The organism is Pseudomonas sp. UBA5568, from assembly GCF_002425525.1.
In the GTDB taxonomy this organism is placed as follows: domain Bacteria; phylum Pseudomonadota; class Gammaproteobacteria; order Pseudomonadales; family Pseudomonadaceae; genus Aquipseudomonas; species Aquipseudomonas fulva.
Genome location: NZ_DIMK01000020.1, coordinates 1 through 55506, shown reverse-complemented (window position 1 = coordinate 55506; position 55506 = coordinate 1). Strand labels below are relative to the sequence as shown.

51 protein-coding genes, 3 pseudogenes and 1 riboswitch (1 of these 55 only partly in view) are annotated in these 55506 nt (G+C 63.0%); of the genes and pseudogenes, 22 read left to right on the top strand and 32 right to left on the bottom strand.

The window, feature by feature from the left end; genetic code table 11:
* A protein-coding gene (ptsP, locus tag B2S33_RS06150; protein WP_288650062.1) for a phosphoenolpyruvate--protein phosphotransferase crosses the window boundary here: on the bottom strand, positions 1-1894 show its 5' portion. Its footprint begins 959 nt before the window's first position; only the first 1894 of its 2853 coding nucleotides appear in the window; it begins with the start codon at positions 1892-1894; its stop codon lies off the left edge, out of view.
* Positions 1895-2178: 284 nt separating this feature from the next.
* On the opposite strand from ptsP, the gene cra reads away from it, so the two are divergent.
* The gene (gene cra / locus B2S33_RS06145) at positions 2179-3174 is read left to right on the top strand and encodes a catabolite repressor/activator (protein WP_023534675.1); all 996 of its coding nucleotides are present in this window, start codon (positions 2179-2181) and stop codon (positions 3172-3174) included.
* Positions 3175-3176: 2 nt separating this feature from the next.
* Positions 3177-3965 (top strand): TatD family hydrolase, encoded by a 789-nt coding sequence (locus B2S33_RS06140; RefSeq protein ID WP_288650064.1) that lies wholly within the window; start codon positions 3177-3179, stop codon positions 3963-3965.
* A gap of 24 nt (positions 3966-3989) precedes the next feature.
* On the opposite strand, the gene ampE is transcribed toward B2S33_RS06140, so the two are convergent.
* The 3 genes from ampE to B2S33_RS06125 all read right to left on the bottom strand — a co-directional run bounded on the left by ampE (position 3990) and on the right by B2S33_RS06125 (position 7625).
* A complete protein-coding gene (gene ampE, locus B2S33_RS06135; RefSeq protein ID WP_027916584.1) occupies positions 3990-4829 on the bottom strand; it encodes a regulatory signaling modulator protein AmpE in 840 nt (279 codons plus the stop codon).
* Between the two features lie 3 nt (positions 4830-4832).
* Positions 4833-5399, bottom strand: coding sequence for a 1,6-anhydro-N-acetylmuramyl-L-alanine amidase AmpD (ampD, locus tag B2S33_RS06130; RefSeq protein WP_027916585.1), 567 nt, complete (start codon positions 5397-5399; stop codon positions 4833-4835).
* 72 nt (positions 5400-5471) lie between these two features.
* Positions 5472-7625 (bottom strand): DUF1631 domain-containing protein, encoded by a 2154-nt coding sequence (locus tag B2S33_RS06125; RefSeq protein WP_049695462.1) that lies wholly within the window; start codon positions 7623-7625, stop codon positions 5472-5474.
* A gap of 241 nt (positions 7626-7866) precedes the next feature.
* Between B2S33_RS06125 and nadC the strand changes: the two genes are divergently transcribed.
* Positions 7867-8715: a carboxylating nicotinate-nucleotide diphosphorylase gene (gene nadC, locus B2S33_RS06120; RefSeq protein ID WP_288650061.1), complete on the top strand. Its 849-nt coding sequence runs from the start codon at positions 7867-7869 to the stop codon at positions 8713-8715.
* A gap of 32 nt (positions 8716-8747) precedes the next feature.
* Here the strand turns inward: nadC and trxB are convergent, their stop codons facing one another.
* Positions 8748-9710: a thioredoxin-disulfide reductase gene (trxB, locus tag B2S33_RS06115; RefSeq protein WP_027916588.1), complete on the bottom strand. Its 963-nt coding sequence runs from the start codon at positions 9708-9710 to the stop codon at positions 8748-8750.
* A gap of 288 nt (positions 9711-9998) precedes the next feature.
* Here trxB and cysZ point away from each other — a divergent pair, with 288 nt between their 5' ends.
* Together cysZ and B2S33_RS06105 are read left to right on the top strand one after the other, a co-directional pair.
* Positions 9999-10763 carry a sulfate transporter CysZ gene (gene cysZ / locus B2S33_RS06110; protein WP_236167494.1) on the top strand — a complete coding sequence of 255 codons (765 nt, stop codon included), beginning with the start codon at positions 9999-10001 and terminating at the stop codon, positions 10761-10763.
* Positions 10764-10806: 43 nt separating this feature from the next.
* Positions 10807-11022: a TIGR02450 family Trp-rich protein gene (locus tag B2S33_RS06105; RefSeq protein ID WP_023534670.1), complete on the top strand. Its 216-nt coding sequence runs from the start codon at positions 10807-10809 to the stop codon at positions 11020-11022.
* 114 nt (positions 11023-11136) lie between these two features.
* Here B2S33_RS06105 and B2S33_RS21550 read toward each other — a convergent pair.
* Positions 11137-11571 (bottom strand): annotated as a pseudogene (locus B2S33_RS21550) (methyl-accepting chemotaxis protein); the annotation flags it as partial.
* 105 nt (positions 11572-11676) lie between these two features.
* Positions 11677-12363, bottom strand: a pseudogene (locus B2S33_RS21545) (PAS domain-containing protein); the annotation flags it as partial.
* Between the two features lie 263 nt (positions 12364-12626).
* Between B2S33_RS21545 and B2S33_RS06095 the strand changes: the two are divergent.
* The gene (locus tag B2S33_RS06095; protein ID WP_027916591.1) at positions 12627-13817 is read left to right on the top strand and encodes a glycosyltransferase family 4 protein; all 1191 of its coding nucleotides are present in this window, start codon (positions 12627-12629) and stop codon (positions 13815-13817) included.
* 38 nt (positions 13818-13855) lie between these two features.
* Here the strand turns inward: B2S33_RS06095 and B2S33_RS06090 are convergent, their stop codons facing one another.
* On the bottom strand, positions 13856-14338 hold the full coding sequence (locus B2S33_RS06090; RefSeq protein WP_027916592.1) for a glutathione peroxidase: 483 nt from the start codon (positions 14336-14338) through the stop codon (positions 13856-13858).
* A 145-nt stretch (positions 14339-14483) separates the two neighbouring features.
* A complete protein-coding gene (locus tag B2S33_RS06085) occupies positions 14484-14969 on the bottom strand; it encodes an FKBP-type peptidyl-prolyl cis-trans isomerase (protein WP_027916593.1) in 486 nt (161 codons plus the stop codon).
* On the opposite strand from B2S33_RS06085, the gene B2S33_RS06080 reads away from it, so the two are divergent.
* Positions 14968-15270 (top strand): DUF3565 domain-containing protein, encoded by a 303-nt coding sequence (locus B2S33_RS06080; protein ID WP_027916594.1) that lies wholly within the window; start codon positions 14968-14970, stop codon positions 15268-15270. The two genes, B2S33_RS06085 and B2S33_RS06080, sit on opposite strands and share 2 nt — an antisense overlap.
* 31 nt (positions 15271-15301) lie before the next feature.
* Positions 15302-17389 carry a phosphate acetyltransferase gene (gene pta, locus B2S33_RS06075; RefSeq protein ID WP_125922004.1) on the top strand — a complete coding sequence of 696 codons (2088 nt, stop codon included), beginning with the start codon at positions 15302-15304 and terminating at the stop codon, positions 17387-17389.
* A 34-nt stretch (positions 17390-17423) separates the two neighbouring features.
* On the opposite strand, the gene B2S33_RS06070 is transcribed toward pta, so the two are convergent.
* The 7 genes from B2S33_RS06070 to B2S33_RS06040 form a co-directional block, all read right to left on the bottom strand.
* On the bottom strand, positions 17424-18140 hold the full coding sequence (locus tag B2S33_RS06070; RefSeq protein ID WP_028688113.1) for an OmpA family protein: 717 nt from the start codon (positions 18138-18140) through the stop codon (positions 17424-17426).
* A gap of 126 nt (positions 18141-18266) precedes the next feature.
* Positions 18267-18959 (bottom strand): sensor histidine kinase, encoded by a 693-nt coding sequence (locus B2S33_RS06065; protein ID WP_027916597.1) that lies wholly within the window; start codon positions 18957-18959, stop codon positions 18267-18269.
* Entirely contained in the window at positions 18956-20563 is a 1608-nt protein-coding gene (locus B2S33_RS06060; RefSeq protein ID WP_027916598.1) for a tetratricopeptide repeat-containing response regulator, read from the bottom strand. The genes B2S33_RS06065 and B2S33_RS06060 overlap by 4 nt, the downstream gene beginning before the upstream one ends.
* Positions 20564-20721: 158 nt before the next feature.
* A complete protein-coding gene (locus B2S33_RS06055) occupies positions 20722-23436 on the bottom strand; it encodes a LuxR C-terminal-related transcriptional regulator (protein ID WP_110606931.1) in 2715 nt (904 codons plus the stop codon).
* Positions 23437-23706: 270 nt separating this feature from the next.
* Positions 23707-25071 (bottom strand): DUF1329 domain-containing protein, encoded by a 1365-nt coding sequence (locus B2S33_RS06050; RefSeq protein ID WP_027916600.1) that lies wholly within the window; start codon positions 25069-25071, stop codon positions 23707-23709.
* A gap of 25 nt (positions 25072-25096) precedes the next feature.
* Positions 25097-26983, bottom strand: coding sequence for a DUF1302 domain-containing protein (locus B2S33_RS06045; protein ID WP_028688110.1), 1887 nt, complete (start codon positions 26981-26983; stop codon positions 25097-25099).
* A 306-nt stretch (positions 26984-27289) separates the two neighbouring features.
* Positions 27290-28972, bottom strand: a complete 1683-nt coding sequence (locus B2S33_RS06040) for a fatty acid--CoA ligase (protein ID WP_027916602.1) — start codon at positions 28970-28972, stop codon at positions 27290-27292.
* A gap of 205 nt (positions 28973-29177) precedes the next feature.
* On the opposite strand from B2S33_RS06040, the gene B2S33_RS06035 reads away from it, so the two are divergent.
* The 3 genes from B2S33_RS06035 to B2S33_RS06025 all read left to right on the top strand — a co-directional run bounded on the left by B2S33_RS06035 (position 29178) and on the right by B2S33_RS06025 (position 32044).
* Positions 29178-30143 (top strand): 2-hydroxyacid dehydrogenase, encoded by a 966-nt coding sequence (locus B2S33_RS06035; RefSeq protein WP_288650060.1) that lies wholly within the window; start codon positions 29178-29180, stop codon positions 30141-30143.
* Between the two features lie 50 nt (positions 30144-30193).
* Positions 30194-31189: a class I SAM-dependent methyltransferase gene (locus tag B2S33_RS06030; protein ID WP_288650059.1), complete on the top strand. Its 996-nt coding sequence runs from the start codon at positions 30194-30196 to the stop codon at positions 31187-31189.
* A gap of 42 nt (positions 31190-31231) precedes the next feature.
* A riboswitch (yybP-ykoY riboswitch) is annotated at positions 31232-31372 on the top strand.
* Positions 31373-31459: 87 nt separating this feature from the next.
* On the top strand, positions 31460-32044 hold the full coding sequence (locus tag B2S33_RS06025) for a TMEM165/GDT1 family protein (RefSeq protein ID WP_023534668.1): 585 nt from the start codon (positions 31460-31462) through the stop codon (positions 32042-32044).
* Between the two features lie 58 nt (positions 32045-32102).
* Here B2S33_RS06025 and B2S33_RS06020 read toward each other — a convergent pair whose 3' ends face one another.
* From B2S33_RS06020 to B2S33_RS06005, 4 genes are all read right to left on the bottom strand, one after another.
* Entirely contained in the window at positions 32103-32921 is an 819-nt protein-coding gene (locus B2S33_RS06020; protein WP_023534677.1) for a M48 family metallopeptidase, read from the bottom strand.
* Positions 32922-33045: 124 nt separating this feature from the next.
* Positions 33046-33666, bottom strand: coding sequence for an SOS response-associated peptidase (locus B2S33_RS06015; protein WP_288650058.1), 621 nt, complete (start codon positions 33664-33666; stop codon positions 33046-33048).
* Between the two features lie 15 nt (positions 33667-33681).
* Entirely contained in the window at positions 33682-33942 is a 261-nt protein-coding gene (locus tag B2S33_RS06010; RefSeq protein ID WP_027916606.1) for a putative signal transducing protein, read from the bottom strand.
* Positions 33942-34127 (bottom strand): CPXCG motif-containing cysteine-rich protein, encoded by a 186-nt coding sequence (locus B2S33_RS06005; protein WP_110606927.1) that lies wholly within the window; start codon positions 34125-34127, stop codon positions 33942-33944. The genes B2S33_RS06010 and B2S33_RS06005 overlap by 1 nt, the downstream gene beginning before the upstream one ends.
* A 127-nt stretch (positions 34128-34254) precedes the next feature.
* On the opposite strand from B2S33_RS06005, the gene B2S33_RS06000 reads away from it, so the two are divergent.
* Positions 34255-35421, top strand: coding sequence for a 1-acyl-sn-glycerol-3-phosphate acyltransferase (locus tag B2S33_RS06000; RefSeq protein ID WP_288650057.1), 1167 nt, complete (start codon positions 34255-34257; stop codon positions 35419-35421).
* A gap of 59 nt (positions 35422-35480) precedes the next feature.
* Here B2S33_RS06000 and B2S33_RS05995 read toward each other — a convergent pair whose 3' ends face one another.
* Entirely contained in the window at positions 35481-35741 is a 261-nt protein-coding gene (locus B2S33_RS05995) for a hypothetical protein (RefSeq protein ID WP_027916608.1), read from the bottom strand.
* Positions 35742-35900: 159 nt separating this feature from the next.
* Here B2S33_RS05995 and B2S33_RS05990 point away from each other — a divergent pair, with 159 nt between their 5' ends.
* The gene (locus tag B2S33_RS05990) at positions 35901-36107 is read left to right on the top strand and encodes a hypothetical protein (RefSeq protein WP_027916609.1); all 207 of its coding nucleotides are present in this window, start codon (positions 35901-35903) and stop codon (positions 36105-36107) included.
* Positions 36108-36174: 67 nt separating this feature from the next.
* Here the strand turns inward: B2S33_RS05990 and B2S33_RS05985 are convergent, their stop codons facing one another.
* Positions 36175-36756, bottom strand: a complete 582-nt coding sequence (locus B2S33_RS05985) for a YajG family lipoprotein (protein ID WP_023534676.1) — start codon at positions 36754-36756, stop codon at positions 36175-36177.
* Between the two features lie 166 nt (positions 36757-36922).
* Between B2S33_RS05985 and B2S33_RS05980 the strand changes: the two genes are divergently transcribed.
* Both B2S33_RS05980 and mqo read left to right on the top strand, forming a co-directional pair.
* Positions 36923-37156 carry a hypothetical protein gene (locus B2S33_RS05980; RefSeq protein WP_027916610.1) on the top strand — a complete coding sequence of 78 codons (234 nt, stop codon included), beginning with the start codon at positions 36923-36925 and terminating at the stop codon, positions 37154-37156.
* Between the two features lie 604 nt (positions 37157-37760).
* A complete protein-coding gene (gene mqo / locus B2S33_RS05975; RefSeq protein WP_023534698.1) occupies positions 37761-39269 on the top strand; it encodes a malate dehydrogenase (quinone) in 1509 nt (502 codons plus the stop codon).
* 39 nt (positions 39270-39308) lie between these two features.
* On the opposite strand, the gene B2S33_RS05970 is transcribed toward mqo, so the two are convergent.
* The 3 genes from B2S33_RS05970 to B2S33_RS05960 all read right to left on the bottom strand — a co-directional run bounded on the left by B2S33_RS05970 (position 39309) and on the right by B2S33_RS05960 (position 40765).
* On the bottom strand, positions 39309-39605 hold the full coding sequence (locus B2S33_RS05970) for a PA4642 family protein (protein WP_027916611.1): 297 nt from the start codon (positions 39603-39605) through the stop codon (positions 39309-39311).
* Positions 39606-39672: 67 nt separating this feature from the next.
* On the bottom strand, positions 39673-40143 hold the full coding sequence (locus B2S33_RS05965) for a hypothetical protein (protein ID WP_028688106.1): 471 nt from the start codon (positions 40141-40143) through the stop codon (positions 39673-39675).
* A 64-nt stretch (positions 40144-40207) separates the two neighbouring features.
* Positions 40208-40765: a hypoxanthine-guanine phosphoribosyltransferase gene (locus B2S33_RS05960; RefSeq protein ID WP_140175033.1), complete on the bottom strand. Its 558-nt coding sequence runs from the start codon at positions 40763-40765 to the stop codon at positions 40208-40210.
* A gap of 163 nt (positions 40766-40928) precedes the next feature.
* On the opposite strand from B2S33_RS05960, the gene upp reads away from it, so the two are divergent.
* Together upp and B2S33_RS05950 are read left to right on the top strand one after the other, a co-directional pair.
* Positions 40929-41567, top strand: a complete 639-nt coding sequence (upp, locus tag B2S33_RS05955) for a uracil phosphoribosyltransferase (RefSeq protein ID WP_027916614.1) — start codon at positions 40929-40931, stop codon at positions 41565-41567.
* A gap of 2 nt (positions 41568-41569) precedes the next feature.
* Positions 41570-42844 (top strand): uracil-xanthine permease family protein, encoded by a 1275-nt coding sequence (locus tag B2S33_RS05950; RefSeq protein ID WP_023534705.1) that lies wholly within the window; start codon positions 41570-41572, stop codon positions 42842-42844.
* Between the two features lie 55 nt (positions 42845-42899).
* Here the strand turns inward: B2S33_RS05950 and hemH are convergent, their stop codons facing one another.
* On the bottom strand, positions 42900-43916 hold the full coding sequence (gene hemH, locus B2S33_RS05945) for a ferrochelatase (RefSeq protein WP_104926520.1): 1017 nt from the start codon (positions 43914-43916) through the stop codon (positions 42900-42902).
* Positions 43917-43929: 13 nt separating this feature from the next.
* Entirely contained in the window at positions 43930-44835 is a 906-nt protein-coding gene (locus B2S33_RS05940) for a TIGR01777 family oxidoreductase (protein WP_280077097.1), read from the bottom strand.
* Positions 44836-45022: 187 nt separating this feature from the next.
* Between B2S33_RS05940 and B2S33_RS05935 the strand changes: the two genes are divergently transcribed.
* The 5 genes and pseudogenes from B2S33_RS05935 (at position 45023) to B2S33_RS05915 (ending at position 50097) form a co-directional block, all read left to right on the top strand.
* Complete coding sequence (locus B2S33_RS05935) at positions 45023-46009, top strand: NAD(P)/FAD-dependent oxidoreductase (protein ID WP_027916617.1); 987 nt, start codon at positions 45023-45025, stop codon at positions 46007-46009.
* Positions 46010-46106: 97 nt separating this feature from the next.
* Positions 46107-47075, top strand: coding sequence for a YbgA family protein (locus B2S33_RS05930; RefSeq protein ID WP_027916618.1), 969 nt, complete (start codon positions 46107-46109; stop codon positions 47073-47075).
* Positions 47065-47965, top strand: a pseudogene (locus B2S33_RS05925) (MerR family transcriptional regulator). Before B2S33_RS05930 ends, B2S33_RS05925 begins: the two are co-directional and overlap by 11 nt.
* On the top strand, positions 47956-49374 hold the full coding sequence (phrB, locus tag B2S33_RS05920; RefSeq protein ID WP_049695440.1) for a deoxyribodipyrimidine photo-lyase: 1419 nt from the start codon (positions 47956-47958) through the stop codon (positions 49372-49374). Before B2S33_RS05925 ends, phrB begins: the two are co-directional and overlap by 10 nt.
* 21 nt (positions 49375-49395) lie before the next feature.
* Positions 49396-50097 carry an SDR family NAD(P)-dependent oxidoreductase gene (locus tag B2S33_RS05915; protein ID WP_033695226.1) on the top strand — a complete coding sequence of 234 codons (702 nt, stop codon included), beginning with the start codon at positions 49396-49398 and terminating at the stop codon, positions 50095-50097.
* Positions 50098-50140: 43 nt separating this feature from the next.
* Here B2S33_RS05915 and murI read toward each other — a convergent pair whose 3' ends face one another.
* The 5 genes from murI to hemA are packed head-to-tail and all read right to left on the bottom strand — an operon-like array spanning position 50141 to position 54866.
* Positions 50141-50938, bottom strand: coding sequence for a glutamate racemase (gene murI / locus B2S33_RS05910; protein ID WP_288650056.1), 798 nt, complete (start codon positions 50936-50938; stop codon positions 50141-50143).
* The gene (locus B2S33_RS05905; protein ID WP_059183640.1) at positions 50931-51686 is read right to left on the bottom strand and encodes a molybdopterin-synthase adenylyltransferase MoeB; all 756 of its coding nucleotides are present in this window, start codon (positions 51684-51686) and stop codon (positions 50931-50933) included. Before B2S33_RS05905 ends, murI begins: the two co-directional genes overlap by 8 nt.
* A complete protein-coding gene (prmC, locus tag B2S33_RS05900) occupies positions 51680-52510 on the bottom strand; it encodes a peptide chain release factor N(5)-glutamine methyltransferase (protein WP_280077094.1) in 831 nt (276 codons plus the stop codon). Before prmC ends, B2S33_RS05905 begins: the two co-directional genes overlap by 7 nt.
* Positions 52510-53592: a peptide chain release factor 1 gene (prfA, locus tag B2S33_RS05895; protein ID WP_027916624.1), complete on the bottom strand. Its 1083-nt coding sequence runs from the start codon at positions 53590-53592 to the stop codon at positions 52510-52512. The genes prmC and prfA overlap by 1 nt, the downstream gene beginning before the upstream one ends.
* Positions 53589-54866, bottom strand: coding sequence for a glutamyl-tRNA reductase (gene hemA, locus B2S33_RS05890; RefSeq protein WP_128610168.1), 1278 nt, complete (start codon positions 54864-54866; stop codon positions 53589-53591). The genes prfA and hemA overlap by 4 nt, the downstream gene beginning before the upstream one ends.
* Between the last annotated feature and the right edge of the window lie 640 nt (positions 54867-55506).

Genomic DNA, 55506 nt, shown 5'->3' with positions numbered 1-55506 from the left:
CACGCTCGGCCAGGGCACGCTGCAGCTCTTCGGCTGGCGGCGCGACGTTGACCACACCGCGTTGGCCGTCGAGCAGCAGCGGTGTGCCATTCTCCAGCAGCAGCACGCCGGGGCCTGCTCCGACTACGGCAGGAATACCCAGCGCCCGGGCGACGATGGCGCTGTGCGCGGTGGCGCCACCCTGGGCTGTAACAATACCGGCAACCCGCGCCGGGTCGAGCCTGGCGACATCGGAGGGTCCAACCTCGCTCATCACCAGCACGTAAGGTTGGTCAGGCTCGCTCTGCGTCTGGACGCCGCACAGCTGGGCCAATACGCGGCGACCCACATCGCGCAGGTCAGCGGCCCGTTCGGCCAGCAACGCGTCGTGCAGCGCTTCTTGCTGGCTGGCCGCTGATTCGATCACCGCCATCCACGCGGCGGCGGCACTTTCCCCTTGGGCCAGGCGCTGCTCGACGTCGTCGGTCAGGGCCGGGTCGGCCAGCATTTCCTGATGGGTGACGAAAATCTCGCCGATGGCCGCGTCGCTGCGCTGCACCAGCACCTGAAGGTCGGCACTGACGGTAGCCACGGCCTGGGTCAGTTTGTGTCGTTCCTGATCGTACGACTCGCCGCGCAGCGGGTAGTCGAACGTGCGTTCGGTCACGACGTGGGCAGGGCCGCATGCGATACCTGGGGCAGCGCCCACACCCTGCACGCGGCTGCCGGCCGCCGGCGCCTTCGCCGTTTCGACTGCTGGCTGCGCAGGGGCCTCTGCAACAAGCGGCAGCGCTTCCACCTCCTCACCCAAACCCTGCTCGATGGCTGCCAGCAACGCAGGCAGGGCATCGGCGGCGATAGCAGGCTCGGCCACCAGCTCCAGTTCCTGGCCGCGGCGCGCGCCAAGGCTCAACAGCTTGCTCAGGCTTTTCACCGACACGCCAGGCTGACCGCTGTCGACCACGCGGACGCGAATGTCGCCCTCGAAACGTTTGGCCAGCTGCGCCAGCACCTTGGCTGGGCGAGCATGCAGGCCGTGGGCGTTGGCCAGCAGGATGCGCGCGCTCGGCCAGTCGGCAGGCGCCTCGCCGCCGAGCACTTCGAGCACGGCGCGGCTGCTGGTGGCCTGGTAAAGCATCTGCCCACGGCCTTCGATCAACACTTCGCACAACCGCTCGAGCAAGGCCTGGTGGGCAGCCCCCAGGCTGGCCAGGCAGAACAGACCCGTCAGGGGTTGATCGCGGTAGCGCACAGGTTGTGCCGGGGTGACGAAGGCCAGGCCTGGCTGGCGAACCTGACGTTCGCTGTGCAGCCACCACAAACCCTCTCCCAGCGGCAGCGGCTCTGCCTGTTGCAGTACGGCAGCAAAGCCGCTGTCCACGCAGTTGGCGCGCTGCAACAAGCGCGCACCGCGCCAGGCCAGCTCATCGAAATCTTCGGCTGGAAGGTTCAAGGCGACCAACTGCGCATCGAGCGCCAACTCCTGCGGTGCACCCTGCAGCAGTTTGAGCAAGGCCTCGGCCGAGCCGGCACGGCGCAGGGCCTCGGCCAGATCGGTTTCGCCCAGGGCGCGGGTCAGTAATTGCAGCAGGCGCAAGTGCTCGTCAGAGCGCGCAGCGATACCAATGGCCAAGTACACAATCTGCCCATCGCCCCAGTCCACACCCTCGGGGAACTGCAACAGACGCACGCCTGTGGTGTGCACCAGGTCGCGGGTCTGCGGCGTACCGTGGGGGATGGCGATGCCCTGGCCAAGGAACGTGGAACCTTGCGCCTCGCGGTCCTGCAACCCTTGCAGGTAGCCCTCGGCGACCAGTCCGTCGGCGACCAGGCGATCCGCCAGCAGGCGCAATGCGTGCGCCTTGTCGGGGGCCGTCTGGCCCATGGCTATCTGCTCCTTGGCGAGCTCGAGCATGACCTTCTCCCTTTGCAGTTCCCGGATGGGTACTGGAGTATTGTTGTGAAATTCACGGAAATGGCCAGTTCAACCGCCTTGCACAGTGGGCAGCAGATGCAGAAAATCAGGAGGCTGAAACGTTTAATCTGACCAGGCGGCCACGTTACTCGATAATCTGCCGATGAAAAAGCCCCATCCTGTCGGACAATTGCGACAATGGTCGCCTGCGCTCGCTGGGGTATCAGGGTCAAACTGCCTGGTCATCGCCCACAGCCAGCTTTGGTCATAACAAGGAAAACTCGGTGAAACTCAGCGATATCGCCCGTCTGGCCGGTGTGTCCGTCACCACCGCCAGTTACGTCATCAATGGCAAGGCCGAACAGCAACGCATCAGCAACAGCACCGTGGAGCGCGTGCAGGCGGTGGTGCAGGCCCATGGCTTCACGCCCAACCCCCAGGCCGCTGGTTTGCGCAGCCGGCACACCCGTACGCTCGGCTTCATTCTCCCGGACCTTGAGAACCCCAGCTATGCGCGTATTGCCAAGCGCCTTGAGCAAGGCGCCCGGGCCCGGGGCTATCAGTTGCTGATCGCCAGCAGTGATGACCAGCCCGACAGCGAACGCCAGTTGCAGCAGCTGTTCCGGGCACGCCGCTGCGATGCCTTGTTCGTCGCCAGCTGCCTACCGCCGCAAGACCAGAGCTACCGCGAACTGCAAGACAAGGGCCTGCCGGTCATCGCCATCGACCGCGGCCTGGACCCCCGGTATTTTTGCTCGGTGATCAGCGATGACCATGATGCCAGTCGTCGTCTGGCGGCCAGCCTGTTGAGCACCGCGCCAAGCAGCATCGCCCTGATCGGCGCACGCCCTGAACTGTCGGTCAGCCAGGCCCGCGCCGGTGGTTTCGACGATGCGCTGCAGGGCTTTGCCGGTGAGGTGCGCCGCTACCAGGGCGAAGCGTTCAGCCGAGAGTGCGGGCAGCGGCTCATGCAGCAATTGATCGATGAGCTGGGCCACCTGCCCGATGCCTTGATCACCACCTCGTACGTGCTCCTGCAGGGGGTGTTCGACGCGCTGCACGCCCAGCCCATCGAATCGCGCCGGTTGCAGCTGGGCACTTTCGGCGACAACCAACTGCTCGATTTCTTGCCGCTGCCGGTCAATGCCATGGCCCAGCGTCATGGTGACATGGCCGCCAAGGCACTGGAGCTGGCACTTGCCGCAATCGAAGACAAACGCTATGAACCCGGCGTGCATGCGGTAGCGCGTACCTTCAAGCAGCGAATCGACGCGCCATGAACCTGCGCCTGATCGACACCCACACGCACCTGGACTTCCCCGACTTCGACGCCGACCGCCCGAGCCTGATGGCCCGCGCAAGCGCGCGAGGCGTCGAGCGAATGGTGGTGCTGGGGGTTCATCAGGCCAACTTTCAGCGGGTATGGGATTTGGCCTGCAGCGACTCGCGCCTGGCGGCGGCGCTTGGCCTGCACCCGGTCTATCTTGAAGAGCATCAACCCAGCCACATCGAGCAGTTGCGCGCCTGGTTGGAGCGCTTGCGTGGCGACAGCCGTCTGTGTGCGGTGGGCGAGTTCGGACTGGATTACTACCTGCCTGAACTGGACAAGGTCCGTCAGCAACGGTTGTTCGAGGCACAGTTGCAAATGGCGTGCGATTTCCAGTTACCGGCCCTGCTGCACGTACGCCGCAGCCACGCCCAGGTGATTGCCGCCCTCAAGCGCTACAGGCCCATGCGGGCGGGTATCATCCATGCGTTCGCCGGCAGTTACGAAGAGGCACGTGAGTACATCAAGCTAGGCTTTCGGCTTGGGCTGGGCGGCGCGGCGACCTGGCCCCAGGCCGTGCGGCTGCGCCGTACGGTTGCCCGCTTACCGCTCGACAGCGTGGTGCTGGAGACCGACGCACCGGACATGGCGCCGGTCATGCATCCGGGGGTGCGCAACAGCCCCGAGCACCTGCCAGACATCGCACACTCGCTGGCCGAGTCGATGGGCGTGCCCGTCGAGCAATTGGCCGAAGCGAGCACGCGCAACGCCTGCGAGCTGTTTGGGTGGCAAGCCCTGGGCTGACTCGCACAGGCCCGGCCTACGTGGTCAGGCCAACACGGTCCACAACGCGAAAGCGGCATACCACAGCACACCGCAACGCAGCACCAGGTCCCACAGGCTGTCCAGGCGCCGCGCCCCACCTTCATTGTCGCCGGCAGTGCCGGCATGACTGCCGTCATCTGCAATGCGCCCGATGCGGGCCACCAGGTGCGCGGCGCTGATATGCCAGTTCAACAGTTCGTGCAACATTTCGCGGGCAACGGCGACGAAGTTGCCGACCAAAGCAAAGCTCAATGCCACCACCCTGACCGGCACCCAGTCCATGAGGTGGCGAAGCTGCTCGGCACGTTGCTGGAGTGCGGGTCGCTGACTGTGCGCTTGGCACAACGCCAGAAGGCGGTAAGCTAGCGCGACGGCCGGGCCCAGTAGGAAGTACCAGAAGATGACGGCGAAAAAACCCTGATAGGCCTCCCACAGCAGCCTGCTTTGCAGGCGTTCGCGCAGGCTGCGTGGCCCATCGGCCACGACCCCCAGGTCACGTGCGGCCACGTGCAGCGCGGCCTGTTCATCGCCCCTGTGCCAGGCGTCACGCAAAGGCCCGAGGGAAGCCTTGGCATCGCCACGCCCCAGGCTATAGACCAGCACCAGAAGATGCACTGGCAAGGCCAGCAGGCCGTAGGCAACGGGCTCAAGCACATGCAACAGCAGTGACAGCACCACCACCGGCGCCAGCACCACAGCGGCCAGCACCCACCCTGCAGGCAGCCCACCTCTGCGCTCAAGGCGCGCCAGTTCGCCAAGGAAGAAACCGTCACGCTGGACCAGATGGCGCAAGCCCGAAAACTTCTCGAACCACAGCACCAGGATCAATACCAGAAAACTCATACTTCAGCCCTCATTGCGCTGTAACGCCTGGCGGTACCGCTCCCAGTCGAAGGCAGGGCCGGGGTCGGTCTTGCGCTGGGGGGCGATGTCGCTGTGCCCTTGAATACGCTCGGGGGTAATGGCCGGCCAGGCCTTACGGATGTGACGCGTCAAGCGGTCGAGGGTCAGGTACTGCGCCTCGGTATAGGGTATCTGGTCAGTGCCCTCGAGCTCGATGCCGATCGAGAAGTCGTTGCATCCCTCACGGCCGTCGAAACAGGAGACGCCCGCATGCCAGGCGCGGTCGTGCAACGAGACGAACTGGGTCACCGCGCCTCCACGCTCGATGAACAGGTGCGCAGATACCTTCAGGTGCTCGATGGTGGCGAAATAGGGGTGAGCGTTCGGATCGAGCCGGTTCTGGAAGAACGCCTGGACGTAACCGCCGCCGAAGTTGGCCGGCGGCAAGCTGATGTTGTGAAGCACCAGCAGAGAAATGTGCTCACCTTGCGGGCGAACATTGAAATTCGGTGAGGGGCAGTGGGTGATTCCGTCTCCGTGGAACCAGCCAGTGGCACGGTCCAATTGCATGGGGCCTGTCCTGAAAAGTGCTGCACAGAGCGTCAGTATGCCCTGCCGCCGCTGTCGTTGACACGGTAATCGTCACAAGGCGGCCTGCCCGCTCCTGCGTAAAGTCTCTATGACCGCTTCCAGGGCGCGCTCGAATAAAGGGCCGTCATCCAGTACGCGGACAGTGCCGGCTTCCAGGGCCTGGTCAAGGCCGGCGCCACTCCACTCCCGCACTTTCATGCCGCTGCGATTGGCAAAGACGAGCTTGTCGCAGCTGTCCAGGCGAGCCACTAACTTGCAGCGCTGGATGCCACCGTCATCGGACACTTCAATCCAGGTGCCCATGCGCAAGCGTTGCACCTTCTGCGAGACCTTGCCCTGCTCACCGGCCGGTTGCAGCCCAGGCCCGTCTGCCTCTTCGGCCAACGTCACCAGGATGTCCTGGGTAACCAGGATGTCGTTCTCGTCTATCTCGGCGTCACCTGCATAAGCACGTAGGTGCAGTTGTTGGAGTTTGCGGAAAAATTCACGGGTCACCAGCGAATCGGTGCCAACACTGGCCAGCCCATCGCGCAGTGACTTGAGCAACGGTGGTACCTGATGCATCAGGACCTGCGGCGCAAGCGATGGCATCACACTGGCCAGCAACGTATCGAGGGTCTGCAGAGCATTGCGCCAGCCCAGAGAGGTTTCTCCGTGCCTGAGCCAGGCCAGCATCATGACCTGGCTCCAGTTGTTGCTCAGCATCTGTACCACTGCCTGCGGCCACACACGTCCGCGCAGACGCTGGCTGAGCACCTGTTGCACCTGTCGCCTGGCGAGCGAGGCATTGGCCCGCCCTTCTTCGGCGTCCCGAGTGCGCTGCTCGAACAGCTCGGTACGCCGCCGTTCATGCTGGGTCTGCCCGAGAAAGTCCTCGAGCAGCTCACCGAACAGACGCGAGTCTTCGGCAAAATCGATGAGCAAGCGCTGAACCACATGTTCTGCGCGCAGTTGCAAGGCATCACCCTGCCCTTGTTCGCGCGGGTCGCAGCCGAGCCCCGCCGCCGCCAATTCGTTGAGCAGCCGTCGGGCGGGATGGCTGGCGCGGCTGAGCAGCCCCCTGTCCAGCAGCGCCACCTTGAGCAGCGGGATCTGCAGGCGCGCCAGCACTGCTCGCAGGCAAATGGGCAGATTGTCATCACTTGCAATGAACCTGAACACCTGCTCGATCAGGTTGATCATGTCTTCGTCGTCACCGCCAATGAAGCGGCGGGTACCGCTACGCACGCTGATGGTCAGCAGCAACTGCTCCAGTTGCTGGCCAAGGACGAAGTCATCAGCCGCGCCGGGCTCCGGCACATAGTGCTGCAGATGTGAAAGCAGCCGCAGCAGATCGGCCCTGCTGACCTGCTGGGCGCCGGCCGGTGCACCCAGGCGAGGCGCCAACACCCCACGTGTCGATCGCAGAAGCGGCTGCAGGGAGGCGAACAAGGCCTCGCCTGCGGTATCGTCGGCCGCTTCAGGCTCATGATAGGAACGCTCGTCCGGCTCCGCCAGCAAGCAACTGTCTCCAGCTCGTCGGCAAGGCGTCGGTGGCAGCTGCCCCAGCACACCTGCCGCAATCAGTACCCTGTTGGCTTCGCCATAGATGACTTGCGCGTCGCACAGCACGTACCGTTCGAACAGCTTGAGCAGCACCAGCTTTACGCGCGGCCCTACACCCAGGCTTTGCCCGGCTTCGAGAAAGCAGCGGCACAGGGCAATAGGGTTCAGGGGGTTGCACTGCTCAGGCACATGACGTTCGAGCAGCGTCTGCAAGCGCAGGCCCAGTTGCTGTAAGGCGACGCCATCACGGGCCTTCACTCTGGCAACCATCGCTTCCACCGCTGCTGCGCGCTCGGACTGACCGGGGGTAGAAGACAAGGCGTGAACGATGGTTGCCGGGGCACGTTCAGGCTCAGGCTCGACCAAGCGCGCGAAGGCTTCATGGACGGTATCGAGAAACAGCCGCTCGATGCTCTTGCGTTTGAGCCGCAAGTCGCGCATGGCTTCGAAATACAGGTGCTGAGCGAACCGGTCAGCGGCCTTGTCCGCCATTTCGAACAGCGTATCGTCGGCATTGTCGAACAGCGCCTGCAAACCCTGACGCAGCTGCAAGGCGGCCTGATCGCGCACCTGCAGCAGCGCAATGGGCAGACTCGAAGGGGGCGTGCGCCGTCCATGTTCAGCCGCCGCCAAGGGCACTACCTTGCCCTCTTTGTGCATCCTGTACTCCTTGCAGGGTGTCGGGCCCAGACACGGCCGATTTCGCCAATAGCATGACGCCAAATATCAGACAGCATTATCAGGAATAATTCCTTTTACTGCCAGATACGTTTCCCTTGGTAAGTCTTGACCCTGAATAGGCAGTGATTGCTCAACCCGCTGCGTCATGGCAACCGACCACCGGCTGTACACACCTGCGCCCTGCCCTATAATCGCGGGCATCTCGCTTGTGGAGCCAACCATGCCTAACCTACGCCTTGCCGACCTCACCGCCGAAATCGAAGCCAACGTGCGCCGCGCGTTGCTGGAGGACATCGGTAGCGGCGACATCACCGCCCAGCTCATCCCGGCCGAGCGGCTGGCCAAGGCAATGATCATTACTCGCGAAGGGTGTGTGGTAGCCGGTACGGCTTGGGTCGATGCGGTGTTTCGTCAACTCGACCCACGCGTAGCCGTGCACTGGCAGGTGGTCGACGGCGATCGCGCCCAGCCCAACCAGCCGCTGTTTCATCTGGAAGGCCCGGCGCGGGCGCTGCTCAGCGGCGAGCGCAGTGCGCTCAATTTCCTGCAGATGCTGTCCGGGGTTGCCACGCGTGCGCGCACATTGGCGGATCTGGTCGAAGGCACGCAGGTACGGTTGCTGGACACCCGCAAGACTTTGCCTGGCTTGCGCCTGGCGCAAAAATACGCAGTGACCTGTGGCGGCTGCTACAACCACCGCATAGGCCTGTATGACGCTTTCCTGATCAAGGAAAACCATATTGCAGCCTGTGGTGGCGTCGCTGAAGCGGTACACGCCGCCCACCGCATCGCCCCCGGCAAGCCGGTGGAAATCGAGGTGGAAAGCTTGGAGGAATTGCATCAGGCGCTGAGCGCTGGCGCCGACATCATCATGCTCGATGAGCTGACGCTCGATGAGATGAAGCAAGCCGTCGGCATCACAGCCGGCAAGGCGAAGCTGGAGGCCAGCGGCGGCGTCAGCGAAACGACCCTGCGGGCCATTGCCGAAACCGGTGTGGATTACATCTCGATAGGTTCGATGACCAAGGATGTGCGAGCGGTCGACCTGTCGATGCGCCTTAGCTTGTAACACGGGGCCGCCAGGCGGCCCCGATCGAAAGATCAGAACGAGGCGTTGGCCAGGCCGTCCAGGTAGCGCTCGACGTCCAGCGCAGCCATGCAGCCCGCACCGGCCGAGGTGATGGCCTGACGGTAGACATGGTCGGCCACGTCACCTGCGGCGAATACGCCCGCGACGTTGGTGGCAGTGGCGTTGCCTTCACGGCCGCCGCTGACCACCAGGTAGCCGTCCTTGAGGGTCAGCTGGCCTTCGAACAGCGAGGTATTCGGGGTGTGGCCGATGGCGATGAACACGCCGTCTACCTTGATCTCGTCGCTGCTGCCATCGTTGTTCTTCAAGCGCGCGCCGGTCACGCCCATGTTGTCGCCCAGGACTTCATCCAGGGTAGCGTTCAGCTTGAGCTCGATCTTGCCTTCGGCAACGCGGGCATGCAGCTTGTCGATCAGGATCTTCTCGGCGCGGAAGGTATCGCGGCGGTGCACCAGGGTTACCTTGCTGGCGATGTTGGCCAGGTACAGCGCCTCTTCAACGGCCGTGTTGCCGCCGCCAACCACCGCGACCGGCTTGTTGCGGTAGAAGAAGCCATCGCAGGTGGCGCAGGCCGATACACCCTTGCCCATGAACGCTTCTTCCGACGGCAGGCCCAGGTAACGAGCGCTGGCACCAGTGGCCACGATCAGGGCGTCACAGGTGTAGGTGCCGCTGTCGCCGGTCAACGTGAACGGCTTGTTGGCCAAGTCTACGGCGTTGATGTGGTCGAAGACGATTTCAGTTTCGAAACGCTCGGCGTGTTCCTGCATGCGTTGCATCAGTGCAGGGCCGGTCAGGCCGTGCGGGTCGCCCGGCCAGTTGTCGACTTCGGTGGTGGTGGTCAACTGGCCACCGGCCTGCATGCCAGTGATCAGCAGCGGCTTGAGGTTGGCACGGGCCGCGTAGACCGCTGCGCTGTAACCGGCAGGGCCGGAGCCCAGAATGATGACGCGCGAATGACGTGCTTCGGACATGTCGAACTCCTGTCGAGCGGGCTGTAAGGGCCAGCTGTGCAAATGAAGTAGGGCCTGCACCACGGGCAGGCCTGTGACGCTGAAATATGAGCGCACTGTAGCGAGGTGGCAAAGAGTAAGGAAATATCCTTAGACAATCCACCTCATAGCCATCGTCTATGCGCGTCTTTGCGTTGGCAGGGTCGAACCTTGGCTTTTGTTACCGCCGGTTTCACCCAGATGGCGCAGCTTCCGCATCACCCCGAAACTCGGTAATGTCTGCCGACTACCTTTTCTGCGGAGTGATACATGCAAGCCCCCGTTCTTTCCGGGCCGCAGTACCTGCGCGAAGGCCTGAAGCTGATCCTGAGCCCTGGCCTGCGCTTGTTCGTGCTGCTGCCGCTGACCATCAACCTGCTGCTGTTCGGTGGTCTCATCTATTTTGCCGGCCACCAGTTCAGCCAGTGGCTGGACGCGCTGGTGCCCACGCTGCCAAGCTGGCTGAGCTTCCTGACCTACATCCTCTGGCCCTTGTTCGTGGTGCTGCTGGTGTTGATGGTGTTCTTCACCTTCACCCTGGTGGCCAACATCATCGCGGCACCGTTCAATGGCTTCTTGGCTGAAAAGGTGGAAGTGGTGGTGCGCGGCGACGATCATTTCCCAGCCTTCAGCTGGGCAGAGCTGCTGGCGATGATCCCCCGCACACTGGGCCGCGAAATGCGCAAGCTCGGCTACTTCCTGCCACGCGCCACCGCCTTGTTCATCCTGTCGTTGATCCCGGTGGTCAACGTGGTCGCCGCGCCGCTTTGGCTGATTTTCGGCGTATGGATGATGGCCATCCAGTACATCGACTACCCGGCCGACAACAACAAGATGAGCTGGCAAGACATGCTCGCCTGGCTGCGGGAGAAGCGCTGGCAGTCCCTGGGCTTTGGCGGGGTGACCTACCTGGCGTTGCTGATCCCGGGGGTGAACGTGGTGATGATGCCGGCGGCGGTGGCGGGGGCGACGTTGTTCTGGGTGCGCGAGAACGGCAATGCACGTGTCGTGAACACCCCTGCGCATCGGGCCTGAGCCTGCCCCAGGCGTAACCCTACCCCATCTACAGGAGCAGACCATGAACCGCTTCAGCCCCGCCAAACTCAAGCTGTCGAAATGGACCGCAACGCAGCCGGTAAACCGTGAAAAGCACTTCCTGGTCACCGACCTGGAGCATGACGAAGCGGGCGTGCTGCTGCGCGTGGAACTGCAGGCGGTGCACAGTGGGCGCAGCGAGTGGCTGGATTGGCGGGTGCTGCGCGACGCCCAGGTGTGGGCGATGGGCTGGCGGTGAGCGCGTAAACCGGCCGCGTGCCTTTCAGGCAGCGGCTAACCTTGTACGTCTCCAAGCAGACGGCTGCGTGTCGCTTGGTTCAGGGTCACCACTGGCCTGCAAAACTGCCCAGCATCACTGCCCCAGGCGGCTGGAGAACTGCCCCACCACATCCACCACCCGCCTGGCCCCTTCCTGGATTTCCTCGATCACGCTTCCGGTCTGGTCCGCCAGCGCGCGGCCTTCTTCGGCCTGACGCTTGCTGGTGTCGATGATCGACACCGCAGCCTGGGCCAACTGCTCGTTTTGCTGCACCACACGGGCTATTTCCTCGGTAGCCGTACTGGTGCGCGAGGCCAGTTGACGCACCTCATCGGCCACCACCGCAAAGCCCCGCCCCTGCTCGCCAGCGCGGGCGGCTTCGATGGCGGCGTTGAGCGCCAGCAGGTTGGTCTGCCCGGCGATATCGCTGATGGTCTTGATGATCGAACCAATGACCCGCGACTGGGTGTCCAGCGCCTGGATACCTTCGGCAGCCTGAAGCATCGAGGCTTCCAGCCCGCGCATGACGCTGACGCTCTGGCCGACCACCTCGGTGGCCCGGCGGGCGCTGGTGTCCGTTTCCCGCGAGGTGTTGTAGGCAACGTCCGCCGCCTGGGCCACTGCTTGCTCCTGGTTCACCTGTTCGGTGATGACCGTGGCGAACTTGACCACTTTGTAGAGCTCATCGTGGGCGTTGAAGATCGGGTTGTAGGACGCTTCCAGCCAGATTACCCGGCCGTGAGCATCGATCCGCCGAAAGCGCTCGGCAATGTATTCACCGCGACGAAGCTTGTCCCAGAATGCCTGGTAGCCCGGTGCATTGACCTCGGCAGGTTCGCAGAACATACGGTGGTGCTTGCCACGGATTTGATCCAGCCGGTACCCCACTGCCGACAGGAAGCGTTCGTTGGCGGTCAGGATCATGCCATCGAGGTCGAACTCGATGACCGCCGTCGAGCGCATCAACGCCTTGATCAGGCTCTCGTGCTCGCGGGAGGTGACGATGGTGCGGGTCAGGTCGCTCGAATGCAGGGTGAAATACTTGATGCGCCCGTCGCTACCCTTCACAGGTTGCAGGATCGTACGCAGCCAGGCTTCCTGGCCGTCCCCGCGCAGCAGGCGAAACGCGCCATTGAAATGCTCGCCCCGGCTGATGGCATTTTTCATGCGCTGGTGAAAATCCAGCGACTTGACGTGGGCAGGCACGATGTCTTCGATGTTGCGCCCAAGCAACTGGTCGGCCCTATACAGCATCTCGGTTTCGAAATTGCCATTGACCAGTTCGATCCGACCGGCCGGATCGAGTTGCAGCACCAGCATTTCGCTGTCAAGGCTGCTCTTGATCTGGTCGATGGTCATCAGTTCTTCACGCAACTGCCGGATTTCTTGCTTGAGCTTGTTGTTGAACATCACCGCTCTCCTGGAGCGTGGGGGCGAATGCAACTGCATCGGCGGGGAACTGCGCCTCTTGAGTGCAGCCTCGATGAATATTCGTGCGCGTCATCGGCCGTCGTGAGCCATGCATCATGCAGGCGTCACCTCGCCGTCATACCCCGGCAATGCAGCAAGTGGATAGTCAGTTCATGAACACACCTGCTCTGCACATCTGCCTCGTCAGCGACACCTTCGCCCCGCACATCAACGGCGTGGCCTGCATTCTTTTGAACCTGAGCGAAGGGCTGCGCCTGCGTGGCCATCAGGTCAGCGTCGTCCGCCCTCGCCAGCCAGGGGAGCAGGCTTCGAGCCACAACCCTGGCGTGAGACTGTGGCGCGACTGGCCACTGCCCGGCTACCCGGGGTTGCAACGGAGTAGGGTGTCCCTGCATACGCTAACAAGGCACTGGCGCCGGCAACGGCCTGATGTCATCTACATCGCCACTGAAGGCCCCGTGGGGCTGAGCGCATTGCGCACCGCTCGGCGGTTAGGGATCGCCGTTGTCAGCGGATTGCATACCCACGTTGCGCACCCTTCAGGGCAATACGGCATGGGCGTGGTAGCACGCCTGCTAAGCCTTTACCTGCGCTGGTTTCATCACCGGGCCGTCTTGACCCTCGTGCCCAGCTTGAACCAACAGCGTTGGCTCGAGCGCCGCGGCTTCGAGCGGCTGGTGCACATGGAGCGCGGCGTAGATGCGGAGCTGTTCAACCCGGCTCGTCGCAGCCAGGCGCTGCGCGAACGCTGGGGGCTGGGCCACGATGATATCGCCGTCCTGCATGTGGGACGGTTGGCACCGGAGAAAAACCTGGGGCTTTTGCAAAGCTGTTTCGAAGCTCTGCAGCGGGCTCTGCCACAGCGAAGATTACGCCTGATCCTGGTGGGGGACGGGCCACTGCGGGGGAAGCTGCTGCAGCAGGTCCCCGAGGCTGTCTTATGCGGGGTCCAGCGAGGCGAACAACTGGCCGAGCACTATGCCAGCAGTGATCTGTTTCTGTTTCCGAGCCTGACCGAGACGTTTGGCAATGTGGTGCTCGAAGCCATGGCGTCAGGGTTGGCGGTGGTCGCTTATGACCAGGCAACGGCCGCGCAGCACATCGGCCATGGCCACAATGGTGCGCTGGCCATGCCAGGCGACGTGGCAGCATTCATCGATGCTGCTTGCTGGCTGCTGCAAGACAGCGAGACCCTGCGGCGGGTGAGGCTCAATGCGCGGCAGCATGCCAGCCATCAGGGGTGGTCGAAAATCGTCGATCAGTTCGAAGCGCACCTGCTCAGCGCCTCACTGAGCACTCATGGGCGCCAAGCTACCTCGATGCAGCCACTGCCGCCGCTGTGAAGCCACCGCCGCGGCCAAGGCGAGCACCCGGTGCGTGATTAGCCAAGGGCCTTCTCGATGGCCTGGACCACCGCAGGATCATCCGGCGCCGTGCGTGGGGAGAAGCGCGCCAATACCCGCCCGTCCTTGCCCACCAGGAATTTCTCGAAATTCCAGGTGATGTCCCCCGGAAACTCCGCGCCCTCGCCCGCCAGAAGGCGATACATCGAGTGACGCTGGGGCCCATTCACATCGAGCTTGGCGCTCAGCGGAAAGCTCACGCCATAGTTCACGCGGCAGAACGCCTGGATCTGCGCTTCGCTGCCCGGCTCCTGCCCTGCGAACTGATTGCAGGGCAGGCCAAGGACCGTGAAACCTTTGTCCTTGTACGTTTGGTAGAGCTGCTCAAGCGCCGCGTACTGAGGTGTCAGGCCGCACTTGGAGGCCACGTTGACCACCAGCACTACCTGCCCCTTGTACGGTTTCAAGGACAGATCGCCACCGTCAAGCGCGTTCAACTTCAGGTCGTGAAATGCACTCATGCTGTAATCCCCTTTTCAGGTCGCCGACGGCACCTGGGCAAATTGCGCCCACTAAAAAGGCGTTCGTTCAAGCCGTCGCCTTCCTTGGGAAGGCAGGGCGGCTTGCCCGAACGCCTGGCGACTTTCTGAGCTTAGCGCAGAAAGATCAGTGGTGATGGCCACCTTCACCGTGGATGTGACGGTGGGCAATTTCTTCTTCGCTGGCGTCACGCACGTTAACGACCTTGACCTGGAAGTTCAGGCGCTGGCCGGCCAGTGGGTGGTTGCCATCGACGGTCACGTCGTCGCCGTCCACGTCACGGATGGTCACGATCTGCATCTGGCCATCGGGGGCCGATGCGTGGAACTGCATGCCCACTTCCAGCTCGTCGACGCCTTCGAACAGGCTGCGGTTCAGGGTGCTGACCAGCTCGGCCAGGTATTCGCCGTAGGCGTCTTCAGGCTCGATGGAAACGGTCAGCTCGTCGCCGGCCTGCTTGCCTTCCAGGGCCTTTTCCAGGCCTGGGATGATGTTGCCGGCACCTTGCAGGTAAACCAGCGGCGCGCCACCGGCGGAGCTGTCGATGGTCTCCCCGGCGTCGTTAGTCAGGGTATAGTCGATGGAGACAGCCTTGTTGGCGGCGATCAGCATGGGGCAAGACCTTTTGCAAAAGAATGTAGAACGCACAAGTGTAACCAAGCCATCGCCCGATTGCGAACCTCGCCTGGATCCGCCCATGTCCATCAGTCGGATCATCGGTTTTTCCCAGGATGCCGAAGGCCACTGGTTCGTCCAGTTGAGCTGTGGCCACACCCAGCACCTGCGCCACGTGCCGCCCTGGCAACTGCGCCCTTGGGTGCTCGACCCCGAACAGCGTGCGCAGCGCATCGGCCAGGCGTTCCCGTGCGGTTGGTGCGCACAGGGTCCCGATAGCGCTACCCTTGATCGCTGATCCCTTGCACCGCTTATTTCGAGAAGCACGCATGCAGACTTTTTTCATCGCACCAACCGACTTTGGCGTCGGCCTTACGTCCATCAGCCTGGGCCTTGTGCGCACGCTGGAGCGCGCCGGCCTGAAAGTGGGCTTCTTCAAGCCTGTTGCCCAGCCCCACCCAGGCGACACCGGCCCGGAGCGCTCCACCGAGCTGATCGCACGTACCCATGGCATCATGCCGCCGACGCCCTTGAGCCTTGCCCAGGTCGAACGGATGCTGGGCGATGGCCAGCTGGACGAACTGCTCGAGTCGATCGTTCGCTTGTACCAGCAGGCGTGTGTGGGCAACGACGTGGTCGTGGTCGAGGGCATGGTCCCTACCCGTCACGCCAGCTACGCAGCACGCGTAAACCTGCACCTTGCCAAGAGCCTGGATGCCGAAGTGATCCTGGTATCTGCCGCCGAACAGGAAGTGCTCAGTGAACTGTCCGGCAGGGTCGAGCTACAGGCCCAGCTGTTCGGAGGTCCGCGCGACCCCAAGGTGCTGGGCGTGATTCTGAACAAGGTGCGCACCGACCAGAGCATGGAGCAATTCTCGACGCGCCTGCGTGAGCACTCGCCGCTGCTGCGCGGCGATGACTTCCGCTTGATCGGCTGCATTCCCTATCAACCAGAGCTCAACGCCCCGCGCACGCGCGATGTGGCAGAGCTGCTCGGGGCCCAGGTCCTCAATGCCGGTGACTACGAACAGCGGCGCATGACCAAGATCATCATCTGCGCCCGCACGGTGGCCAACACCGTGCCGCTGCTGACATCCGGGACCTTGGTGGTGACGCCCGGCGATCGCGACGACATCATCCTTGCCGTGAGCCTGGCAGCCATCAACGGCGTGCCGTTGGCAGGCCTGCTGCTGACCAGCGACAGCAAGCCCGATGCGCGTATTCTGGGGCTGTGCCGCGGAGCGCTGCAGGCCGGGTTGCCGATCCTGTCGGTCAGCACAGGGTCCTACGACACCGCAAACCAGCTCAATGCCCTGAACCGGGAAATCCCGGTCGATGACCGCGAGCGTGCCGAGTTCATCACCGACTTCGTGGCCAGCCACCTCGACGGTGCCTGGTTGAGCCAGCGCTGCGGTGCGCCGCGCGAGATGCGCCTGTCGCCAGCCGTGTTCCGCTATCAACTGATCCAGCGCGCGCAGCAGGCCAACAAACGTATCGTCCTGCCCGAAGGTGCTGAGCCGCTGCTGGTGCAGGCAGCGGCCATCTGCCAGGCTCGCGGCATTGCCCGCTGCGTGCTGCTCGCCAAGCCTGAAGCGGTCGATGCCGTGGCCCGCGCACAGGGCATCACCCTGCCCGAAGGGTTGGAAGTTTTGGACCCGGACCTGATCCGCCAGCGCTATGTCGAGCCCATGGTGGCGCTGCGCAAAAGCAAGAACCTCAACGCACCGATGGCCGAGCAACAGCTCGAAGACCCGGTGGTCATCGGCACCATGATGCTGGCCCTGGACGAAGTCGATGGCCTGGTCTCGGGCCTGGTGCACTCGACGGCCAACACCATCCGCCCTGCATTGCAGTTGATCAAGACCGCACCGGGCGCCAGCCTGGTCTCTTCGGTCTTCTTCATGTTGTTCCCGGACCAAGTGCTGGTCTACGGCGACTGCGTGATGAACCCCCACCCCAATGCCGCCGAACTCGCCGAGATCGCGCGCCAGAGCGCTGCATCGGCGCTCACCTTCGGTATCACGCCACGGGTAGCGATGATCAGCTATTCGAGCGATTCGGCAAGCGACGAGGAAGTGGAGAAGGTGCGCGAGGCCACACGCATGGCCAGCGATGGCGGCGAGCAACTGATGATCGACGGGCCGTTGCAATACGATGCGGCCGTGAACCCTGCCGTTGCACGCGACCTGGCGCCGGGCAGTCAGGTGGCCGGCCGCGCCACGGTGTTCGTGTTTCCGGACCTGAACACCGGCAATACCACGCACAAGGCGGTGCAGCGCAGCACCGACGGCGTGAGCCTGGGGCCCATGCTGCAGGGGCTGCGCAAGCCAGTGAACGATCTACCGCGCGGGGCACAGGTCGATGACATCGTGCACACCATTGCCCTGACCGCCATCCAGGCGAGCGAAGTGCGCTGAATGCGGGGGGCCATCAAGCGCCCCCCCAACTCGGTCAGGGATACTGCTGAACCTGGCCTTGCTGCTGGTCGTATTGCTGGCCAGGGATAGGCTTGAGGTTCACTTCCACGCGGCGGTTCTGCGCGCGGCCATTGGCATCGGCGTTGCTGGCGATGGGTTGATCCGGGCCCATGCCACGCACGGTGACCCGCGAGGCGTCCACACCCTGGGAGGTCAGGTAGCTGCTGACTGCCTGGGCACGGCGCTGGGACAGGTCCATGTTGTGCTGGCGGCTACCGGTGCTGTCGGTGAAGCCCACCACTTCGATGTTGTTCTGGTTGAACTGCTTGAACGAGCCGGCCAGGTTGTTCAACGGCGCGTAGAAACTTGGCGAGATGTTGGCCGAGTCAGTGGCGAAGGTGATGTTGCCGGGCATGATCAGTTTGATCTGATCGCCCTGGCGCTGAACCTCGACACCGGTGTTGGCCATTTTCGCGCGCAGTTCGGCTTCCTGCTTGTCGGCGTAGTAGCCGTAGCCGGCCGCCGCGGCGCCAATGGCCGCAGCACCGATCAGTGCGCCCTTGCCACGGTGGTTGTGATCGATCGCGGCGCCGGCCACGGCACCGGCCAGGGCACCCAGGCCACCGTACTTGGCGGTCTTGCTCATGCCGCCGCCATCTTGCCCCTGGTTCTCATAGGGGTTCTGCCCCGCACAGCCGGTCATCAGGGCAGCAGTGGTTGCGACGATAATCAGGCGACGCATGGTGAACATGGGCAAGCTCCTCGTATTGATCATGTAGGCCGTAGGTCTGGAACGGCTCTATGTCAGGCTTGGAGTGTCTTGCCGGGTGAAAATTCCGCACCCGCCTGCGCATTTCTGCACCGCCCTGCTCACTCCTCAGGGCAAGTACAACCGGAATAGGCCGCCTCCAAGCGCACCCCCGTTGGAGATGTCGATGCGACCCTGCACGCCGCCGCTTTCATGCAAGGCCGCAATACGCGCAGCGAAATACAAGCCAAGGCCCGTGCTACCACTGGTGGAGTCGATGCCCTGGATGTATTCCTGTTGCCGTTCGATCATGCGCGCCGGGTAGCCGGGCCCGTCATCGTTGATGCAGATGACCAGTTGGTTGTCTGCCTCTTCGATGGTAATCAGCAGGGCCTTTTCGGCGAACCGCGTGGCATTGGTGATGACGTTGGTCACCACCGAGGCCACCAGTTCGCGGTCGAAGAAGCCCAGGGGATTATCGGTATCGATGCGCCAGTTCGCCTCGATGGCATTGTGTTGCAGCACTTCTTCATGGGCCGCCAACTGCGCTTCGATGAAGTCGTCGAGTTCGTGGTAGTCCGGGCACACCGGCAGTTGATTAACGCCGAGCTTGTACAAGCCCAGCAACTGCACCAGCATGCCATTGAGGTGCCGGAACTCATGTTCCATCACCCCCTGTTCCGCGCCACCGCGCAGCTCTTCAGGCAAGCGCTGGACCCACTGGCTATGGGACTGGATCAGTGCCGAGAGCGAATTCTTCAGGTCGTGCACGGTGGAGGCGATCACCGTGGAAAAATCCAGCCCCTGATTATCAAGATTCATGCGCCGAACACCCGGGTATGCAGTTTGCGGTAGCGGTCATAGCGATTATCGCTGGCGGGGATACCGGCCACGCTCGTCAAGGCGTCGCGGCACTCCTGCATGATCGCAGGCTGAGGATTCTCTCCGCCAATGCGCAGCAGCGCCTGGGCGGTATTGAGGGCGATACTGATGTTCCTGGGCTGCAGGCCCAACGCTTTACGGAACAGCTGCAACGCCTCGCCGAGCTGACCTCCCTGGTAACTGCGCACGCCCTGACGATTGAGCGTGACGGCTTCGGTAATGGCGTTCAGCACGCTGGGGTCATCCGTCAGCTGGCCTACTCGTTCCATGACCTTGGGGTCGTCGCCATAACTCTCCACACAGCTTCTGAGCACGCCGATGGCCGCGGCATCCTGCCCCGATGCCTGTAATTGCCGAGCAACGGTCAGGGCCGCATCGACCGAGAAGAACTGGTTCATCTTTTCCAGGCGCTGGACGGCCTGGTCCGTCAGCTTGGCAGCGGTCTCCGGGTCACCGGCCTGCTGCAGGCTGGCAGCTTTCATCATGCGGGCACGCACCTGAAGGCCCTGGTCTTCCGGGTTTTCCTTGGCCACCTCGCTGAGCGTGGTGTTGATCTCGACCCGGGTGCGCGCGTCCAGGCCAAAGCCTGCATTGCGGCTCATCAACGCCTGCACCAGGCCCAGGTTATTCTCGGCATCCTTGTAGCGTGAGCTCTGCCCTTGATTCACGGCATGCCGGAACGCCTTGGACGCGCTGTCGAAGTCTTCGTTGGCCAACGCCAGCTTGCCCAGCTTCGATTGGCGCCGAACCGATAACGGCGAGAGGCGCACGGCCTCCTCCAACAGCCCTTGGGCGCGCTTGGTTTCGCCTTGCGCCTCCAGCACATCGGCCATGCCATCGTAGAGACTGGGCATGATCGGGAAGGCCTTGAGCGCCTGCTCGTAGACGGCCTGGGCCTGGGCAAGCTGCCCGCGCTTGTGCATCAAGCTGCCCAATGCCGCGTACACCCAGGGCTGCGGGCGGCTGGCGAGAATGGCCTTGAGAAACTTCTCGAGTTCTTCGAAGCGGTTGAGGTTGCGCAGCGCATCGGCCCGGTAGCGCAGGCACAGCGGCGCCAGGCGCGGGTCGCGCTTGCACAGCTCGGCGCAGGCTGCCAGCACTTCACCAGGGCGATTGCGGTCCAGCGCCTGGAGGATCGGCTTTAGCAGTGCCTTGCGTTGGTAGAGTTTTTCCACCCGCTGGGCAAGGCCTACCCGGTTGAAGGGCTTGGTCAGGTAGGCGTCGGGCTCGTGCTCGATGGCGCTGAGCACAATGGCCTGGCTGCTTTCGGCGGTGACCATGATGAACACGCATTCGTGGCTGATGTGCTTGTCGATGATCAGGTCTTCGAGCACCTGCTGGCCGTTTTTCTTGCCATCGCCCAAGTGAAAATCTTGCAGGATGCAGTCATAACGCTTCTGGGCGCACATGCGCAGCGCCTGCTCGCCACTGTCGGCGGTGTCCACGTCGCGAACGCCCAGCTCGCGCAGCATGGAGCGGGTCGACGTGCGAAAGTCGGTGAAGTCGTCAACGATCAGAAAACTCTTTTGCCCGAACTGCAGCATCAACACGACCTGCCCTGGAAGAAATGGAAAGATGGCACGAGGCGAACCACCGAACGCTGTATCGGCAGGCGGTCGGAAAAGATAAGCGAGGTGTACGCGCCACTTGCAAGGTGGCATCAGGCCAGCATTTTAGCTACCCGCCGCATGCCCTGCCACTCTCACTCCAGCAAGCCAAGCGCCTTGGCCCTGGCCACGGCTTGGGTGCGGCGCTCGACCCCCAGCTTGCTGTTGATGTGGCTGGCGTGTGTCTTGACCGTGTGCAGCGAAATGAACAGCCGCTCGCTGATCTGCTGGTTCGACCAGCCCTGGGCGATCAGCTCCAGCACCGCCCGTTCGCGGCTACTGAGCGCATCAGCACTGGCGCTGGTGCATGGCAAGCCGGGCAAGCGCTCGAGCAACTGGGCCCGAACTGGACAGTTTTCGCTGCTCTGGACCTGATCGCGCAGCCACTGCGGGTAGCGTTGCAGCAGCTCCTGGAACGGCTGCAACACACCGCCCCTGGCCGCCTGCAGCAGTGTCGGCAGCAAGCGTGCTGCCTGCGCCTGATGCCCCTGATCCAGGTGCAAGGCGATCAAGGGGCACAAGGCGCTGACCGTCAACATCATGCCCCCACAACCCTGGCCGCGCTCGGCAAGCTGTTCAAGGTTGCGCGCCGCCTCTGCTTCACGCCCCTGAATGCGGTCGAGCGCGGCTTGCTGCAAAGCGACATGGCAGGGCAACAACGGGTGAAATTCGGGCGCCAGTGCCGCCTGCGCGCCGCCGTAGGTCTGCCCCAGGCGCGACAGCCAGGATTCGGCGAGGTCCATGCGCCCTTGCGCGAGCCAGAGCTCGCATTTGACCAGGGTGATCATCGCCAGGTAGTACACCGGGGGCACATCCCAGATATGCATCAGACGTTCGGCTTCGGCGAGTTCCGTGAACGCCTCGGCAAAGCGCCCTTCCCGGCCGTCGAGCATGGCAATCACGCAATGACCGATGAGCACACTGATGTCGCGGCAGGCACGTGCCTCGCCCAGGCCACCACGCAGCCGAGCAAGCCCCTGCTCCGGGCACAGGTGTGCGACCAGCAGATACCCTTCGTACAAGGTCAGCCGCGCCCGGATCGCATACAACCGCTGTGCGGACAACCCGTGCAAACGCTGTAGCCCTTCGCGCACTTCGCCCAGTGCTCGCACAACCTCGCCTCGGGCGTGCAATACCCGGGCCCTGTCATAGTGGGCCAAGGCCTCGAACAATGGGTTGCCCACGCGCTGCGCCAGCTCCAGCGCTTCTCGGTTCCAACCGCGCGCACGCCAGAAGTCGCCCTCGGCGATTGCCAGGTTCGACAATGTCGACAGGCACACCAGGCGCTGGCCATACCGTTTGCAGGGCAGGCTCTGCAGTGCTTCGGTGCAGCAAGTCAGGGTGCGTTCACGATCGCCTCGGCCTCTGGCGATCACGCCGCTCAGTGCCAGCCACTGGGCGAGCATGGACTTCTGGGCAGTGGCAGAAGGCGCCGGCAGAAAGCGCCCCAGATGGCTTGCCAGTTCCTCGGCAGCGTCGAGCTGGCACGCCAGGCCAAGGGCCCAGCTGTACAACACGATCAGGCGCGGTGTGCTGACCAGCAGGCTGTCAGGCAGGTCCATTTTCCAACGCAGCAACATGGCGACGTTCTGCTCGGCCAGCAACTGCTCTTCGGACAGGCTTTGCACGAGGTCGGCCGCCGCGTTCAGGTCGCCCCCGCGCAACGCCTGCTCCACCGCCTCATCCAGCAAGCCTTGGGCCTGGAACCAGCAAGAGGCACGCAGGTGCCGCTCGGTCAAAGGCTCGCGTGCCTGGCGGCTGCGAAGCAGATCGGAGAACAGGTGGTGGTAGCGAAACCACCGGCCATGCTCATCCAGTGGCACCAGAAACACCTGGTGCGATTGCAGAAAATCCAGGATCGCGTTGCTGTCCTGTTGCAGCCGTACCGCGTCGCATAGAGGCGCGCAGAAGCGTTCCAGGCACGCCGTCTCGTCGAGAAAGCGCTGCACAGGCGCAGGCAGTATGTCGATCACTTCTTCGAGCAGATAATCGCGGATCAGGCCTTCGCCACCGTGCAACGCCTGGGGCAGAACGTTTTCATCGCTCGACTCGCTGGCGGCCAACTGCCAGAAACGCAGCCCGGCCACCCAGCCATCGCTGCGCTGGATGAGGTTGTCCAGCGCTTGGCCACGCAGGCCAGTGGGCCTGCGCCCCAGCACCGCCAGCGACTCCTCGGCGGTCAGTCGCAGGTCCTGCTCGTTCAGTTCGGCCAACTGCCGGCAGAGGCGAAGGCGTGCCAGGTGCCAGTCCGGGCGCTGACGACTGGTCACCAGCAACACAAGGCCTGCGGGCAAGTGGTTCAGGAAGAATTGCAGGCAGTGGTCCAGGACGGGCCCCTGGGCGAGGTGGTAGTCGTCCAGCACCACCAGCAAGGGCGACTCGCTGCGCAGGTTCAGCGCCAACGCGTCAAGCACCGTGCCAAGCCACGGCTCGAACGCGAACGGCTGGTGGCGCTGGCGCATCTTCAACAGCGCCATCGCCTGCCCATCCATGGCTGGGCAGTGCTGCTGCAACCCGTCGAGCAGACGCTCCAGAAAGCGCCCGGGATCGGCATCTCGCTGGCTCAAGCCCAACCACAGCGTGCGCCAGTGGGCAGGCAGCGTCTCGCAGAACTCGATGGCCAGTGAACTCTTGCCAAAGCCCGCGGGCGCACTGATCAGCAGCAACCGCCCGCCCAGCCCGGCTTGCAGGCGCTGGCACAGACGCTGACGCGGGACATGGCCGTCGGGCAAGGGCGGTCGAAAGAAATGCTCGTCCATCAGGCCCACGGCCTGGCTGGTGCATCCATGCGTACGGGACAGATCTGTCATGGCCGGCTCGTTCTGGGTGGAAAAATACGGCGTAAGGGTGGTTGCGAGACTAGCGGTTAACGCCCTGCATTTGAAGTTGGCGGGGAGACTGCGTCGGAAAAAGACTACGACAAAAAGCAACAGCGCCGGTCGACGCAGGCTGGGATGGGGGCTTTGGCGGGGTATTCAGACGGTTTATCGCACCGGCCTGGCGCATCTGCTGGGACTGGCACCCTTGCATGGGCGCGATGGGGCCACCGAGCGTGGCCCCATCATTTTATGGCTTCGCTGTCAGCGGATGCCCGACTGACGCAGGGCCGCAGGCTGGAAGTCGGCCTTGCTGGCAGTAAAGTTGAAGTTGTAGGCACGCTTTTCTTCGTTCTTCATGCCCAAGGCCAGGTAGCGCCCCGATTGCAGGTCATAGATGGCTTCCAGGGTGATCCATGGTACCTCGACGTTGTAGTACGGCTGCGAATGGGCTTCGGAGACGCGCCACAGCTGGTTGCGCCCGTCATACTGGTCGATCACGGCAGCTTGCCAGGTGTCTTCGTCGATGTAGAAGTCACGCTTGGCGTAGATATGTCGCTGGCCGGGCTTGAGTGTGGCCACCACATGCCAGACGCGGCGCAGCTCGTAGCGGGCAAGGTCCTGGTTGATGTGCCCTGCCTTGATGATGTCGGCGTACTTGAGCTTCGGGTCGTCGAGCTTGAAGGCGTTGGAGGCGATGTACAGCTCCTTTTTACCTTCGAGCTTCCAGTCATAGCGGTCCGGAGCGCCGTTGAACATGTCCAGGTTATCGGAGGTGCGCAGGCCGTCGGCAGCCGTCCCCGGGCCGTCGTACGACACCTGCGGCGCCTGACGTACGCGGCGTTGGCCGGCGTTGTAGATCCATGCCTTGCGCGGTTCCTTGACCTGGTCGAGGGTTTCGTGAACGAGCAGCACGGTGCCTGCAAGGCGTGCCGGCGCGGTCACTTCCTGCTTGAAGTAGAACAGGATGTTGCCTGGATTGTTGGGGTCGTAGTCTTTCATCCGATCACGGAACACGAACTGATCAGAGAAAGACACCGGGTTGAAGGAACCATTCTGCTGCGGGGTCGCCTGGATGACCTGGCGGCTCACACTGCCACCGCGGTAGCGAGTGATGTGGTTCCAGATCACTTCCAGCCCGTTCTGTGGGATGGGGAACGGCACTGCCGTGCGGAAGTTGTTCAGGCCGTTACCACCTTCCACCAGGGTTGCCTGGGTGGCGTTTTCCTTGATTGCAGCGAACACCTCGGCCGGTACCGTTGACCCACGGTGCGTCTTGTAGACAGGCAACTTGTAGGTGTCCGGGTAGCGCTTGAGCATGGCCATCTGGCCTGGAGACAGTTTGTCCTTGTACTGGTCGGCGTTCTGCGCGGTGATGGTGAACAGCGGTTGCTCGGTACCGTAGGGGTCGGCGAGGAAGCCTTTGCCATCGACGCTGCCGGCCGTCTTCGAAAGCGGCTGCCAGGGCCCGATGGAGCCATCGGCGTTGCCGGCCTTTTCTGCGCCCATGGGGGTCAGGGTGTTGCCCAATTTGGCCGCTTCGCCGGCCGGTACTGCCGCCATCACGCTGGTTGCCAGCAGGGACAGGCCCAGCACACCGGCTTGCAGCAGACTTCTGGTGTTGTTCATGTCGTGTCGTCCTGGATCCGTATGCTTAGAAGTTCACGCCGAAGCTGAGGGCGAGGAAGTCGCGGTCATCCACGGTGCTGTACTTGCCGTCGAAGAAATTGGTGTACGACAGGCTGGCGGTGTAGGTGTTCTGGTACTCGGCATCGAGCCCCAGGCTGACGGCCTTGCGGCCCTCCTCGAAGTTGCCGCCTGGGCCTGGCGAGTAACCGGAGACGTCATGAGACCAGGCCACGCTCGGCTTGAGGTTGACGCCTGCGAACACATCGTTGTAGTCCCAGATGACCCGGGCGCGGTAGCCCCACGAGGTGCTGGTGGTGTAGCCGTCGTTCTCGCACTTGCGGTTCAGGTTGGCCGTCGAGGCACCGGCACCTGCGCCAGCAATGGTGCTGGTGTTGAGCGCCTGGCAGGTATTGGCCCCACCGGTGGCGGGCAACGGGCCAGGGCCGAACACCGGATCGCGGCCGTAGCGTGTGTCGTAGGCGCTTTCCAGGCCGCCCACATGGGTCACGCCCAGCTCGCCTACCACGGTCATGCGGCTGGCGCCCATCACCTGGTCGAAGAAGTGGGTCAGGGTGGTCTGGAACTGAGTGACTTCCTTGCGCCGGTAGCCATGCAGGTCCTGACCAGGCACGCCATCGAGCAGCGACGCGTTGCTCAAGGCGCCGCCCAGCGGGCGCACACCGGCGAACAGGATGTCGGTGGTGTTGAGCTGCACAGGTGCGTTGGGGCGGTAGCTGATCTCACCGCTCCAGGCGGTGCCGGTGGGCAGCGTGGTGGAGAAGCTCAGGCCATACAGGCGAATGTCTTCGGGGTACTCGACGAAGTACTTGGAGTTGCCAGCCACGATCAACGGTGCCAGTGCACGCAACTGCGCTGGAAGGGTCGGGATGGCGGAGAAGACCGAAGGCGATGCGCCGGTTGCGCTGAAGATCGGCGCACGGCTGTGGTAGTTCATGAAGTAGGCGCCAAACTCGGTGTCCAGCGGTTCGAACATGTAGCGCATGGCCACGCCGAACTGACCGCTGTCACGGGCATCGCGGTCGCCGCCACGGCGCACCATCACCCCTTCTTCGTTGATGTTGACGCCGCGGGTGGCCAGGAACTGGCGAGCGGCGGCAGGCACGGTACGGCTGCTGTTGAGCACGCGCAGGTTGTCGGTGCAGCCGTCGGCAATGATGTCTGGCTGTGAGAAGAAGGTGCCGCAGTTGTCGACGACGGTCTGGTCCCACTCGAGCTGGTAGAAGGCCTCGGCCGACAGGTTGTCGGTCAGGCTCTGGGACACATAGAACATGTTGACCGGAATCAGGCCTTCCTTGATCTCGGCCCCTGGCCGGCGAAACGCCGACACGTCGATCGGGTTGATGGCATTGATGCCGCTGCCGATGAAGGTGCTCTCGCCCCAGCTGACCACTTGCTTGCCCAGGCGCACCGAGCCCGGCTGATCGCCGATGGAGTAGTTGTGGTAGACGAAGGCGTCGAGCAGCTCGGCACCCGAGGACTTGGCCCCTTCCTTGCGGTTGGAGTCGCTGATGTCCTTGAAACGCCGGCCCTCGTCCTTGAGTTCGAAGTCATACCAGTACTTGCCGCGCACGAAGATGCCGGTATCGCCGTACTTGAGCTCCAGGTCGTGGATGCCCTTGAAGATCTTGGAGAAGGTCTCGCCCTTCTTGAAGTTGAGGTGGCCGTCGTCGGACGTTTGCGAAAGGCCCTTGCCGCCGTTGTTGACCCCGATCAGGTTGCGGTTGGGGTTGGCCGTGGACCAACTGGCGCCGATGGAGAGCGACGAGTCGAACTGGCCTTCGATTTCACCGATGTTGAAACTGACCGCGAAAGCGGGACTGGCAAGGGTGGACGCCAGGCTTACAGCCATGGGCAACCTGGCCCTGCGCCAGAACGGGTTTGCAGATTTCATCGACGCTACTCCATGTTCTTTTTTGTTATGGCAGTGGTGCTTCAAGGAACGGCCCGAACGACCGGTGTGCAAGCCTGCGCCTGCTCACCCTCCCCTCCCGAAAGCCCCTGGCCCCGACTATAGCCAGCAAGGCACAGGCGCTCGATCCCTCTAAAGTGTGATTTGCGCTCCGTGCCGCCAGGGCGGTGCTGTGTGCTCCGACTGCGCCCCGGCCGTGCCGAAGAATGGCGCATTTGCGCAATTTGGCAAGCACTGCACCGCTCTGGCATGCGGGTTGGCCCGGGACAGATTGCCGCATGCCCGCTTTCACAGGGTGGACAGGAAGGCACTGTTACCGGCCTGCCACTCGATAATGTCCTGGCGGATGCGTTTCTTGTCGAGCTTGCCGACACTGGTCTTGGGAATTTCAGTAACAAGGGCGACCTGACTGGGGATGGCCCACTTATTGATGCGCCCTTGCTCCACGAACGGCTTGAGGTGCTCCTTGAGTGCCTTGGCGTCGATCGCCTGGCCTTCGCGCACCACCACCAGGGCAAAGGGGCGCTCGCCCCACTGCGGGTCGGCAGCCCCGACCACCGCCACTTCCCGCACAGCCGGATGCGCGCTGATCATGTCTTCCAAATCCAGCGAAGACAGCCATTCGCCGCCGGTCTTGATCACATCCTTGATGCGATCGCGGATGTCGATGAAACCCATGCTGTCGAGCGTGGCGACGTCGCCGGTGTGCAGCCAGCCGTTCTCCCACAAGGCCTGGCTCTTTTCCGGCTCTTTGAAATAGCCCTGCGTCAACCATGGCGCGCGCAGCACCAGTTCACCCTGGCTTTCACCGTCGGCGGGCAGGAAACGCCCTTGTGCATCGATGATGGCCGCCTCCACCAGCGGCACCGGTACACCGGCCTTGATGCGGTAACTGATGCGCTCATCTTCGGTGCCGGCCTGCAGCTCGTCGTTGAGGTGCGCGGCACTGATCAACGGGCACGTCTCGGACATGCCATAGGCCGCTGTCAGCTGAATGCCGCGGGCGTAGGCCGCATCGTAGAGCGAACGGTTCAGCGCACTGCCGCCGATGATGATTTTCCAACCGCCGAAATCCACACCTTTGCCGTGAGGGCAGTTGAGCAGCATCTGCAGGATGGTGGGCACGCAGTGGGAGAAGGTGACCCGCTCTTCGCGCCATAGCTTGAGCAGCATCTCGGGCTCGTAACGCCCCGGGTACACCTGTTTGACGCCCAGCATGGTCGCAACGTACGGAATACCCCAGGCATGCACGTGGAACATGGGGGTGATGGGCATGTACACATCATCGCTGCCCAGCAGCCGCACACTGTCGATGCTGCCCATGACCGAGGCTTCGGCCAGCGTATGCAGGACCAGTTGCCGATGGGTGAAATACACCCCCTTGGGGTTGCCCGTGGTGCCTGTGGTGTAGAAGGTGGTGGCGACCGAGTGTTCGTCGAAGTCGGGGAAATCGTACTGCGTGCTCGCGCCAGCCAACAGCTGTTCATACTCGCCGACCAGGTTAGGCAAGGCCGCCTGGGTGTCCGCCCCATCGGTCAGCAGCACGGTGCGCTCGACCGTGGTCAGCTGGCCGGCAATGGACTGGTACAACTCGATGAAGTCGCTGTTGACCAGCACCAGCCGGTCTTCGGCATGATTCATGGTGTAAAGAATCTGGTCGGGCGAGAGGCGCACGTTGATGGTATGCACCACCGCCCCGATCATCGGGATGGCGAACATACACTCAAGGTAGCGGTGGCTGTCCCAGTCCATCACTGCCACGGTATCACCGGCCTTGACGCCAGCTTCGCTCAGCACGTTGGCCAACTGCGCGATGCGCTGGTTCAACTGGGCGTAGGTCAGCCGCACCTGGTCCCGGTAGACGATCTCACGGGTTTTTTCGTAGCGGCTGGCCGACATCAGCAGGCGCTTGATCAGCAGGGGGTAGGCATAGGCGTCGTCGGCGGGCTTGAGGAGACGGGTCTGCAGCATAAATATCCCTTTTATTGAGGCGAGGGCTTGCAAGGCGTGGCGTCACTGTAGTGTGCGACTGCGCCGGTCAAATCAGCCGAAGGAATGATTTGGCCAATGCAGCCTGAGGCGCCAGGCGTTGACGGGCGGCAAGCAGGGGCTGGACACTGGCCCACAGGCGTCAACCAGACCTTCATCCCCCCTTCTCTGTAACCGGAGCCCATCTATGCCCAGCTCGCGCCACGCCGTTTTTCTCGACCACGACTCCCTGGACCTGGGCGACCTGGACCTGACACCGCTGCATCAGTCGTTCGATTCACTGGCGCTGTTCGCTGCCACGACGCCAGAACAGGTGGCGGAACGTCTTCAAGGTGCTGTTGCGGTGATCAGTAACAAGGTGGTGCTCGACGCCGCCTGCCTCGAAGCGAACCCACAGCTCAAGCTGATCCTGGTGGCCGCCACCGGCACCAACAACGTCGACCTGGCTGCCGCACGGGCGCAAGGCATCACGGTCTGCAACTGCCAGGGCTACGGCACACCTTCGGTGGCCCAGCACACCCTGGGCCTGCTGCTGGCGCTGGCCACGCGCCTGTGTGATTACAACCAGGCGGTGGCCGAGGGGCGATGGGCCAAAGCTAGCCAGTTCTGCCTGCTGGACTATCCAATCGTCGAGCTGGAGGGCAAGACCCTCGGCTTGCTGGGCCATGGCGAACTGGGCGGTGCAGTGGCGCGCCTGGCCGAAGCCTTCGGCATGCGCGTGCTGAGCGGGCAGATTCCAGGCCGGCCGAGCCGTACCGACCGCCTGCCACTGGATGAACTGCTGTCACAGGTCGACGCCCTGACCCTGCATTGCCCCCTGAATGAGCACACCCGGCACATGATCGGCAAGCGCGAGCTGGCCTTGCTCAAGCCCGGTGCACTGGTGGTCAATACCGCCCGTGGCGGGCTGATCGATGAACAGGCGCTGGCCGATGCATTGCGCAGCGGCCACCTGGGCGGGGCTGCAACCGACGTATTGAGCGTCGAGCCTCCGGTTGACGGCAACCCCCTGCTCGAACCTGGCATCGAGCGCCTGATCGTTACCCCTCACAGCGCCTGGGGCGCGGTCGAGGCGCGCCAGCGGATCGTGGGCCAACTGGCGGAAAACGCCCAGGCGTACTTTGCCGGGCAGGCACGCCGCGTGGTCGGCTGAGGCGCAAGCGCAGCTCTGCTACACTGCGCGATTTTTCGGAGGCGTCGTCCATGGACCCGCGCAGTGAAGTGTTGCTCCGCCAGGCAGAGCTGTTCCAGGGCCCGCTGCTGATTGCAGGGGCCCCAGCCGATGGCCTGTTGGCTCAACTGCCCCAGGCTCATGCCTGGACCTGGCACGCAGGCGATCACGCCCTGCTCGAAAGCCGCTTTGCCGGCCGCTGCCATTGCGCGGTGGAGCCTCCAGCGGTGGACGTGCCCACTGCCGTGCTGTTTCTTCCCAAGTCGCGCGAGCTGGCGGCCTACCTGCTCACCACCCTGGCCGCACGCCTGCAAGGCGGCACGTTGTACGTGGTGGGTGAAAAGCGCGGGGGGATCGAAAGCGTCGCACGGCACCTCCAGGCATTGGGCAAACCGCGCAAACTCGACAGCGCCCGGCACTGCCAACTGTGGCAAGTCAGCATCGAGCAGGCGCCGGAGGCAGTCGCGCTGCACACGTTGGCCAAGCAGTTCGAGCTGGCTCTGCCAGAGGGTCCCTTGCAGGTGGTGAGCCTGCCTGGGGTCTTCAGCCACGGCCGCCTCGACCGAGGCACGGCGGTGCTGCTGCGCCACCTGGAGGCGCTGCCCGAAGGTCATGTGCTGGACTTCGGCTGCGGCGCTGGCGTGCTGGGGACGGCAGTGAAACGGCGCTACCCAGACAGCCGGGTAACGATGCTCGATGTGGATGCCTTCGCCGTGGCCGCCAGCCGTCTGACCCTGGCGGCCAACGACCTGGAAGCCGACGTCGTGCAAGGTGACGGTATCGATGCAGCACCTTTGGACCTGGACGTGATACTGAGCAACCCGCCGTTTCACACCGGGGTCCATACCGATTACCAGGCATCGGAGAACCTGCTGCAAAAATCTGCCGTTCATCTGCGAAAAGGCGGCCAGATACGCTTGGTAGCCAACACCTTCCTGCGCTACAAACCGATCATCGAAGCAGCGTTGGGCAACTGTCAGGTCCTGGAGGAAGCCGACGGGTTCAGGATCTACCAGGCAACACGCTGATAAAAACAGCGCTTGCCGAAACCGTTTCGCCTAGGCAGAATCCGCACCGTCCTAGGGGAGTAGTCTCCCGCGAGCGCCACGCTCGCCCGGTACGCGTCAACATACTTGGTCCACAGACCATGGCGCGTGCGACCCACCATGCAAACCTGCATGGCCAGGCCTGCACAGACAGGCCCGGGGTTTGACAAGACCTATGACACGCACACCTTACCCGGGGCGGGGAGGTCGTACGTGTCATAGCCGTGTCGACCCGCCCCCGTAGGAACCCTGATGCTGGAATCTCTGCTGGTCCCCACCGCAATCGTTGCCCTGGCCGAAATCGGCGACAAGACGCAGCTGCTCGCGCTCATCCTCGCTGCCCGCTTTCGCAAGCCCTGGCCCATCATTGCCGGCATCGTCGCGGCCACGCTGGCCAACCATGCCGCAGCAGGTGCCGTGGGCGCCTGGTTCGGCAGTTTCTTCAGCGACGCTGCGCTGCATTGGATCCTGGCCGCCAGCTTCACCGCCACGGCCCTGTGGACGCTGGTGCCGGACAAAATGGACGACGACGAAAACCCTGCGCGCCGCTTCGGGCCGTTCCTGACCACGCTGATCGCGTTCTTCCTTGCCGAGATCGGGGACAAGACCCAGGTCGCCACGGTCATGCTGGCTGCGCAGTACCCACACCTGATCATGGTCATCGTCGGTACCACGCTGGGCATGCTGATCGCCAACGTGCCCGTGGTGCTGGCGGGTAATTTCGCCGCCGACAAACTGCCGCTGACGCTGATTCGCCGCCTGGCGGCCGCCGCGTTCTTCGTGCTCGCGATTGTTGCGGTCTACACGGCCATGAAGGCCAGCGGTTGGGTGGGTTGACGCACCGGCGGGCAGACCGGCGCCTTCATGGCGCCAGCTTGCCCACTTGCAGCCGGCCTCAGGGCTTGGCCGCTGCCTGATACAGTGGCATGACTTTGGGAATGGCTGCCTGCAAGGCGGCAATACGGCTGGCCGAGGCCGGGTGCGTACTCATGAACTCCGGTGGCGCCCCTTCCGAGGCCTTGCTCATCTTGTTCCACAGGGTAATGGCCGCGTTCGGGTCGTAGCCTGCACGTGCCGAGAGCTCAAGACCGATCAGGTCTGCTTCGTTCTCGTTGGCCCGGCTGTTGGGCAAGGTCATGGCGTAGTTCACCACGGTGTCGGCCAGCGCCATGCTGTCCTGACCCAGGCCGAAGATGGCGCCGGCCCCCTGGCGCGCCATTTCCACGCCGTAGGCCTTGGACATGGCTTCACGGCTGTGCTCGCGCAAGGCGTGGGCGATTTCGTGACCCACGACGGCCGCGATCTCGGCGTCGTTGAGCTTGAGCTGATCGATCAGGCCCGTGTAGACGATGATCTTGCCGCCTGGTCCGCAGTTGGCATTGAGCTCATCGCTCTTGATCACGTTGACCTCCCACTTCCACTGCGCAGCGTCCGGCCGGAACTGGGGCGCTTGGGCAATCAATCGGTTGGCAATGGCCTGTACGCGCCTGGCATCGGCACTGGATTTGTCGAGCAAGCCTTTGCTGGACGCCTCGCCCAGGGTCTGCTGGTACGACTGGGCGTACATCGTGTTGACCTCGTCCGGCGACAGCATGCTGAACATGTACTGCTTGCGCTCAACGCCCACTGCACCGCCGCTGGTGGTGTTCACCCCTTGGCAGCCGGCGAGCAGGATGCCAGCGCTCAATAGGCTGATGACAAAAGACTTACGCATGGAAACACTCCTTTTTACATGCGCCGTATCCTAGGATGACTCATGGGTAGGCCGCCATAGCCGCAGGGAAGATTTTGCACACCCGTGCCCTCTGCGCGGCGCGCCACAAAGCATGGACAGGCACTCAGGCCGGGGTGAGGCACTCGGGAGCGTCCAGTTTCGGGTCGTTCACGAAAGGCGCCAGTGCCCGCTCGCGCAACGTCACCGAGGGGCTGGCCAGCAATTCCTGCAAACGGATCAGCGGCGTTTGCGGATCCAGCCAGGCAGCCTGCCCTGCCTCATCCAGAATCAGGGGCCTGCGTTGGTTCATCGCCGCCTGGGTGACCACGGCGCAACTGAGCCAGACCTGCTCCTGTACGGCATAAGCCTCCCACACAGCGGCGAAATACAGCGATGCCCCCTCCCCCGGGGTCAGCCAGAAGGGCCGTTTGCGCACACTGCCCCGCCACTCATAGAACCCGTTGGCCGGTATCAGGCAGCGTCGTTGGCGAAACGCTTCGCGAAACATCGGCTGCTCGGCCAGCGTTTCGGCGCGGGCGTGCGCAGGAGTGCGGGAAAGGTCGGTGAGCCACGGCGGCGTCAGCCCCCAGCGTGCCTTGGCCACTTGCAGCTGCCCACCCAGCTGGCGCTGGATAAGGACAGTATTGCCGGGCGAAATATTCCACTGGGCGGGTTGCCCGGCGGGAAAGCCAGGCAGGTTGGCCAATGCCTGGGACCAGCGGAACAGGGCGTAACGTCCACACATGAGGTAATTCTGAACCTAGCAGATCAAGGTACCGGGGAAGCTCTCCGGCTCGTCGCCAACCAGTGGCTGGGCGTCATTGTACGCATCGATCAACTGCCGTGCGTATTCGGCCTGCTCATCGGCCACCGACAAGCCCAGCAGACCGTGCAGAGGCAATTCGCCGGTCGCCCCGACAAGATCGCGGCCCACCAGGTGCGCCTGCACCCCTTCGCTGGCAAGCATACCGGCCAGCATCTCAGCCTCGAGCAGGCTTTCAGGTTCGTAGATACGCCTCATCACGCATCGTCCTCACGTCTGACATCGAGCATCCATTCGTCGTCATGCACCTGCAGCACGAACACGATCGGCCGGCAGCACACCTGACAGTCTTCGGTGTAGACCTGATCGCCGCCGGACAGATCGACGCAGGTTTCCACCCGTTCGCCACAATAAGGGCAATCGTAGAACTCTGTTTCCAGCATCAGGGCCTCCACGACGAGTTATGCGTATAATTGCCGCTCTGTTTACAGGGCCACGTGCGTCCGAGCCGTTTTTCGGAGCCTGCCCGTACTTCATTATTACCCTAGCCGTTTCCAACAAGAGAGCATGATGGGCGAATTCGATGCCATCCGACCATACGACGACGCTGAGGTCCCTGGAGTTCTGGCACGCTTGCTCAGCGACCCCGCATTCCTCGATATCCTGACTCATTTCCGCTTCCCGCGCGCAGCCGGTGCCTTTGGCTGGCTGCTGAAACCGCTGATCGCCCGGCGCCTGCGCCAGGAGTTCGCTGGCGTGACCTGTGTATCGACCCTGCAGGACAAGGTCGAGCACTACGTTGATCGCACCATCGACCGCGCCACCGATGGCGTGACCTATTCGGGTGTGGAGCAGCTCAAGGCCGGCACGGCTTATCTGTTCCTGGCCAATCACCGTGACATCGTCATGGACCCGGCATTCGTCAACTACGCGGTGTACCACGCCGGCCTGCCCACCCCGCGCATCGCCATCGGCGACAACCTGCTGCAAAAACCATTCGTCAGCGACCTCATGCGGCTCAACAAGAGCTTCATCGTGCACCGCTCGATCACCGGCCGTCGCGAGAAACTGGCCGCCTACCAGCTACTGTCGGCCTATATCAGTCACTCCATCATCAACGACAGCACCTCCATCTGGATCGCCCAGGCCGAAGGCCGGGCCAAGGATGGCGACGACCGCACCGATTCGGCCATCCTCAAGATGTTCCACATGAGCCGCAAGGACGAGGCATTCGGCGCGGTCATCCAGAGCCTGAACCTGACGCCGGTATCGATCAGCTACGAATACGACCCCTGCGACCAGGCCAAGGCCCGTGAGTTGTACATCCGCGCCACCACCGGTACTTACCAGAAGGCGCCGGGAGAGGACGATCACAGCATCGCCAAGGGCATTACCGGCTACAAGGGCCGCGTGCACATCAACTTTGCACCGCCAGTGACCCAGTACTACGAGGACACCAAGCAGCTGGCAGCGGAAATCGACCGGCAGATCCTCGGCGGTTATCGACTGTTCCCCGTGCATTACCTGGCCTATGCGATGTGGGCCGAGCAGGATGACACGCTGCAGGTGCCAAGCGCCGAGCAGGTGTTCCCAGCCGATGAACTGGCCAATGCCAAGGAAGAATGGCAGCGCCGTCTGGATGCCTGCCCTGAAGAGCAGCGGCCTTACCTGGTGTTGCAATACGCGACGCCGGTGCGCAATCAGTATCAGGTCAGGCAGCAGGCACCGCTTGCTTGAGCATCAAGGGGGCGCTGTTGAACGCGAGCCTCGCGTTCGGCCTGAGCCCCCGATTGTGCTCAGGCCCAGGTGCTGACCCACGACAGCACCAGCGCAATGGCCAGGCAGGCGAAGCCCAGGCTGTAGCGCTGCCTGGGCACCCACCCAGCGAATCGCGCAAACGTCCTCGGCTGCGCCCCCAACCCTAGCCGTGCATCGGCCGCCTCACGCCTGGCGCTGTGCAACAGCAGGCCGCCCGGACACGTCAGCAGCAAGGCCAGCACATTGATGAGCTTGGTGGGATGGGCGGCAATCAGCCCCCAGAGCATGTGCATGGACATCGCGTTACCTCGGCGTAGACCTGAACAAAAGCCAGCATTCTACCCAAGCCACCTGGCACTGCCTGCACGGCGGCGACCGGGTGTCATTTAATTTCATCTGTCATCGGTTCGTCATCAGAACAGGCCACCCTGTCGTCCTTCCTCGAACCGGAGCTCGTCATGCTGCATGCCGAAAACCAGGACCGCCTCTACCTCGTTGCCCAGAGTGATGAGCAACAGGCGCTCATCGATGGTTTGGCCATCAATGTCCAAGACCGCCAATGGCTGGTCTACTGCGCCTTGGGCGGGCATGCCCATGAGCACTGGCCCGAGGTGGACACCCAGACCGGGATCAGCCTGCTGGACCTGCGCATCGCGACGGCATGATACCGGCACGCGGCATGAAAAAACCGCTGGCCGTCACCGGGCAGCGGTTTGAGTGAAGCATTGAACGTTACTGCGCCAGCACCTGACCGATGCTTGGGTCCTTGAACAACCGGGTCAGTGCGTCGCTCAACACATCGCTGACCAACTGGGTGTTGGTGTCCTGGTTTGGCGCCATGCCAAAGCGCTGATCCAGCGAAGCGCCATAGCGACCGGTGTAGCGGCGGCCGTTGTTGGCGACGTCAGCACGGAAGGTAGCGCCAATGGTGGCTTCGGTCACGTACAGCTTGTCCTTGGGCGACTGGTACTTCAGCTCGGCCAGGGTAACGGTCAACTGGGGCGCGTTGCCTGCGGTGGTGGGCGTGAAGCCCAGCAGGCGCACGGCAGCCTCGGCCTGGGCCTGCAGCTTGGGCACCACCTGGTTGCCGCTGACACTGATGGTGCTGGTTTCCGGGTACATGCCACCGCGGGTGCCCAGCGACGGTGAAGGCCTGCCGTCTACCACTCGCACCACCACCGGCTGGCCCTGCCCCACCGGGGTGAGTTGCGCGGTGAGCTTGGGCTGCGGATTGAGTTGTTGCGGGCTGTGGGCACAACCGACCAGGCTGAGGCTGGCTACGGTGATCAAACCGAACAACAGTCGTTGCAACATGCGCGATTCTCCAGAAAATGCGGCGATGGCGCACAGTATACCCAGCGGCAAGGGCCTGGCTACAAGCGGCTTGCACCGCTTGCGCCCGGTAGGCCCGAGGTTGTCACGAACGCTTAACCGGCGACACTTAAGGTGGCAGCACGTTCACCTGCACAGGACATCTGCCATGGCCTCGCTTTTGCACCTGCTGTTGCCTGCTCCTCGCCACACCGCCTACGCCCTGCTCGACGCGAATGGCACGTGCCTGGCCTTCAAGCATTGCTCGCAAGCACCCGAGGGCGATGGCTGGGTGCAGGTGCAAGAGGTGCAGCTTGCCTGGCTGGGTCATGCACTGCCGGACGATGCCCGGGTTTGCAAGCCGACAAGTCGTCGTTGGCACCAACGCATCCTGGCTGCCTGAAAAACCCCGCAATAAAACCGCGAAATGGCGACATTTCTGGCTGCGACATCGCTATAATCTCCCCCCGATTATAAGGACGTCTCCTGATCGGGCCCCGCATCCGCCGTCTGACCACGGCAAATCTACCCGCCTCGCCCACAGAGAGCCTTCCACTCAGGTCTTGCATCGGCTGTCGTGCCTGCTTCCATGGCCGTCACACTGCAAAGAACCTGTGGGTTGCCATCGCGCAGTCCCCTTTTGAGGTTCACGTCTCCAAAAGAGCGTGAAAAAACGGTTTTCACTACTTCACAAGAGTGTGGCGAGCAAATGAACAATCTGGCATGTGCAAAAGCGGCAGGTGTGTCCCCTACAGCCCTGAACAGGCGGCAAATGGCCCCAACCTGGATGCGTGTCTGAGCGGCTTGCGTAGCGCATCCGAGGGTCGTTGACCATAAGTCGAATTGCCGCACCTGGGGCAAACAGGGTTCAATAGGCGAACCCAAAGACTGGTTGGCGGTGTCCGCGGACGTTGCATGAACTGCGAAAAGTCGGACATGGCGATCCTGGAGAACCCGGTGATCCTGTGCTGTCAATTAGGTAGCTGTAGATTGTGGAGACGCGTTAAATGGCGCAGAACGAATCGGTTGATGTAGTACTGGTAGGCGCAGGCATCATGAGTGCCACCCTGGCCGTACTGCTCAAGGAGCTCGACCCGACCCTGAAACTCGAAGTGGTCGAGGCGATGGATTCCGGGGCCGCAGAGAGTTCCAACCCCTGGAACAACGCAGGCACCGGCCACGCCGGCTTGTGCGAGCTGAACTACACGCCCCAGGCCGCTGATGGCAGCATCGACATCAAGAAGGCCGTGCACATCAATACCCAGTTCGAGGTGTCTCGCCAGTTCTGGGCCTACTTGAGCAAGAAAGGCAACTTCGGCCCGGCGCGGGCGTTCATCAACCCGGTACCGCACCTGAGCTACGTCGAGGGTGACAAGGGCATCGCCTTCCTGAAAAAGCGCTATGAACTGCTCAAGCAGCATCACGCCTTTGCCGAGATGGAGTACACCGACGACAAGGCCGTGATGAACGAGTGGATGCCGCTGATGATGCCGGGCCGCCCGGCTGACCAGCACATTGCCGCCACCCGGGTGCTCAAGGGGACCGACGTCAATTTCGGGGCCCTGACCAACAAACTGCTCAAGTTGCTGGGCGACGCGCCCGACGCGCAGGTCAAGTATTGCAAGAAGGTCGTGGGCCTGCGTCGCAACGGCGCCGGCTGGACGGTCAGCATCAAGGACGTCAACAGCGGCGGCAGCCGCGAAGTGGACGCCCGCTTCGTGTTTCTCGGCGCCGGCGGCGCTGCCCTGCCGCTGCTGCAGGCCTCCGGCATCCCCGAAAGCAAGGGCTTTGGCGGCTTCCCGGTCAGTGGCCAGTGGCTGCGTTGCGACAATCCGGAAATCGTCAGTCAGCATCAGGCCAAGGTCTACAGCCAGGCCGCCGTTGGCGCGCCGCCCATGTCCGTGCCGCACCTGGACACGCGCGTGGTCGACGGCAAGAAATCCCTGCTGTTCGGGCCGTATGCCGGCTTTACCACCAAGTTCCTCAAGCACGGTTCGCTGCTGGACCTGCCCCTGTCGGTACGCCTGGGCAACCTTGGCCCGATGCTGGCGGTGGCCCGAGACAACATGGACCTGACCAAGTACCTGGTCAGTGAGGTGATGCAGTCGATGGAGCAGCGCCTGGAATCCCTGCGCCGCTTCTACCCCGAGGCCAAGGCCGAAGACTGGCGCCTGGAAGTGGCTGGCCAGCGTGTGCAGATCATCAAGAAGGACCCGAAGAAAGGCGGCGTTCTACAGTTCGGTACCGAGTTGGTGTCTGCCCAGGACGGCAGCCTGGCGGCGCTACTGGGCGCATCGCCCGGTGCTTCGGTGACGGTCTCGATCATGCTGGAACTGATCGAGCGCTGCTTCCCGGAGCAGGCAAAAGGTGCCTGGGCAGCCAAGCTCAAGGAGATCTTCCCGGCGCGCGAGAAGACCCTGGCCACCGACGCTGCGCTTTACCAGAAGATCAGCGCCGACAACGATGCGGCACTGGATCTGGTGCAAAGCAGCCCGGCAGCCAAGCATTACGCCTAAGCCGCCCGGCCAGTGAAAAACGCCCCTCGGGGCGTTTTTTCATGCCCGTGAGCGGGCGTTTTCGATGATTTCGATGTACTCCTCGCCATTGCGCTGATCGGCGATCTGCTCGGCGAACGTCTTGCCGTGCTCGTCCTTACCATCGAGGTCCAAGCCTGCTTCGACGAAGAAGCCAACGAAACGCCGGAAGTCATCCACGCGCAAGCCGCGGTAAGCCTTTACCAGCTTGTGCAGCGAGGGCGAGGTGACCTCATCGGCGGGCTCGAACTGGAGAAACGCCTTGATGTAGTCGTCGCTGATTTCGTCACCGATTACCTGTTTCTTGTCTTTACGCATTGCCGACTCCAACTGGACCATCACGATGTTCAAAGGGCGGCAGTGTACCTTCCGCCGCGCGCGAGCCTCAACGCGTACGTACGGTGCCGGTGTGCAGGTCCGCCCAGATGTGCCCGTTGGCATAGGTGAGAAACTGCACATACAGGGTCTCGTTGCGCAGCAGGTCCATGATGACCCGGTAATCGCTGAGCGGGTAATTCAAGCTCAGCGTGCGTGTCTTCTCGTCGTACAGCGGCTTTTTCAGGCTCTTGGCCGCCTCGCCGTCGAAGGTCAGCAGCACCTGGGTGATGCTGGCCGCCTTGCTCAGAGGCTTGCCTTTGAGGCGCACCTGCAAGGAAGAGGTGATCGGAATGGGTTGCTGGTCCGATTGGCGCTGGGCGCCGACCACCACGGTGTAGTCGGTGACCTGAAGGAGCTGCTGGGCGGTGGGCGCTGCCTGGCGCAGGGACTGGTCGTCGGGCGGCAAGAATTGGCTGTGCATCGGCGCGGCAGCCAGGGGCAGGCTGACTGCCAGCAGGAACGGGATGAACGCACGCATGTGAGGCTCCTTGGCTTGAAGGAGCACTCTAGCATGCTGCACGCGGGCGGCAGGCAGGCTGCGCTCAGAGCCCTTTGACGGCGAAGATGCCGTTGGCGTTGCGCCAGTAGCCCTTGTAGTCCATGCCATAACCGAAGATGTAACGATCGACGCACGGCAAGCCCACGTAGTTGGCCTTGAGGTCCGGGCTGGCCTTGCGGTCGTGGTCCTTGTCGATCAGCACGGCCGTGTGCACGGCGCGGGCGCCGGCATGCTTGCAGAAGTCGATGATAGCGCTGAGGGTGTGGCCCTCGTCGAGAATGTCATCGACGATCAGCACATCGCGGTCGATGAACGAGACTTCCGGCTTGGCCTTCCAGAACAGCTCGCCGCCACTGGTCTGGTTGCGGTAACGGGTGGCGTGCAGGTACGAGGCTTCCAGCGGGAACTGCAGGTGGGTCAACAGCTTGCCAGCAAAGATCAGGCCGCCGTTCATCACGCAGAACACCACGGGGTTCTTGTCGTGCAGTTCTTGGCAGATCTGCTCGCCGACCTTGGCGATGGCCGCTTCGACTTCGGCTTCGGTGTACAGGCAGTCTGCTTCACGCATGACTTGACGGATATGCTCGAGATCGGCGGACATGGCGCTCTCCAGGAGGTGCATTTTGGAAAAGCGGGCAAAGGTACGCATCCGCTCGTCACAGATCAAGCGTTTATGGACTAACGTGCAAAATGATCAGACGACAGCACAGGCTGAATAGATTAATCTAGCGCGGTTTTTTTGCCCGCCTTTCGGAGCCCCCCCTATGCCCACTCGTGAGATCCGCCATCCGCTGATCCGCCACAAGCTCGGCCTGATGCGCCGTGCTGATATCAGCACCAAGAATTTTCGCGAACTTGCCCAGGAAGTCGGCGCCCTGTTGACGTATGAGGCCACCCAGGACCTGCCACTGGAAACCTACGAAATCGACGGCTGGTGCGGCAAGGTTGCCGTGGAAAAGATCGCCGGCAAGAAGATCACGGTCGTGCCAATCCTGCGCGCAGGCATCGGCATGCTCGACGGCGTGCTCAGCCTGGTGCCGGGTGCCAAGGTCAGCGCGGTGGGCGTGGCCCGCAACGAAGAGACGCTTGAGGCCCACACTTACCTGGAAAAGCTCGCGCCGGACATCAATCAGCGCCTGGCACTGATCATCGATCCGATGCTGGCCACCGGCGCCTCGATGGTCGCCACCATCGACCTGCTGAAAAAGGCCGGTTGCCGGGAAATCCGCGCCATGGTCCTGGTTGCTGCCCCAGAGGGCATTGACGTGGTACACAAGGCCCACCCGGATGTGCAGATCTACACGGCCTCCATCGACCAGCGCCTGAACGAACATGGCTACATCGTCCCAGGCCTGGGTGATGCCGGCGACAAGATCTTCGGCACCAAGCAAAAGGACGCCTGACCATGCAGGACGGCTACAACGACCCGCTCTGGCGTCAGGTCGTTTCAGGCGCGCAGATGCTCTTCGTGGCATTTGGCGCGCTGGTGCTGATGCCCTTGATTACCGGCCTGGACCCTAACGTCGCGCTGTTCACCGCAGGCCTTGGCACCTTGCTGTTTCAGCTGGTGACCGGGCGTCAGGTGCCGGTCTTCCTGGCATCGAGCTTTGCCTTCATCACCCCGATCATTCTCGCCAAGGGCCAGTTCGGTCTGGCAGAAACCATGGGTGGCGTCATGGCCGCCGGGTTCGTCTACACCTTCATGGGCCTGATGGTGAAGATCAAGGGCACAGGCTTCATCGACCGTATGCTGCCCCCGGTGGTGATCGGCCCGGTGATCATCTCCATCGGCCTGGCCATGGCACCGATCGCGGCCAACATGGCGATGGGCAAGGCTGGCGATGGTAGCGTGCTGCTGCCCTACAGCACCGCCATGCTGATTTCCATGCCGGCCCTGCTGACGACGCTGATCGTGGCCGTGTTCGGCAAAGGCATCTTCCGCCTGGTGCCGATCATCGCCGGCGTGCTGGTGGGTTTTGCCCTGTCGTTCGCTTTCGGGGTGGTCGACACGGCGAAGATTGCAGCGGCGCCCTGGCTGGAATTGCCCAACTTCACCGCCCCTGCCTTCAACTGGCAGGCCATCCTGTTCATCGTGCCCGTGGCCTTGGCGCCGGCCATCGAGCATATCGGCGGGGTCATCGCGGTGGGCAGCGTGACGGGACGGGACTACCTGAAGACACCGGGCCTGCACCGCACGCTGCTGGGTGACGGCATCGCCACGACGGCAGCCGGCCTGTTCGGCGGACCGCCCAACACCACCTACGCCGAGGTGACCGGCGCGGTGATGCTGACCAAGAACTACAACCCGAAGATCATGACCTGGGCTGCGGTGTTCGCCATCACCCTGGCCTTCATCGGCAAGTTCGGCGCCCTGCTGCAGAGCATTCCGGTGCCTGTGATGGGTGGCATCCTCTGTCTGCTGTTCGGCTCGATCGCAGCCGTCGGGCTCAATACCATGATCCGCCACAAGGTCGACCTCGCCGAAGCGCGGAACCTGGTGATCGTGTCGGTGACCCTGGTATTCGGTATCGGCGGCGTGCTGGTCGGCAGCGGTGACGGTCCCGACGACTGGGGCCTGAAGGGCATCGCGTTGTGCGCCATCGTGGCGATCGCGCTCAACCTCATCCTGCCAGGCAACGATGCCTGGAAGCACAAGCAGCAGGATGATCAGTTGCCTTGACGCCTGAGTCGCCTGGTCTGGCGCCGTCCTCGACGGGGCCAGACCAGGCGGGCCATCAAGCGTTTTCGCAGAGCTTGGCCAGCACCCTCACCCATTCCGGGTGTTCGTTCATGCAGGGCACCAGCACCAGCTCCTGACCACCGGCTTCGACGAATTGCTCGCTGCCGCGCATGCCGATTTCCTCGAGCGTCTCGATGCAGTCGGCCACGAAGGCCGGGCACATCACCAGCAACTTCTTCACCCCGGCCTGGGCGAGTTCGTCCAGCCGCGCTTCGGTATAGGGTTCGATCCACTTGTCCCGGCCCAGCCGCGACTGGAAGGAGACCGACCACTTGCCCGCTGGTATGCCCAGCTTCGTCGCGAACGCCCTGGCCGTAGCCAGGCACTGCCCGCGGTAACACACGGCACGCACTTGGGCGCTGGCACCTTCGCAGCACTCGGGCGCTCGCAGGTCATGCTTCGTACCGCTGGGGAAGAGTTTCTTCAAATGGCGTTCGGGCAAGCCATGGAAGCTGAGCAGCAGGTGGTCATAGTCCTGCTCCAAATAGGGCCGGGCACTGGCGACCAATGCGTCAATGTAGTCTGGATCATCGTAGAACGGTTGCAGCACGCGCATCTGCAGCGGCAGTTGCTGCTCGGTGATGGTCTGCCGGGCGAGCTCCACGACGGTCGTTACTGTGCTGTCGGCAAATTGTGGGTACAGGGGCGCCAGGGTGACCTTGCGTATACCCTGCGCCGCCAGCCGCTCCAGTACCTGGGGCAAGGCTGGCTCACCGTAGCGCATGGCGATTTCCACCGGCCCGTGGGGCCAGTGATCGACCATGGCCGCTTGCAGGCGACGGGTAAGCACCACCAGCGGCGAGCCCTCGTCCCACCAGATCGAGGCATAGGCGTGGGCGGACTGCTCGGGACGCTTGATCAGTATCAACGACACCAACAGGCGCCGGATGGGCCAGGGCAAGTCGACCACATAGGGGTCCATGAGAAACTGATTGAGGTAGCGGCGAACATCGGCTACCGACGTGGAGGCCGGTGAACCCAGGTTGACCAGCAGCAAAGCGTGATCGGTCATGCAGCATCCTATGTCAGAGGCGGCTGGACAAATTGCCCAGCGCCGATTGCAGATCGTTGAAGCGGAACGTGAACCCGGCTGCCAGCAACCGCGCGGGGTAGGCGCGCTGGCCACCGAGCAGCAGGTTCGACATCTCGCCCAGGCCAGCTTTCAGCAGCAACCCAGGCAGGGGTATCACGGCAGGTCGGTGCAGCGCCCTGCCCAGCTGCTTGGCAAATTCACGGTTACGCACAGGCTCAGGTGCACAGGCATTGTAAGGGCCGCTGGCGTCGGTGCGCTGCAAGAGAAAATCAATCAGGGCGATCTGGTCGTCTATGTGGATCCAGGGCATCCACTGCCGACCGTTGCCTATCGGCCCACCTAATCCCAACTTGAAGGGCAAGCGCAGGCGAGACAGGAAGCCGCCGTCGCTGGCCAGCACCAGCCCTGTACGCACCAGCACCACCCGAATGCCCTGCGCTTGTGCACGGCACGCCGTTTCCTCCCAGGCGATGCACAGTTGGCTGGCGAAGTCTTCGACCACCGGCGGGGCGTCTTCGGTCAACTCACGTTCGCCGCCGTCACCGTACCATCCCACGGCCGAACCTGAGATCAGCACGCCCGGACGCTGCTCACGCCTGCCCAGCCATGCCAGCAATTGCTCCGTAAGGGCGATGCGGCTTGACCACAGCAGGTTGCGCCGAGAGGCCGTCCAGGGTCGATCGGCAATCGGCGCACCGGCCAGATTCACCACGGCATCAATGGGGTCGGCCGCTTCCAGTTCATTGAGCTCGGCAATGCCTCTGACACCGTCGCCGCAAAGCGTCGCCACCGCCTCGGGACGTCGACTCCACACGGTGAGCCGATGCCCTTGAGCAAGCCAGTGACGGCACAAGTGCCGGCCTATCAATCCGGTGCCGCCTGTCAGCAGGATGTGCATGGCAGTGTCCTCATGGAATAAGGCAGTGGTCTATTTTTAACATCAAGGCACTTTCTAGCGCCCATGCTCTCCGATAAACATAGGCCAACCAATCGTTACTTGCGGAATATACTTATACATATTTTTATGATTGTACAGGTTTGCCTGACAGCGTAATCTGCGCATAGCAAGGTTTTAAGAGGCCATCATGACCATACCTATTGCCATCATCGGGGCTGGCATTGCCGGCCTGTCAGCCGCCCAGGCACTGCAGAGCGCCGGGCAGACCGTGCACCTTTTCGACAAGGGCCATGGCAGCGGCGGGCGCATGGCCAGCAAACGCAGCGAAGCCGGTGCACTGGACTTGGGGGCGCAGTATTTCACCGCCCGTGACCGCCGCTTCGTCGAAGAACTGCAGCACTGGGTAGCCGCCGGCTGGGCGGCGCAGTGGAAACCACAGCTGTACAACTACCGCGACGGGTCACTCACCCCCTCCCCCGATGAACAGACCCGCTGGGTGGGCGTGCCACGCATGAGCGCCATCACCCGCGGCCTGCTCAAGGACATGACCGTTAGCTTCGCCTGCCGTATTACCGAGGTCTTTCGCGGCAAGGACTACTGGCACCTGCAGGACACCGAGGGCTGCAGCCATGGTCCATTCCGCCGTGTGGTGGTTGCCGTACCGGCGCCACAGGCAACGCCCCTACTGGCAGCCACGCCAAAGCTCGCAGCCGTGGCCGCCGGGGTGCAGATGGAGCCGACGTGGGCGGTGGCGCTGGGCTTTAAGGCCCCTCTGGATACGCCCATGCAAGGCTGCTTCGTCCAGGAAAGCCCCCTTGACTGGCTGGCACGCAACCGCAGCAAGCCGGGGCGCGACGAGACGCTGGACACGTGGGTACTGCACGCCACTTCCAACTGGAGCCGACAACACATCGACCTGTCCAAGGACGATGTCGTCGAGCACCTGCGCGGCGAGTTCGCCGAACTGGTCGGTTGCGCCGTGCCTGAGCCCGCGTTTGCCCTGGCCCACCGCTGGTTGTACGCCCGCCCCGGCAGCCATCACGAATTCGGCGCCCTGGCCGATGCCGACCAAGGGTTATATGCCTGTGGGGACTGGTGCCTGTCCGGACGGGTGGAAGGTGCCTGGTTGAGTGGACAAGAGGCCGCGCGCCGTTTACTTGAACACTTGGACTGATCGGCTATCTACACCTTAAGGGTTCGCACCGGACCCACTATGTGCTGGAATATTCCTGTACATGACTGATAAGTTGTACAGGTATACGGAGGCAGCTATGCACGACCCTGCAGTTCACCACAAGCCGCGCATCGCTATCAGTGCCTGCCTGACCGGGCATAACGTGCGTTACAACGGTGGGCACAAGTCCTCGGACCTGTGCCGCACCCAACTGGAAGAACATTTCGAATGGACGACGGTGTGCCCAGAAATGGCCATTGGCCTGGGTGTACCGCGCGATCCAATCCGGCTGGTGGGCGACCCTGAACATCCTGAAGTCGTGGGCACGCGCAACCCTGACCTGGACTATACGGGTCCGCTGCGTGATTACGGTAAACAGATGGCCGCCGAACTTGATGATGTTTGCGGCTACATCTTCATGCAGAAGTCGCCCTCGTGCGGTCTTGAGCGTGTCAAGGTCTACCAGGACAATGGTCACCCGGCCATCAACCGCGGTCGCGGCGCCTATGCGCAGGCTTTTTGCGAGCTAAGGCCAGACCTGCCGGTCGAAGAGGAAGGCCGCCTGCACGACCCTGTGCTGCGCGAGAACTTCATCAGCCGCGTGTACGCGTACGCCGATTGGCAACATCTGCTTGAGCAAGGCTTGAGTCGCCATGCGCTGCTGGCTTTCCACTCCCGCTACAAGTACCTGCTGATGGCGAACAACCCGCAGGCTTATCGCACCTTGGGGCGCATGCTCGGCAGCATGAGCAAGGACGACGATACGGCCGTTGTCGCCCCGCGCTATTTCTCGGAGCTGATGCAGGCTTTGCGCCGCTGTGCCAGCCGTGGCACACACGGCAATGTGTTGCAGCATCTGAGCGGCTACTTCAAAAACGCCCTGACCCCTGCCGACAAAGCCGAGCTGCAGACGTTGATCGGACAGTACCAGCAAGGGGTCGTGCCTTTGATCGTACCGCTGACCCTGCTCAAGCATCATCTGCGCAACCACCCTGACCCCTACCTGCTGCAACAAGCCTACTTGCAGCCTCATCCTGAACGCCTGGGACTACGTAATGCGGTCTGAGATTCTTCTACCAATTGGTGAGCTGGCCCGGCGCACGGGCGTCAACCCGGTCACCCTGCGCGCATGGGAGCGGCGCTACGGGCTGCTCAAGCCACAGCGCACACCCAAGGGGCATCGACTGTACCCGGTCGAACAGGTCGAGAGAGTGGAAGCGATCCTGGCCTGGTTGCAGCGTGGTGCATCGGTCAGCCAGGTGGGGGATTTGCTGGACAAGCCACTCAGCACCCCACCCACCGGGGATTGGCAAACCCGTCAGTTCCAGATGCTCGAAGCCATCGCCAACTTGTCGCAACGGGCGCTGGATCATCAGTTGAACCAGGCCATGGCGCTCTACCCTGCCGTCACGTTATGCGAGCAGTTGCTGCTGCCTTTGCTGGACCTGCTGGAACTGCGCTGGCGCAATTACTTCAACGCCCGGCTTGAGCAGGTGTTCTTCCATACGTGGTTGCGCAGCAAACTGGGCGCGCGGGTGTATCACGACAATCAGCTGCTACAGGGCCCACCGGTTCTGCTTGCCGAAGACAGTGACCGAGGCTTCGACCCTGGCCTGTGGCTCTGCGCATGGCTGTTCACCAGCAATGGCTTTGCGGTGGAAATCCTCGAGCAAGCCGTGGCCGGTGCGCAGTTGCAGAGTGCAGCTGCGGCCTTGAAGCCGCGCGCGGTGCTCCTGAACCTCGGCCCGCGCATCGACACCCGCGCGTTGCAGCGCACGCTCCAGAACCTGCAGCTGCCCACCCTTGCCGGGGGAGCCTTGCTGGCGCTGCATCAGGCTCAACTGGGCTCGCTCGACCTGCCTCACCTGCACACCTTCGATACCCCTCAAGCGGCCTTGCAGTTACTGCAAGGCCTGTGACTGCCAGCCTGGAGAGATTCCGATTTCATGCATTTGACCTGGCTTCGCAGTGACCTACGCGTTACCGACAACACCGCGCTGAGCGCCGCCAGTGAACGTGGCCCAACCCTGGCCCTGTGGCTTATCAGCCCTGGTCAATGGCAGGCCCATGACGATGCGGCCTGCAAAGTGGATTTCTGGCTACGCAACCTGCGCGAGGTGCGCCAGTCGCTTGATGCGCTCAACATCCCATTGCTCATACGCACGATAGACACCTGGGATGATGCGCCTCAGGCTGTGCTCGACGTCTGCCGGAAGCATCATGTCCAGAGCGTTCACTGGAACGAGGAATACGGCATCAACGAGGCCCGCCGCGACACGGCCACGCGCCAATTGCTCGAAGCCTCCGAGGTTCAGGTTCACAGCCACCTCGACCAGCTCCTGTTCCGGCCCGGAACGGTGCTGACCCGCAGTGGCGGCTACTTCCAGGTGTTCGGCCAATTCAAGAAAAACTGCCTGGAACACTTGCACCGCAGCCTGCCCTCAATGGCCTCACCGGTTAAACGTCAAGCCCCGACATCAATCAAGAGCGACCCGATTGCGCACCATGTCGACCCCTTCGAAAAGCCCGCAGACGCGCTGCGCAAGCATTGGCCTGCTGGCGAGCAGGAGGCTCAGGCAAGGCTTGCCCGATTCACCGACGAGGTCATCGACGATTACGAGACGTTGCGTGATCTTCCTGCTCGCGAGGGCACCAGTCAGCTGTCAGCCTACCTTGCAGCGGGGGTCATCTCACCCCGCCAATGCCTGCATGCCGCGCTGGCCCACAACCGAGGCGAGTTCGACAGCGGCAGCAGCGGCGTCCAGACCTGGATCAACGAGCTGCTCTGGCGCGAATTCTACAAGCACATCTTGACGGGCTATCCCCAGGTGTCTCGGCATCGTGCCTTCCGTGCGCACACCGAGGCGTTGCCGTGGCGTAAAGCACCCAAGGAATTCGAAGCCTGGCAGCAGGGCCGAACCGGCTTCCCGATCATCGATGCGGCCATGCGCCAGATGCTGGCCACCGGCTGGATGCACAACCGGCTACGCATGCTGACCGCCATGTTCCTGAGCAAGAACCTGTTGATCGACTGGCGGCTGGGGGAACGTCACTTCATGCGCCATCTGATCGACGGCGATCTGGCGGCCAACAACGGCGGCTGGCAGTGGAGCGCATCCACCGGCACCGACTCGGTCCCCTACTTCAGGATCTTCAACCCCGTGTCGCAGTCCCAACGTTTTGACCCCAAGGCCCGCTTTATCCGTCAGTGGGTACCTGAATTGCAGGGCATTGACGACAAAAATATCCACGACCCCGGAAAATGCCACGGCTTGATTGATGCTAATCTCTATCCCACTCCTATCGTCGATCTTCACAGTAGTCGACAGCGGGCGCTCCAGGCTTTCAAGGAGTTGCCCCGCTAGTCGTGTATAGAGGGCAATGCCGTGGGTGGCTCACGCAGTTTTTGGGTTACGGGCGCAACGGATGGGCTGGGCCTGGCACTGGTCCGCAATCTTTTAGCTAATGGGCAGCGGGTCGCCGCCAGTGCAGGTGCAAGCGAGGAACTCGATCGCTTGTGCTTGCACCATGGCGATCGCTTGCTGCGGCTTCCAGGCCAATTACATCAGCAGCCCGATGCTGACGAGGCAGGCCGCATGATCGGCGACGCCTGGGGCTCATTGGATGGCTTGATCCTGAATGCCGCCACCTGTGATTACGTGCTTCCTGGTACCTCGGACAGCGAGTTGTTCGAGCATCTGATCACCACCAACCTTCAGGCGGCACAGCACTGCCTCGAGTACGCCACGCCCTTGCTGGCCAAGGGCGATACGCCCCAGATAATGGCGGTTTTCAGCCGCTACTCCGCCACGCAGCTCTACGCGCCGACGCAGTTTCCTGCCGGCTGGAACAACGCCGTGCAGTGGGTGAGGGAGCAGCGTTCATCGTTGCTCGCCAACGGCATAGCGCTGACAGTGGTAGCGCCACAATCCCTGAAAAACCCTGTGACGGCTGCCAGCGCGGTGCCTGAAGACTGGACCGCCGACACAGCGGCGCTGGAGCTTCTGGCGCGCTTGCCTGCACGTGAGCCTGAGCTGGTGCTCGAGACGCTGAACCCGTCGAATCTCTGGCCGCTGCCGCAGCACTAGCTGCGAGGCTCAACACGCCGTGCAGTCATGCAGTGCAGCGTGCTCAGGACGTGAAACGTTCCACGTCTTGAGAGGTATGCCACAGCACCGGAAGGATATCCATCAACGCGCGTGGATCGCCGCTGGTCCAGAACCGCGTTGGCCGAGCCGGGCCGGGTGCCAGCAGATCAGCACCCGCGAGCAGGCGTTCGAGTTGGCGCGCCACGGCTGCGCCCGTATCGATGACGGCCACGTGGGAGGGCACCGTTTCAGCCAGCAAGGGTTTCAAGAACGGATAATGCGTGCAGCCCAGTATCAAGGTATCGCAGCCCGCCGCCAGAAGCGGTTCAACGTACCTGCCCAGCAACGTGCGTAAAACCGGGCTGTTCAGGTCTCCCGTTTCGATCAGTTCGACAAGCCCGGGGCAAGGCTGGGTGATCACCTGCACGTTGCTGGCAAAGCGATCGAGCAAGGCGGCAAACTTGGCACTTTGCAAGGTTCCGGTCGTGGCCAGCACGCCGACTATCCCTGAACGGGTGGCCGCTGCGGCAGGCTTGACCGCCGGCTCCATGCCCACGATCAGCCAGTGAGGATAGTGCTCGCGCAGATCAGCCACCGCAGCCACGGTAGCCGTGTTGCAGGCCAGTACCATGGCCTTGGCGCCTTGTTGATGAAAGAAGGCGGCGATGTGGCGGCAGCGTTCACGAATGTAGTCCGGGGACTTTTCCCCGTACGGCACATGGCCACAATCCGCGAGGTAGTGGAGCGTTTCGTTGGGCAAGCGTTGATGAATCTCGGCAAGCACTGACAGCCCCCCCACCCCGGAGTCCATCACCCCGACCGGCCCCTCGCGCTCAGCCATCGCGCTTGCCACACACCGCGCAGCCAGGGTCGCGTTTGACCCGCAACTCACGGATGCGCGTGCCCAAGGCGTCGATCAGCAACAGTCGCCCTACCAAGGGTTCGCCAAAGCCGGCCAGCAGCTTCATGGCCTCCAGCGCCTGCAAGCTGCCCACCAGACCCACCAAGGGGCCGATCACGCCAGCCTCGCTGCAGGTCAGCTCGGCCTCGCTGCCATGGCCATACAGGCAGTGATAGCAGGGGCTGTAGTCCCGGCGCGGGTCGAACACCGACAGCTGGCCTTCCAGGCGTATTGCGGCGCCACTGACCAAGGGCTTCGCGGCTGCCACGCAGGCCGCGTTGACCGCCTCACGTGTACCGAAGTTATCCGAGCAGTCCAGGACCAGGTCCACTGCCGATACGGCAGCGGCCAGTGAATCTTCATCCAGCGCCTGGCGGTGGGCGATCAGGTCGATTTCCGGGTTGATCGCCTGCAAACGTTGCAGGGCCGAGTCGACCTTGCTCATGCCCACGCTGGCACTGTCATGGATGACCTGGCGCTGCAGGTTCGTCAGGTCGACCGTATCGAAATCCGCCAGGTGCAGCTCGCCAACGCCGGCAGCTGCCAGATACAGCGCCACAGGCGAGCCCAGGCCACCGAGTCCGACGATCAGGGCCTTGCTCTGCTTGAGGCGCAGCTGGCCGTCGATGTCGATCTGGGACAGCAATACCTGCCGACTGTAGCGCAGCAGCTCCTGGTCGCTCAGCATGGCAAGCGCCCCACGGTGATGCGCTGGTGACCGCCCAGGTCGATGCGGCTGCCCACCTCGACAAAGGCGTTTTCCCGCAGCAGTGCCTGTACGGCATCAGCCTGGTCGTAACCATGCTCGAGCAGAAGCCAACCGCCAGGGGTGAGGTGGCTCGGCGCCTGGGCGGCGATGACCCGCAGGTCGTCAAGACCGTCGACCCCGGCTACCAGCGCGCTGCTGGGCTCGAAGCGCACGTCACCGTCGACCAGATGCGGGTCTGAAGCCGCGATGTAGGGTGGGTTACTGACGATCAGGTCGAAGCGCTCGTCGGCAAGCCCCTCAAGCCAGTGGCTGACCTGGATGCGGACGTTGGCCAGACCAAGCCGCTGGCGATTGCGCTCGGCCAACGCGGCGGCCTCGGGCACGCGATCCACCGCCGTTACCTGCCACGCCGGTCGCTCGCTGGCCAGGGCCAGGGCAATTGCACCGGTGCCCGTCCCCAGGTCGAGCACCCTGGCCGGCAGCGCAGGCTGCAACTCCAGTGCCGTCTCGACCAGCAGTTCGGTGTCCGGGCGCGGGATGAGCGTATGCGGGGCCACTTCCAGATCGATCTTCCAGAAGCCCTGCTGGCCCAGAATATAGGCCACAGGCTCCCCTTCCCTGCGCCGCTGCAGGTAGCCGGCGTAGGTCTGGGCAGCTTCGCTGCTGACGATGCGCTCTGGCCATGTGTGCAAATAACTGCGTGACTTGCCAAGCGCCGCCGCCAGCAGCAGCTCGGCATCCAGGCGCTCGGTAGGCGAATCGGGTAACTGCGCGTTGCGCAGCAGGCTGGCGATGATGGTCATCAGTCCCCCAGAGCAGCCAGTTGGTCGGCCTGGTATTCGGCCAGCAGGGGCTCGATCACCGCATCGACCCCACCGGCGAGCACGTCGTCCAGCGAGTACAAGGTCAGATTGATGCGATGGTCCGTGACCCGACCCTGTGGATAATTGTAGGTGCGGATGCGTTCGGAGCGATCCCCGGAGCCCACCAGCAGTTTGCGCTCACTGGCGATGGCGTTCTGAGCGGCGCTGGTCTGCATGTCGTTCAACTTCGCCGATAACCAGGACAAGGCGCGCGCACGGTTCTTGTGCTGGGAACGCTCTTCCTGGCATTCGACGACAATGCCTGTGGGCAAGTGCGTGATGCGGATGGCCGAGTCGGTCTTGTTCACGTGCTGACCGCCCGCGCCGGACGCGCGGTAGGTGTCCACGCGCAAGTCGGCTGGGTTGATCTCGATGGCCGCTTGTTCATCCGGCTCCGGCAAAACCGCCACGGTGCAGGCCGAGGTGTGGATGCGGCCCTGGGATTCGGTTTCGGGGACGCGCTGTACACGGTGCGCGCCGGACTCGAACTTGAGCTTGCCGTACACGTTCTCGCCCTCGACGCGGGCGATGATTTCCTTGTACCCGCCGTGCTCGCCTTCGTTCTCGGAAAGGATCTCCAGCCGCCAGCCGCGCTTTTCCGCGTAGCGCGAATACATGCGAAACAGATCGCCCGAAAAGATCGCCGCTTCGTCGCCACCCGTTCCGGCGCGAATCTCGAGAAACACGTTGCGCCCGTCGTTGGGGTCCTTGGGCAGCAACATGCGCTGCAGTTGCGACTCCAACGCCACCAACTGGTCCTTGGCCTCACGCACTTCCTCCACGGCCATTTCACGCATGTCCGGGTCGCTGTCCTTGAGCAGCGCCTGGGCGCTTTCAAGATCATCCTGGACCTTGCGCCATTGCTGATAGGCCGTGTGCACCGGCTCGACTTCGGCATATTCGCGGGAATAGGCGCGAAAACGTGTCTGGTCGGAAATGACCTCGGCATCACCGAGCAAGGCGGTGAGTTCTTCGAAGCGGTCCTGGAGAATGTCCAGTTTATTGAGCAGCGACGCTTTCATTGCAGGGATTTGTCCGTGGAGCCCTCGTCGAGGGCAAAGAGTTCCTGGGCCATGGCCAGCGCATCGAGGCGGCCCTCGGCCGAGAGCTTTTTCAGCTGCACGCTGGGCGCATGCAGGAGCTTGTTGGTCAGGCCGCGCGCCAATTGGGCCAATACGTCTTCAGGGTTGCCACCATTGGCCAGCAAGCGCTGGGCCTTTTGCAGTTCTTCATCACGCAGCCGCTCGCTTTGCTGGCGGTACGCCCGGAGCACATCGACAGCGGCCAGCTCTCGCAGGCGCGCCATGAAATCCTCGGCCCCCACCGCCACCAGTTCTTCGGCGGCCTGGGCGGCGCCTTGGCGGCTCTTGAGGTTTTCGGCAACCACGTCATGCAGGTCGTCGACGGTATACAGGTACACATCGTCGAGCTCGCCCACTTCGGTCTCGATGTCGCGCGGGACGGCGATATCGACCATGAAGATGGGTTTGTGTCGGCGCTGCTTGAGGGCGCTTTCGACGGCGCCCTTGCCCAGAATCGGCAACTGGCTGGCGGTGGAGCTGATGACGATATCGCTGTTGGCGAGTTCCTGGGGGATATCGGCGAGCAGCACGGCATGTGCGCCGAACTGTTCGGCCAGGGTGCTGGCGCGCTCGAGCGTACGGTTGGCCACCACGATGCGGCGTACGCCCTGCTCGTGCAGGTGGCGAGCGACCAGGGTGATGGTCTCGCCGGCGCCGATCAGCAGTGCCTGACTGCGGGCCAGGTCGCTGAAGATCTGTTTGGCCAGACTGACGGCCGCGAAAGCGACCGACACGGGGTTTTCGCCGATGGCGGTGTCGGTACGGACCTGTTTGGCGGCGCTGAACGTGGCCTGGAACAGGCGCCCGAGCAGCGGCCCGACGGTGCCGGCCTCGCGGGCAACGGCATAGGCGGATTTCATCTGGCCGAGGATCTGCGGTTCGCCGAGCACCAGTGAGTCGAGGCCGGAGGCGACGCGCATCATGTGCCGGACGGCGTCGTGTTCTTCATGCACGTAGGCGCTGGCACGCAGTTCGTCGAGGCTGAGGCGGTGATAGTCGGCCAGCCACTGGAGCACGGCATCGGCCGACAGTTGGTCCTGCTCGATGTAGAGCTCGCTGCGGTTGCAGGTGGACAGGATCGCTGCCTCGCGACTGGTGGTGAGGCGGCAGAGCTGCTGCAGGGCGTCCACCAGCTGCTCCGGGGTAAACGCCACGCGCTCGCGTACGTCTACCGAGGCAGTCTTATGGTTGATACCAAGTGCAAGAAAGGCCATGCAAGATCGCTGGTTGTGACAGGAAGCCGATAATTGTCCTCTTTCGCAGGTTGCAGGACAACCACCGTTCGCTATCGAGGCGATAGTGTGGCGGGGTCGAGGTGATCTTGCCGATACGCTGTGGACTTCCGGCGCTGGCCTCCAAGGTTGTAGTTATTCAGCTATTACCCGCCCCTTGATGGGGTGCTCAAGGCGACAGTACGCGCGCCTGACTTGCACCGAGCTACAACTTCTTCACGTTCAAGGTCGCTATCGGGCCTTGCGCTGCGTACGTGCTTCCAACACAACCTCTCATGACTCTTGAGTTCAATACTGACTCCCCCTTACTCCATAGCGTTTAATCTTGCTTTTGATCTTGATCTTGATCTTGCTTTTGATCTTCGCGACTTCAGAAGGCCGAACGCAGGTCTTGCGGAGGGAGGTGACAGGCATGGATGCCTGTCAAGCGCTGGGCCCCAGGATGGGGCCTACAGCGCGGTCCTCCCGGGAGCAAGACCGGAGTGAGGGAACCCCGAAGCGCAGCGTAGGGGCCGTATGAACGGAGCGCAGCCTTTTTTGGTTACTTTTTGTGGCGTTTGACAAAAAGTAACTCGCCGTAAGGGCGAAAAGGTGATTAAGCGTCGCCATCGCAAATGGACTA

Excerpts from the sequence above, each read along its gene's own strand:
- B2S33_RS05930 (WP_027916618.1), top strand. The coding sequence starts at position 46,107 with ATGCACGACCCTGCAGTTCACCACAAGCCGCGCATCGCTATCAGTGCC.
- ampD (WP_027916585.1), bottom strand. The coding sequence starts at position 5,399 with ATGCAATTGGACCGTGCCACTGGCTGGTTCCACGGAGACGGAATCACC.
- B2S33_RS06095 (WP_027916591.1), top strand. The coding sequence starts at position 12,627 with ATGAACACACCTGCTCTGCACATCTGCCTCGTCAGCGACACCTTCGCC.
- B2S33_RS06125 (WP_049695462.1), bottom strand. The coding sequence starts at position 7,625 with ATGCACAAAGAGGGCAAGGTAGTGCCCTTGGCGGCGGCTGAACATGGA.
- B2S33_RS05935 (WP_027916617.1), top strand. The coding sequence starts at position 45,023 with ATGACCATACCTATTGCCATCATCGGGGCTGGCATTGCCGGCCTGTCA.
- B2S33_RS06060 (WP_027916598.1), bottom strand. The coding sequence starts at position 20,563 with ATGCTGCAGTTCGGGCAAAAGAGTTTTCTGATCGTTGACGACTTCACC.
- B2S33_RS05995 (WP_027916608.1), bottom strand. The coding sequence starts at position 35,741 with ATGTCCATGCACATGCTCTGGGGGCTGATTGCCGCCCATCCCACCAAG.
- prfA (WP_027916624.1), bottom strand. The coding sequence starts at position 53,592 with ATGAAAGCGTCGCTGCTCAATAAACTGGACATTCTCCAGGACCGCTTC.
- ampE (WP_027916584.1), bottom strand. The coding sequence starts at position 4,829 with ATGAGTTTTCTGGTATTGATCCTGGTGCTGTGGTTCGAGAAGTTTTCG.
- B2S33_RS06105 (WP_023534670.1), top strand. The coding sequence starts at position 10,807 with ATGAACCGCTTCAGCCCCGCCAAACTCAAGCTGTCGAAATGGACCGCA.
- B2S33_RS06085 (WP_027916593.1), bottom strand. The coding sequence starts at position 14,969 with ATGCTGATCGCCGCCAACAAGGCTGTCTCCATCGACTATACCCTGACT.
- prmC (WP_280077094.1), bottom strand. The coding sequence starts at position 52,510 with ATGACCATCATCGCCAGCCTGCTGCGCAACGCGCAGTTACCCGATTCG.
- B2S33_RS06005 (WP_110606927.1), bottom strand. The coding sequence starts at position 34,127 with ATGCTGGAAACAGAGTTCTACGATTGCCCTTATTGTGGCGAACGGGTG.
- B2S33_RS06030 (WP_288650059.1), top strand. The coding sequence starts at position 30,194 with ATGGACCCGCGCAGTGAAGTGTTGCTCCGCCAGGCAGAGCTGTTCCAG.
- phrB (WP_049695440.1), top strand. The coding sequence starts at position 47,956 with ATGCATTTGACCTGGCTTCGCAGTGACCTACGCGTTACCGACAACACC.
- B2S33_RS06070 (WP_028688113.1), bottom strand. The coding sequence starts at position 18,140 with ATGTTCACCATGCGTCGCCTGATTATCGTCGCAACCACTGCTGCCCTG.
- B2S33_RS05980 (WP_027916610.1), top strand. The coding sequence starts at position 36,923 with ATGGCCTCGCTTTTGCACCTGCTGTTGCCTGCTCCTCGCCACACCGCC.
- hemA (WP_128610168.1), bottom strand. The coding sequence starts at position 54,866 with ATGGCCTTTCTTGCACTTGGTATCAACCATAAGACTGCCTCGGTAGAC.
- B2S33_RS06080 (WP_027916594.1), top strand. The coding sequence starts at position 14,968 with ATGGGGCAAGACCTTTTGCAAAAGAATGTAGAACGCACAAGTGTAACC.
- B2S33_RS05990 (WP_027916609.1), top strand. The coding sequence starts at position 35,901 with ATGCTGCATGCCGAAAACCAGGACCGCCTCTACCTCGTTGCCCAGAGT.
- B2S33_RS06010 (WP_027916606.1), bottom strand. The coding sequence starts at position 33,942 with ATGAGGCGTATCTACGAACCTGAAAGCCTGCTCGAGGCTGAGATGCTG.
- B2S33_RS06015 (WP_288650058.1), bottom strand. The coding sequence starts at position 33,666 with ATGTGTGGACGTTACGCCCTGTTCCGCTGGTCCCAGGCATTGGCCAAC.
- B2S33_RS06050 (WP_027916600.1), bottom strand. The coding sequence starts at position 25,071 with ATGAACAACACCAGAAGTCTGCTGCAAGCCGGTGTGCTGGGCCTGTCC.
- hemH (WP_104926520.1), bottom strand. The coding sequence starts at position 43,916 with ATGACCGATCACGCTTTGCTGCTGGTCAACCTGGGTTCACCGGCCTCC.
- B2S33_RS06040 (WP_027916602.1), bottom strand. The coding sequence starts at position 28,972 with ATGCTGCAGACCCGTCTCCTCAAGCCCGCCGACGACGCCTATGCCTAC.
- B2S33_RS05985 (WP_023534676.1), bottom strand. The coding sequence starts at position 36,756 with ATGTTGCAACGACTGTTGTTCGGTTTGATCACCGTAGCCAGCCTCAGC.
- mqo (WP_023534698.1), top strand. The coding sequence starts at position 37,761 with ATGGCGCAGAACGAATCGGTTGATGTAGTACTGGTAGGCGCAGGCATC.
- nadC (WP_288650061.1), top strand. The coding sequence starts at position 7,867 with ATGCCTAACCTACGCCTTGCCGACCTCACCGCCGAAATCGAAGCCAAC.
- upp (WP_027916614.1), top strand. The coding sequence starts at position 40,929 with ATGCCCACTCGTGAGATCCGCCATCCGCTGATCCGCCACAAGCTCGGC.
- B2S33_RS05960 (WP_140175033.1), bottom strand. The coding sequence starts at position 40,765 with ATGTCCGCCGATCTCGAGCATATCCGTCAAGTCATGCGTGAAGCAGAC.
- B2S33_RS06000 (WP_288650057.1), top strand. The coding sequence starts at position 34,255 with ATGGGCGAATTCGATGCCATCCGACCATACGACGACGCTGAGGTCCCT.
- B2S33_RS06035 (WP_288650060.1), top strand. The coding sequence starts at position 29,178 with ATGCCCAGCTCGCGCCACGCCGTTTTTCTCGACCACGACTCCCTGGAC.
- B2S33_RS06045 (WP_028688110.1), bottom strand. The coding sequence starts at position 26,983 with ATGAAATCTGCAAACCCGTTCTGGCGCAGGGCCAGGTTGCCCATGGCT.
- B2S33_RS06055 (WP_110606931.1), bottom strand. The coding sequence starts at position 23,436 with ATGACAGATCTGTCCCGTACGCATGGATGCACCAGCCAGGCCGTGGGC.
- cysZ (WP_236167494.1), top strand. The coding sequence starts at position 9,999 with ATGCAAGCCCCCGTTCTTTCCGGGCCGCAGTACCTGCGCGAAGGCCTG.
- B2S33_RS06065 (WP_027916597.1), bottom strand. The coding sequence starts at position 18,959 with ATGAATCTTGATAATCAGGGGCTGGATTTTTCCACGGTGATCGCCTCC.
- trxB (WP_027916588.1), bottom strand. The coding sequence starts at position 9,710 with ATGTCCGAAGCACGTCATTCGCGCGTCATCATTCTGGGCTCCGGCCCT.
- B2S33_RS05965 (WP_028688106.1), bottom strand. The coding sequence starts at position 40,143 with ATGCGTGCGTTCATCCCGTTCCTGCTGGCAGTCAGCCTGCCCCTGGCT.
- B2S33_RS05950 (WP_023534705.1), top strand. The coding sequence starts at position 41,570 with ATGCAGGACGGCTACAACGACCCGCTCTGGCGTCAGGTCGTTTCAGGC.
- B2S33_RS06020 (WP_023534677.1), bottom strand. The coding sequence starts at position 32,921 with ATGCGTAAGTCTTTTGTCATCAGCCTATTGAGCGCTGGCATCCTGCTC.
- murI (WP_288650056.1), bottom strand. The coding sequence starts at position 50,938 with ATGGCTGAGCGCGAGGGGCCGGTCGGGGTGATGGACTCCGGGGTGGGG.
- B2S33_RS05905 (WP_059183640.1), bottom strand. The coding sequence starts at position 51,686 with ATGCTGAGCGACCAGGAGCTGCTGCGCTACAGTCGGCAGGTATTGCTG.
- B2S33_RS05940 (WP_280077097.1), bottom strand. The coding sequence starts at position 44,835 with ATGCACATCCTGCTGACAGGCGGCACCGGATTGATAGGCCGGCACTTG.
- pta (WP_125922004.1), top strand. The coding sequence starts at position 15,302 with ATGCAGACTTTTTTCATCGCACCAACCGACTTTGGCGTCGGCCTTACG.
- B2S33_RS06090 (WP_027916592.1), bottom strand. The coding sequence starts at position 14,338 with ATGAGTGCATTTCACGACCTGAAGTTGAACGCGCTTGACGGTGGCGAT.
- B2S33_RS06025 (WP_023534668.1), top strand. The coding sequence starts at position 31,460 with ATGCTGGAATCTCTGCTGGTCCCCACCGCAATCGTTGCCCTGGCCGAA.
- B2S33_RS05970 (WP_027916611.1), bottom strand. The coding sequence starts at position 39,605 with ATGCGTAAAGACAAGAAACAGGTAATCGGTGACGAAATCAGCGACGAC.